The following is a 57671-nucleotide window of genomic DNA, read 5'->3' on the forward strand; positions in this document are numbered from 1 at the left end:
TTCGCTGCAAAACCAGGCCCGCACCAGCCACACGAATAGGCTCTGACCAGCAACTTAAGGTTGGGGTCGTCATCGCCCCCAACGGGGATCGCAACACGCGCCGCTGCTCCGGGGTCGGCTCAGGCTCGCCGTCGTCATCGCCCCCAACGGGGATCGCAACATGTGGACGTCGTCCGGCTTGACCTTGAAGAACTTGTCGTCATCGCCCCCAACGGGGATCGCAACAGACGGATCCGGCCACCGACAGACTGAGCGGCCTTGAGTCGTCATCGCCCCCAACGGGGATCGCAACCCGAAAGAGGCAAACACGCTGATGACTGCGGAGCTGCTGGTCGTCATCGCCCCCAACGGGGATCGCAACATGAACTCCACCAGTCCGGTCATGACGCCATTGTCGTCGTCATCGCCCCCAACGGGGATCGCAACGCTTATGTACGGACTGGTGGTTCAGCCAGCGCGTCGGCGTCGTCATCGCCCCCAACGGGGATCGCAACGGTCGGTTACCGGCCCGGCCGTCACCACGTGGAAGTTGTCGTCATCGCCCCCAACGGGGATCGCAACACGTAGATGAGCGGCACCGTCCGGTCCCGGGTGTGTGACGGTCGTCATCGCCCCCAACGGGGATCGCAACATGCCGGCCAGCCGCAGACTCTGAAGCCGCTTGAGTCGTCATCGCCCCCAACGGGGATCGCAACGTGTTCTGGTCGGCGGTGCCCTGGTCATCGTTCTGCTGGCGTCGTCATCGCCCCCAACGGGGATCGCAACACGGTGGTGATGCCCTCGACGACGGCCCGGACCAGGGTCGTCATCGCCCCCAACGGGGATCGCAACAGGCGATCCGGCTCAACATGGCCGGCGCCAGCTGGGACGAGTCGTCATCGCCCCCAACGGGGATCGCAACACGACGCGCGGAGTGCGGCGGCTGCCGCGGCGCAGGTCGTCATCGCCCCCAACGGGGATCGCAACTCGGACGGCAGCGACAGCGAGCCGCTGTTGACCGTGAGTCGTCATCGCCCCCAACGGGGATCGCAACCAGGACTGCGTGCACTGCGAGTGCTGCCACTGCACCAGTCGTCATCGCCCCCAACGGGGATCGCAACACGGACAGCCGTTCGGCCTTCGCGCTGGCGAGGGCGTCGTCATCGCCCCCAACGGGGATCGCAACATCGTCGCCGACGCGCAAGGGCGGACCCGGACACGGTCGTCATCGCCCCCAACGGGGATCGCAACAAACCAGGGCCGGTCCGCTGGGACGATCCCGCGTCGTCATCGCCCCCAACGGGGATCGCAACGCTGACGGCCGCGAGGGTTGTAGATCGGCGGGGTCTGGTCGTCATCGCCCCCAACGGGGATCGCAACGTCCACCCGCCCCCTCTGCTACGCCCAGGGCCCAGGGGTCGTCATCGCCCCCAACGGGGATCGCAACCTGACCCGACGATTGTTGGCGCCAAGGTGGGCGCGGCGTCGTCATCGCCCCCAACGGGGATCGCAACGCGTCGCCTCGACCTTGAAGCCGGCGCGCTCGACGGAGGTCGTCATCGCCCCCAACGGGGATCGCAACATGTACGCGAGCAGGTCGGCGCGTCGTACGAGCCGCGTCGTCATCGCCCCCAACGGGGATCGCAACACTTCAAGGCGGTGCAGTCGTGACGTACGTCCGGTCGTCATCGCCCCCAACGGGGATCGCAACACGGACCGCGCGTCGGCCATCGATGGGAGCGCGGTGGTCGTCATCGCCCCCAACGGGGATCGCAACCAGCCGAGGGTGTAGCACTGCTCGGGGATGATCACGTCGTCATCGCCCCAACGGGGATCGCAACGTGTATGGGTGTTCTCATGTGGTCCCCTCTGCAAAGTCGTCATCGCCCCCAACGGGGATCGCAACCGGACGCCGCCGCTGCGCCGGCGGCTCGTGACCTCGCCCGTCGTCATCGCCCCCAACGGGGATCGCAACACGAGCTGTCCGGCGCCCGTGGGGATCTTCTTGAGGTCGTCATCGCCCCCAACGGGGATCGCAACGGCCGCGACAGCGACGCCCTGCGCCCACGCCAGCCCGACTAGTCGTCATCACCCCCAACGGGGATCGCAACGTCCAGGTCCACAGTGGGACGGTGGCCGGGGCGGGTGTCGTCATCGCCCCCAACGGGGATCGCAACTTGATGAGCTTGACCGCGACCTTCAGGTCACCGCCGGCGTGTCGTCATCGCCCCCAACGGGGATCGCAACAGCGCGTCGAGGATGCCGACTCGCTCGGCGGCAGTCGTCATCGCCCCCAACGGGGATCGCAACCTGGTCCACCCGCCGTGCGGTGGTTACCTGCCCGACGTCGTCATCGCCCCCAACGGGGATCGCAACGCGGCTCGCCACCGGTCACCGCGATGATCGGCAGCGTGTCGTCATCGCCCCCAACGGGGATCGCAACCGGCAGGCGGGGGCTGGGATCGCTTTGACGATCAACACGTCGTCATCGCCCCCAACGGGGATCGCAACACCAGCAGCGCCGCGCCGGTCAGGTTCGGCATGCTCTGGTCGTCATCGCCCCCAACGGGGATCGCAACGGCTGCGCGGGTTCCGGGGTCGGCTCGGGGGTCGGTCGTCATCGCCCCCAACGGGGATCGCAACCTGGACGACCTGACGATCGTGACGTCGCCGTGGTACCCGTCGTCATCGCCCCCAACGGGGATCGCAACATGTGCAGACCGTTCTGGTTGGCGTAACTGTATGCAGGTCGTCATCGCCCCCAACGGGGATCGCAACAGGTGTGGCTGGACATCACCCGCGAGGCCCTGACCGCGTCGTCATCGCCCCCAACGGGGATCGCAACATCACCACCCGGTCGTACGGATAGCTCTCGAACCACAGGGTCGTCATCGCCCCCAACGGGGATCGCAACCGCATGGCGTCCGCCGCCGTGCAGACGAGCGGTGGGGTCGTCATCGCCCCCAACGGGGATCGCAACCGGCGTATCCGTGCGTGTAGACGACAACGACAGTGTCGTCATCGCCCCCAACGGGGATCGCAACGTCGCGGTGTACACCGTGTCCTTGCCGGCCTGGAGGTCGTCATCGCCCCCAACGGGGATCGCAACAGGATGTCGCGCCGATCGTAGTCCGGGGACCACTGGGTCGTCATCGCCCCCAACGGGGATCGCAACAGGCAGCGGACGTCGACGAGTCGCTCGTTGTCGTCGGTCGTCATCGCCCCCAACGGGGATCGCAACACGATGGACCGCCGGTTGGCGTTCGCCTCGACCGGGAGTCGTCATCGCCCCCAACGGGGATCGCAACTAGAACCCCTGCCCCATTCCTGCACGACGCGCCTCCTGTCGTCATCGCCCCCAACGGGGATCGCAACACCGTTTAGGTGCCGGTCGCGCTGACGGTCACGGTCGTCATCGCCCCCAACGGGGATCGCAACAGCACGAAGTAGCGGGCGTCGGGCTTTTCGCGGCCGGTCGTCATCGCCCCCAACGGGGATCGCAACACGGCTGGTGGGCGATCCACCACTGCGGGATGTGGGTCGTCATCGCCCCCAACGGGGATCGCAACATGCCGAACGGAACGACGGGCTTCGCGGTCCGCCGCGTCGTCATCGCCCCCAACGGGGATCGCAACTTGTCCTTCCCGTTGACGATGCTCATGAATGCCGGTCGTCATCGCCCCCAACGGGGATCGCAACCGCAAGAGGTCGGCGAGCTGCCGATGCAGCGCCCGAGTCGTCATCGCCCCCAACGGGGATCGCAACAGCCCAGCGCAAGCGCAGCTACAACGCCGAGGACGCGTCGTCATCGCCCCCAACGGGGATCGCAACTGCACGAGACGCCGCCGACCAACTACCAGGGCGGTCGTCATCGCCCCCAACGGGATCGCAACGTGGAGCGGGTGGGGTACCGGCTGGCGTGCCTGCGTCGTCATCGCCCCCAACGGGGATCGCAACAGATCGTGGAGGCCTGACCGTGGCGACCGCACTCGACGTCGTCATCGCCCCCAACGGGGATCGCAACACTCGGAGTGGGTTTCCGGCCGGCGGGTGTTGCTCTCAGTCGTCATCGCCCCCAACGGGGATCGCAACACGCGGTCGGACAGGCGGTTCTCGATCTGGCGAAGCGTCGTCATCGCCCCCAACGGGGATCGCAACTGCACCACAACCAGTCTCGGCGGCCAGGTCAGCGCCGCGGGTCGTCATCGCCCCCAACGGGGACCGCAACGCGTACGCCTGCGCGGCCGTGATCGGGCTGACGTACAGTCGTCATCGCCCCCAACGGGGATCGCAACAGGTGGATGTTCGCGGGCAGCTTCAGGTCTTCCAGTCGTCATCGCCCCCAACGGGGATCGCAACTTGACGCGGGGGCCGGATGCGGCGTGGAAACACGAGTACGACGCGAACGCACATGATCTTGACCCATTCAGGGTTGCTGACGTTGACCGGTTCCATGAAGGACCACCAGAGTCCCCGGTGGTGCGAAGGGCGGAACGAGTCGTGGGTCGACGGCAGCTGGAGTGCCACCGTGAATGCGTCGTCCGGACGTGTCAGGTCGTAGACGGCGCCGAGTGAGTCCGGGACGGCCACCAGGTCAGACACGGCGAACAGCACTTCAGCGGCAACCACGCACGACATCGTGCCGGGAACCCGCCGCATGTGCCAAGTCGAATAGATGTGTCGTTGCGCCGCAGATGCCGCGGCCCTCGATCGCCGGCAACGGCCGAACGCATGGAGGTCGCGATGGATGACAGCAGGGCGCGGGTTCAGTGCGGTGGCACCGGTCCGCGATCCATCGCAGCATCCTCCGGTGCCACCTCCCCAGCACCCAGATCGGCACCGGCAATGTCGCCAGCGGGCGCAGAGGCGACAACATCCGCGGCCATCGCGACCGGCGGTCCCACGACCTGGTGGATGGGCCTCCACTTCGGGCCGAGTTCCTGCCCGAGGGCCGGCGGTTCCAGCGTCCGGTCGTCTGCCAGCAGCTCAGCCACGAAAACCTGCGCCTGGATGCGGAACGTCGTCTCGGTGACCACGACCGGCGCTTCGAGGAGGCTTTCGTCGATGGGCACCAGGCCGTTGCGGTGCTGAATTCGGGTGAAGTGCAGGGTCGCGATGGTCAGCATCATGATCTGCGCGATCAGCGGCACCGCAGCCCGGAATCGCTCCACAACGCCGAACGAGCGGGTCGGCGCGAGCCGCTCGGTGTCGTTGTGGATCAAGTCGCCGTAGATCCAGGCGAACCCGAGGACGTTGTCGGCGAGCCGTTCGGACACGCCCGACCCCGCAACCGATCGCTCCAGTGAGTAGCCCCGCACGTCCTGCCCCTTGGGCTTGATCTTGGCCCATTCCGCCCGCAGGCCTTTCAGGTCGTCCATGACGTCCTGCGGCGCGGACGCCGCGCGCAGGAGGTAGCCGAGCGCGCTGGTGACCTTCGCGTGGAAGGTCGGATCCTCGTTGAGAATCAGCGGCCGCACCCGGGCCGCTGCCGACTCGACCACCTCCTCCGGCGGCAACTGTTGGATAATGGTCGTCACGCCCGTCACCCGGTCGAGCACGGCAGGGAAGGTCATGCTCGCCAGCCGCAGCAGGGCGTCGCGGTCCTCCGCGAGAGAGTGCGCCTCGACCCGGCGGGCCCGCGGCACGAACGCGGCCAGGGCGGCATGCGCGTTCCGCTCGGCCTGATCTCCGTCAGTCACAATCCGTAGTCTACGGAGCGCGGCAACCGCAATACGGAACGACAGCCCTATGGGCTCAATTACGCGCCCGAGGAATCGACCCCGCGCCGATCGATCCAGCAAGCAAGACGGCGTCCCCGTAACAGCAATCTACGAACAATTGACCTGCACTCCATCGTAGTTGGAGTACGCACAGGCGTACGTCTTGCGCATGTAATCCATGGATTTGGGTTCACTCGCCGCTTGGACCCACCCTCGACGACAGACGGTTTGACCTGTGTTTACATCAGCAGCGAAGGCTTCTCGGACCACCTTCTAGCGATATACCCAGTTGATTCAGCGTATCGAAATTGCTAGACTTTGCGCATGGACACGTGCTTCGGGCACGTATCTCACAAATGGGGGATAACGTCCCCCCTTCGACACGTGCGAACCGCTCTGCAGGCCCCGAACGGTCGCTGACTATGATGTTGAAGGGTCCCCTCGCAGGTCGTCTTGCGCGTGCGGGTCGATGTGCTCGAAGTGTTCGCGAACTGCCGTCAGCAGCGGCGTGACTTTGGTGCTGCGCAAAGGCTGGCCGTTGTCGCGGAGTGCGGCTGCGAAGGTGTCTCTGGTGATCGGGTTGCCGGTGGCCCGCAACTGCTGATACGCGTGTGCTGCGGGTTCGAGCAACGGCTGCAGGTCGGGCGGTAGCGACGCTGGGCCGTCACGGGTCGGTGTCACCACGGCGCGGGATTGGTCTGGTTGTCCGTACCGATCAGCGGCCCGGGATCGTCCGCTGGGCCGTCCTTTAGGTAGGGGCCTGTCCCGCGATGCGGCAGCGGTTCTCGAGGCGTCCGCGTCGCCGGGCGCCTGGGTTGCTGAACGCTGGTCGCCTGCGTCTGTCATCGCCCCGGCAAAGGGGCCGCCGATGCGTTGTTGCGTGGGAGCGGTCGGGGACTCGGCGCTGATCGTGCGGACCTGGGAAGCGATGTCGAGCAGGCTGAGGGTGAGGACGGCGACGAGGCCGTCGACGCTGATCGGGAGCAGGTACACGACCTGCCAGCTTTCGCCGTAGCGTTCGGCGACGCCGACCATGTGCAGGTAGCTGGTGACACCGGCGATGACGGCGATGGCGACTGTCGCGACGATACGGATGCCGCCGAGAAGGCGGTGGCGGATCGGGACGCGGGTCATGACTTCGATCGCGGCGTACAGGGCGAGAGGCGACCAGGCGGCGATGCTGCGCGCGACGGGGTCCGGCGCGGCGTGCAAGACGTTGGCGGCCATGCTGACAGCGAGCGCCACGCCGAGCGCGGCCCGCAGCGTCCATTGCATCAGCCGCAGCCGTCGCAGCAGCGTGGCGTCACGGTCCGGTGGAGGTGCCTGGACGGCGGGTTCCACGGTGCCGGTCATGCTGCACCGCTGAGGTCGACCGCGTCGCCGAGTGCCGCGTGCACGACGGTCAAGGTGGCGGCTTCGGGTTGTTCGGTGATGTCGGCCAGTGCGGTCCGCAGCTGGTCGTACCGATGACGTGCTTCGTCAAGGGCGCCGAGGCCCGCATATGCGTCGATCGCGGCGCGGGCCAGTGGTTCGCTGTACGGGTCGATGTCGGCGGCGGCGTCGAGCAGCACGGCCGCCTCGGTCGGATCGGTCGCGGCCACGGCCGCGGCCAGCTTCTGACGGACGGCGATGCCGTGTCGGCGGCATTGTTCCCGTGCTGCTTCGATCCACGGGTAGGTGGCATTGCCGGCGAGGTCGCCGGTGTGCAGGGCGACGGCTGTCCGCAGGTGTGTCTCCCGGTCGGGTGCGGACGGGTTGTCGTGGGTGAGGGTCTGGTCGAGTTGCCAGAGGTCGACGTGGAGGAGGTCGGCGTTGAGCAGGTACCGGCCGCCGGGGTTGTCGACGGCTTGGGCGCTGCCGTCGCCGGCTGCTCTGCGTACGGTGCGGCGCAGGTTCGACACTTCGGTGGAGAGTCGTTCGGCGGCGCGGGTGACGGTGGCGTCGGGCCACAGTGCTTCCATGATGTCGGGGAGTTCTGCGCCGCTGCGGTGGACGGCGAGGTAGGTGAGCAGTTCCTTGGCTCGTCCGCGGAGTCCGGGGACGGGCCGGCCGCGCCGGTCGAGGACGCCGACGTCGCCGATGACCCGCACGTGGACCCCCTCCGGCGTAGGTTGGGCCGCTGCGGCGGCGGCTGTGGGCGCCTGTGCAGGGTGCGGCGGGCGTCGACGTGCGCCGGGTGGGGGTTCGTCGATGAGGATGGCGTCGATGTCGTAGTCGTGGCCGGGTATGACCGTGGCCGTGATCCGGGCCTGTTGGGCGGCGTCGGCGTGCGTGATCAGCACGGTCTGCGGCAGCGCTTCGATGTCGCGGATGTCGGCGTAGCTGTCGGCGTCGTGTTCGGCGACGAGCCGGGCCCTGTGCAGTACCTCTGCTTCGAGGGCGTCGATGGCATCGTTGACGGTTGCTGTGATGGTGAGCGCCGCGCCGCGTGCCGGTACCTCCTGGTCGGGTAGCAGGTGCTGCAGCGTCGCTCGGGGGATGATCACGCTGGGCGCCGGGTCTGCGCCGAGGGCCGCGTCGACGAGCTGGCGAGCAGTGTCCTGCGGGTCCGGCGCTGCTGCGGGTGCTGTGGTGTAGTCGACGTTCGGTGAGGGCGCCGCTGGGACGGCGGGCGGGTCGGCCGGCGCCGGTGCTGCGGTGGCAGCGGCTGGCCGGGGTTCGGTCGGGTGGGGTTCGGTCGGGTGGGTACGTGAGCGGCGACGGCGCAGCAGCAGTGCGAGGGCGACCGGTGAGCCGAGCACCGCGAGCCAGGGCAGCAGGTCGGTGAGGCGGTGCCCTGAGGTGGTGGTGCCAGCGGACGGTGGTGCGGCCTCGGTGTCGACCGAAGCGGACGGTGCTGTGGGCGGGGCGGTGGTGGCGGGTGGCGCAAGGACCGTCGGTGGAGCGGTGGTGGCCGGGGGCGGCTGCACTGTGGTGGCCGGTGGTGTGACGGCGGGGCTGGGGATCTTCAGCCGCCAGCCGGGGTAGATCACGTCGGGGTTGGTGAGGGTACCGCCGACGTTGGCGAAACGGGTGCCGCGGTTGAGGGTGTAGATCTCCGGCCACCGCTTGGCGTCGCCGAGCTCGGTCCTCGCGATGCGGGACAGCGCATCGCCGCGTTTGACGACGTAGATGACGGGCTCGGACTCCGCCGGTGCGGCGAGCGTGCTGGCCATTGGGACGACGAGCGGGCTCATGGTGCCTGTGGTCGTCGGCTGGCTCACCGTGTCGTGCAGCTGCAGTGTGGACGTCGACGCCGGCGTCGGGCCGGCCGCTGCGACCCCTGGTTGCAGGGCTGTGCCCAGCAGTCCCGCCGCCGCGGCGACCGCCCGGTGCAGCGGCATCGGTAGCCGCACCCGCGCGATCCTCCCCCCGCGGAGCACTGCGACGGTGTCGGCGATCGTCGCGTACAGCAGCCAGCACCAGAACATCCAGGCGGCGGTGACCGCGGCAAGGATCAGCAGCGGGCCGTTGAGCGGCTGCCCGGCTGACTCGACCCAGTCGACGGTGTCCCAGCAGGCGTCCGTCACCTGCCACAGCAAATAGGGAAGCGCGGCGAGGCACGCGAGGCCGGCGAGCGCGGTCAGTCCGCCGAGCAGCGCCCGGAAGAGGGCACGGCGGGGGAACACCGTTGATCGAGCCGCATGCATCGGGACCTCCATCGCGGACCACGCGCCGGGTGACCTCAGGACCTGAGGACCGTCCTGGCAAGCTTCGACGAGCCGCGCGCCTGGCGGAACGGATCCGCAGGTCACGCGCCGTCACAGCGGGTCACACGGGATCACACCGGGCCGCATCGGGTCGCATCGGGTCGGTCGGTGGCGGTCAGCCGATCCAGTGGGGCGCGTTGTCCTGGACGCCGACCTGTCCGTCGACGTCAAACTCGACGGTCGTGCTCGCGTCGGTCCACCGGCGGGGTTCGACGACGTCGACGCTCCACTGGTACCGCACGACCGCGACTCCCGGTGACGTCGTCCGCACGGAGACGGTGGAGTGGTCGTCGACGTGCACCGTGATCACCGGCAGCCGTTCGACGGTCCAGGTCGGTGACTTCTTGAACGGGGTCCGCGCGTCGTGCCCGAACGGGCATGTGTCCGCGAGGTTCCGCCACTGCGGCGGGATCGGGTGGAACTCCTGCTGCCCGGCGCAGTAGGTGATCCTGTCCGTGATCTGCTGTTCGATCTGCGGCTGCAGGTCCGGCCGGAGCGTCGGCGTGATCACCGTCGGCGCCGGGTCGATGCCGCCGGCGATGACGACCGTGGCCGTCGACACGGCGAACAGCGCGTCGCCGTCGACGGCGACGGTGTAGGCACCCGGTGGAGCGAACAGGTCCGGCTCGGTGCCTCCGGACATCTTGTCGACCGGGTTCGCCGCCAGGGTCACGCCGGCGACGTGGATGCGTTCGCTGGCCGCGGTGCGGACGTCGATCCGCGCACCGGGCAGTCTGCTGATGCTCCACCGGTGGCCGAGCAGTCCGCTGCGGTAGCGGGTTGCCTGGACGTTCTCCTCGGCGGTGGCACCGTTGACGGTGTACCGGACCCGGATGCTGCGGTGGTCGTCGTCGCTGGTGCGGCCGGACACGATGTCGAACTGTTCCGGTGCCTGGTATCCGGTGGTGAGTCCGTCCGCGCTGCACAGTGGGCTGCGTTCGCACCAGCCGAGCCGGTCGAGTTGCTGCCCGTCGTGCACGGTCAGCGCCGCGAACACGGCACGGACGATGCTTTCGGGTGAGTCGGTCGGCCCGATCCCGGAGCAGCGGACCGCGACGCCGGCAACCAGGAGCATCGCGACGGCACCCGCCACGGACCGGATGCCGCGGCGGCGACGGTTGCCGGTGCCACCATCGACGGGCCGCAGCACGCGAGGGGCGGGCGCGGTTGCCGGCAGCATCGGGTAGCCGGTCGAGTCGTACTGGATCAGTGTCGGTGCTGCGGCCGGTGTACCGGTCATCGCGGGTTCCGTTCTGCTGCGGCGGATTCGGTCACGCCGGGGTCGGTCGTGGTGAGCTCGTCGAACAGCAGCGTCGTCGCCGGCTGCGGTGCAAGCTGTCGCAGCAGCGTGTCGTAGGCGCGGTGGACGCCGTCGAGGTCGCCGGCGACGGCGTGGCGGCGCAGCACCGCCCGCACGACAGCTTCGTTGTCCGGGGCGATTCGCAGTGCCCGGTGCAGCAGGGCGAGTGCGGCGCCGTGGTCGGGTTCGGCGTCGGCCAGGTAGGTGAGGACGTCGATGCGGTGCCGGGCGGTCGATTCCCGTACCGGGTCCAGCCATGCGCTGGCCTGTCCCTCGGCGAGTTCACCACGGTCGAGACCGGCCGCTTCGTGCAGCAGCTCACGGCGAACGCTCTGGGTGGGAACGCTGTCGGCCGTGTCGAGCAGGTCGTGGAAGCGCCACAGGTCGACGTCGACGTGGGCCGGGTCGAGCCGGTACCCGCTGCCGCCGGTGAGGACGGTGTACCGCTGCACGACGTCGCTTCCGGCGGCGGACCGGAGTTCCTGCCGCAGTTCGTGCACGGTCGTCGCGAGCCGCCGCGACACGGTGTGGGCCGGTTGACCGGGCCACAGTGCCGCGGCGAGGTCATCGCCCGTGGCGCCGCCGCGGTGGACGGCGAGCAGGATCAGCAGGTGCAGGCCGGCGGTCCGCCGCACCGAGACCGGGGTCCCGGCGACGTCGCCGGTGCGCACTGCGATGTGGACCGGTCCGAGCACCGCGATCTGCAGTTGCCGCGTCCTGGCAGCCGCGGCGACGGGTTCGAGCGCAAGCGGCTGCGGTACCGGCTGCGGAGGTTCGACCTGCGGGGGTGAGAGCTCGGCTGAGGGGTGGCGGTGGAGTCCGGCGAGGATGATCGCTGCAGCCGCCGCGTCGAGCACTGCGAGCCGGACGGCAGCTGCCGAGACGGTGCCGTCAGTGCGGACGTCCCACGACGGCAGTGACGGGTCGGCGGCGACCGCGACGACGGTCACCCCATCCGGGCCAGGTTCGAGGTGTCCGTCCCGGCCCCCGACGGCCAGCACCTGCCGCCCGGCCTCGGCCAGCTCCACGCAGGTCGCCGCCGCCGTGTGCCGGCCGTCGACGACGTGCAGTCCGGGCACGTCGACGACCATGGCACCGAACAACGACCGCAGGTCACCCGCCGCGATCACCGCTGCCGGTCCGGAATCCGAGCCGGCGGCGGCCAGCACGGCCACCAGCAGGCCACGCACGGCGCTCGCCGCACCGGCGCCGCTGAGGCGGACTCCCCCGGCCGGCAGGTCCGTCAGATCCAGCCAGCCCGTGACGGCGCCGCCGACGGTGACGCCGATCGTGACGCGACCGTCCACACCGGACGGTGCCGGCAGCGGGGTCAGATCGGGGTCGTCGCGCCACGCGCCACGCGGCGGCCGCGGCTGGTACATGCGGCGGCGCTGCGACCAGATCACCGCAGCGACAGCTCCCGCGGCGACCGCCGGCAACGGCAGCCAGCCGGAGGCGCCGACGTCAACGCCCTGTGCCGGTGCCCCGGCCCGCGCCGTCCGCGGTCCGGCGGAGTGCGGGGACGTCGCGGCGGGACTGTTCCCGGCCGCCGGCCGGGCGTCCACGGCGGCGTGGACGGCGAAGCCGTCCAGCAGCAGGCCGACCGCGCCCACGACCGCGCCCACCGACGCGTGCAGCGGCGCCGGAGGGCGCAACCGTCGCCGGTCGGGGCGACGGACCCGGTCCACTGCCCCGAGGACTCCGCCGACCAGCAGCCAGCCCCAGAACATCCAAGCGCCCGCCAGGGCGAGCAGGACGACCGTCGCCGCGGACAGCGGCTCGTCGACCAGCGCCGCCAGGTCGGGCGGGTCCGCGAGGACCCGCCGGGTCAACGCCAGCAGCAGCCAGGGCATCCCAGCGATGACCAGGACGACCACAGCGACGCCGGCAACGGCACGCAGCAGTTGCCGCACCAGCCAGCCACCGCTGCTCACCGCGGCGGTTCCGACCGTGACACGGCGACGCTCCCCGGTTCGAGGGCGTCCTGCGGTCTGGGCGCACTCAGCACGGCGCCACCTACCGCCGCCAGAACCCGCCACACCCACCACCCGGCGACCACGATCCCGACCGTCACCGCGATCAGCCCCGCCGACTTCGACGTCAACGTGGCAGCGGTCAGCAACGCCAGCGGGGTCGCCGTCAGCACCCGGATCCAGGCACGGCGGGCCACCAGCAACGCGACCGCCACCCCCAGCAGCGCCCCACCGACCCGGCCGATCTGGCCGAAACTCTCCGTCGACCCCGCGTCGTGATCCAGCCACCACGCCAGCGGCCACAACGCGGACGGCGAACCCGTCACACCGAACCCGATCAGGAACTCACCCACGCCGATCAGCACGATCACCGTGACCGGGAACCGGAACCACTGCGGCCACGACCGCTCCACCAGCGCCGGCCGGATGATCACCGTCAGCCCGGCCACGGCGACGGCGACCGTCACCGACGTCGCGGCCAGCACCGACCAGCGCAGCAGCGGGCCCGCCGGCACCTCGAAGAACCCGACCGCGATGATCGCGTACCCGACCGCGACCGCAAGACCGAGCACCGCCGACGCGGCCAGCGCCACCCCGTAAAGTCGCCGCCACAACCGCTCGTCCTGCAGGTCCATGTACCGGGCCACATGCAGCCAGGACGCGCCCGCCGCGGTCGCGACGACGGCGAGCACCGCCGCGGCACACAGCCCGCCCCAGTGCGCCAGGAGCCAGCCGTCGTCGATCGAATGCGGCGGACCGTACCGTTTCGTGCCGGTCATGAACTGAGCGAACAACGCCACCGAACCGGCCGCCGCCAGCACCGCACCGGCCGCGTCCCGCCCACTCGGCAACGCCGGCACGTCCTCGGCCGGCACCGGCTGCTGCACCGCGCCGAGCACCGCCGCCGCCTCCGGCTGCAGCACCGTCACAGGCCGTACCCCAACCGCGTCACCGAACGCGTCGGCGATGACCGGCAGCCGTGCTCCCCCGCCGACGCACACCATCAGCCCGAGCTGCCCACGAGCCACATCTGCCGCCTCAACCGCCTGCACGGCCGCAGCGACAGCACCATCCAGCACACCGGCGGCCGCCTGCCGCAACTGCGGCACTCCGAAGACGACCGGCTGCCCGCCCTGGCCGGGCACGAGCACCGTCGGGGCCGCCGACAGTGCCTCCTTCGCCAGCCGGGCAGACACCACCGTGTCGGCGGCGACCAGGTCCGCCGTGCCACCGGCCTGCGGCGGCGACAGCCAGGCGGCGACCGCCGCGTCCATCGCGTCCCCGCCCCCGGAAGCGGCACCGACGCTGGCGAGCACGTCGAAGCCATCGCCGGTCCGCGTCAGCACCGTCGCGGAGAACCCCGCACCCAGGTCGCAGACGGCGAAGACCGCCTGCTCGGGCAGGTCGACGCCGCCGGCGAGCAGATGCCAGCCGACCGCGACCGGCGCGGCGATCAGCTCGGCCTCACCGGCGCCGGCCCGCTGCAACGCGGCACGCAGCAATGCCCGGCGACGCGGCCCCCACGATCCCGCAATCACGACGCGGACCGTCCCAACCTGCGATCCGGCGGCCTGCGCAGCGGCGGCGAGCGCAACCTGCAACAGCGCCGCGACCAGGTTCGCGGTCTCGACCACGACACCGCCGGCGTCCACAGTGTCAGCCGACAGCCGGCCCATCGGATCGGCGACCAAACCCTCGGGGTGCTGCTGCGCCCGACGAACCGCAGCACCACCCGTGACCAGGGTGCCGTCCTGCTCGACGAGGACTGCGGACGGCATCCACAGGTCCCGGTCGAAACAGACGAGGTGCACCACGCCGTCCGGCCCGGCGTACGCAACCTTCATCCGCGACGCACCGATGTCAACGGCAACGATCACCCCGGAACGTGAATGCATTGATGCATTCTTACGTATCGAATACCGGTTGTGTGACCCGCCCGTCACTCCACGCCTCGGTCGTGCCCTTGAACAGCCGGCGTCCGGATGGCCCCGCAACGCGATGGGCAACCGGCCTGCTCCGCTCCTGGAGGAGTTTGGTGGCTGTCAGACCAGCTCGGCCAGAGCGTGCCGTACCGCTTCAGCGCGGTCGATCGACATCAGAATCTCACGCCCGTGCAGCGGCTCCGTCAGGTGCCACGGCTGCCTGTCGACCAGTTCCAGCATCACGAGTTCGATGTGCTCATCCGAGCCGTCCGGGTCGGCCACCTTGCTGAGGTAGAGCCCGACAGGCGGATCGCTGGTCTTCACCACGATCGGCTCGGACCGATGGAGTCCGTCGCCGTCAGCGACGTAAGAGGACGTCTGATTCAGGTCTTTTGTGAGGTATATTGTTTTATAAAATAAGTGGGAAGAGCTATTCATTACGAGCTTGAACAGCACCCAGTAGTGCCGGACCAGGCCCCAGCTCGTCCCCAGCGACTGCACGACCCCTGTCACGAGGCTCGCCACGCCGAGCGGCACCAGGGTCCACCAGCCGACCGGCTCCAGCACGCGGGGCGCGGGGACCGCCGACGATCCCCGCGCCCTGTCGTGCCGTTCAGCCGGTCAGCTGGCGTACACCTCGAACTCCAGCAGCGAGTAGCCCCACGCCGTGGCACGGGTCGTGCCGTTGATGCGCACGTAGCGGCCGGTCGCGGCGAGCGCGGTGTTGTCGTCGACGCCACCGTCCCCGCCGGTCACCGAGCGCACCGTCGTCCAGTTCGTCCCGTCGGCGGACGTCTGGATCTGGTACGCCGAGCCGTACGCGGCCTCCCACGTGAGCTTCACCCGGCCGATCGCATAGGACTGGCCGAGGTCCACGCGGATCCACTGTGGATCGGCGAAGGCGCTCCCCCACCGCGTCGTCAGCGAGCCGTCGAACGCGCCCGACGCCGGGGTCCCGGCGTTCTCGACGCTCGACGCCGTGGCCGGCTTGTTCAGCGCGAGGTTGGTGGCGGGCGGTTGGGTGACCGTGCCGCCGTACACCTCGAACTCGAACAACGAGTAGCCGTACGCGGTGCCGCGGGCGGTGCCGTTGATGCGCACGTAGCGGCCCGTCCCGGTCAGCCCGGTGTTGTCGTCGACGCCACCGTTCTCGCCGGCCACCGACTTGATGGTGGTCCAGGTCGTCCCGTCGGCCGAGGTCTGGATCTGGTACGCCGAACCGTACGCCGCCTCCCAGGTGAGCTTCACCCGGTTGATGGAGTACGACTGGCCGAGGTCGACGCGGATCCACTGTGGATCGGAGAACGTGCTCGCCCACCGGGTGGTCAGCGAGCCGTCGACCGCCGCCGACGCCGGGGTCCCGGCGTTCTCGGTGCTCGACGCCGTGACCGGCTTGTTCAACGCCAGGTTCGACGACGGCGGTTGCGTGGTGCCGGAGTTGAACGTGAAGTCGTCGATGTCGAACAACGACCCCGCCCCGCCGGTGAACACCAGGTACAGCGCAGATGTGCCGGCCGGTGGGCTGATCGTCCCGGTGACGTCGGCCCAGGTCTCCCAGCCGCCGGTCGGGGCGACCTGCACGGTGCCGGCCACCGGGCCGGTCGGCGAGCCGGTCCGCACGGTGATGGTGCCGCCGGTGCCGGCCGAGGCGACCCGCGCCTTGATGCTGTTGACGCCGGCCAGGTTGTACGTGTTGAAGGAGATCCAGTCGCCGTTCTCGATGTACCCGACGGCGTTGCCGCCGTGCGCGCTGGCCTTGGCGGCGAGCTGGACGCCGTTCATGGTGTTGTAGTGCTCGGCCTGCCGGGTCCGCGGCTGCAGCTGGTGCTGGTCCTGGACCGCGGTGCCGCTGACCGGGGTGTACACGGCGGCCATGACCCCGAAGATGTTCGAGCTGGGGTCGTGTTCACCGTCCACTGTGGTCTGGATCGACCCGGTGCAGCCGTTCTTGCTGGTGATCGGGTGACCGTGGCTGTCGTGGCCCAGGACGTAGTTGACCACGACCCGGTTGCAGTCGATGGTGCCGGCGTTCGGGTCGGTGACCCTCACCTCGAACGGCACCAGGTCCCCGAACTGGAACACCGAGCCGTCTGCCGGGGTGATGAGCTGGATCGTCGGCCGGCCGACCCCGACGACGACACTGGCCGTCGCGGTCCTGCCCCCGGTGTCCCGCACCGTCAGCGTCGCGGTGTACTCGCCGTTCGTGGGGTACGTGAACGTCGGGTTGGCCGCGGTGGAGTCGGTGCTGCCGTTGGTGGTGAAGTCCCAGGCGTACGTGATCGCATCGCCGTCCGGGTCGTTGCTGCCGGCCGAGCTGAACTGCACGGTCAGCGGCGCCGCACCGGAGGACGGGGTCGCGGCGGCCTGGGCGATCGGTGACCGGTTGCCGCCGCTGTTGTACTCGATGCGGTAGAGCGCCGAGTTGGCGTCGCCGCCGAACCAGGTGGTGCCGTAGTCGAGCACGTACAGGGCGCCGTCCGGCCCGAACTCCATGTCCATGATCGCGGTTCCGGTCCACGGGATCGAGTCGATCGCGCCGGCCGTGCCGTTGGCGTTGATGGTGGCCGCCTTGATCCAGCGGCTGGTGAACTCACCGAGGAAGGCCTTCCCGTTGTACGAGGCCGGGAACTTCACGTCCGAGACCAGGTTCGGGTTGAAGTTGTAGACCGGGCCCGCCATGGGGCCACCGCCACCCAGCTCCGGCCGCCAGGGGCCCTGACCGCCGTACGGCAACCAGGCGGCCTGCGACGCCGGCAGGGTGGTGATGCCGGTGTTGTTCCGCGAGTTGTTCGTCGGCCCACCGGCGCAGTTGTACTGACCGGCCGACGGACCCGTCGGGAACGTGTACTCGTGGTACGGGGTGTTGTAGTTGGAGCAGTACGGCCAGCCGAAGAAGCCCGGCTGGGTGATCCGCTCGAACGAGACCGTTCCCGCCGGCCCGCGGTTCGGGTCGGCGGAGCCGGCGTCGGGGCCGTAGTCACCGAGGTAGACGACCCCGGTTGCCTTGTCGACGCTCATCCGGAACGGGTTGCGGAAGCCCATGGCGTACACCTCGGGCTTGGTGTTCGGCGTGCCGGGGGCGAACATGTTGCCGGCCGGGACGGTGTAGCCGCCGGTCGCGCCGGGCTTGATCCGCAGGACCTTGCCGCGCAGGTCGTTGCTGTTGCCCGAGGTGCGCTGCGCGTCGTAGGCGGGGTTGCGGTCGGTCCGCTCGTCCAGCGGCGCGTAGCCACCGGAGTCGAACGGGTTGCTGTCGTCGCCGGTGGACAGGTACAGGTTGCCGGCGGCGTCGAAGTCGATGTCACCGCCGACGTGGCAGCACAGGCCACGGCTGGTCGGCACGTCGAGGATCGTCACCATCGAGTTCGGGTCGATCGTGTAGTCGTCCCGCACGGTGAACCGGGCCAGCTTGTTGGAGCCGTTGAACGGGGCGAACTGCGCCGCCGTGCCGGTGGACGGGGCGTCACCGCCGGGCGTGCTGAGCGGTGGCGCGTAGTAGGCGTACACCCATTTGTTGGTGGCGAAGTTCGGGTCGGCCTTGATGCTCTGCAGACCCTCCTCGTCGTGGGTGTAGACCTGCAGCGTCAGGGCGACCTTCGTGTTGCCGTTGACGTCGGTGTACCGGACGACGCCGTCGCGCGAGGTGTGCAGCACGCCCCGGTTCGGCAGGACGGTGAGGCCCATCGGCTCACCGGTCTCCGCCACGCCCTTGGCCAGGTTCACCTGGTTGAACGTGCCGGCGGCGGACTGCACGGAGCAGTTGCCGAGGTTCTGCGCGGCGTACTTGATGCCGCCGAGCAGGTGGGTGCGGAAGTTCGCCTCGGTGTAGCTCTCCTGGGTGTGGCCGAGGCCGGTGTACCAGGAGCGCCCGCCGTCATACGCGCGGCACCACGAGATGGGGTGGTCGCCGTTCATGGTGCCGCCGGTGTACGTGGCCTCGTTGAGGTTCGCGAGGACGTGCACCTGCGAGCGCGGGTTGGTGCGATAGTTGTACAGCTCGTCGGTGCGGTTCCAGTTCGCCGGGATGCCCGCGTTGGACGGGTGCGCGGTGTCCTCGATGCGCACCGTCACCGGCTGGATGGCCGGGTGGCTGGCGAAGTAGGCACCCACGAGGTTGCCGTACCACGGCCAGTCGTATTCGGTGTCGGAGGCGGCGTGCACCCCGACGTAGCCGCCGCCGGCGCGGATGTAGCGCTCGAACGCGGCCTGCTGGTTGGCGTCGAGCACGTCGGCCGTCGTCGACAGCCAGATGACCGCCTTGAAGCGGGCCAGGTTCGTGTCGTTGAACTGCGTCGCGTCCTCGGTCGCCTCGACCGTGAAGTTGTTCTGCGTGCCCAGTTGCTGGATCGCGGTGATCCCTGCCGGGATCGCGTCGTGCCGGTACCCCGCGGTCTTGCTGAAGATCAGCACCGAGAAGTCGGCCGCGAACGCCGGGGCGATGTTGAAGCCTGCCGCGGCCAGCACGAGGGCGACGCAGAGCAGCACTCTGCGGAACATGATCGGTTGCACCTCTCCTACGGAAGAAAGCAGCGAACGACGTGCGCCGATCACGTCCGATCGTTGGCCGCGGTCTGGTGACCCCGCGGTCGGGCCCCGGTGGTAGGCGGGCACGGCGGTGCGCCGCCCGCGCCGGCGGGTGGATGTGGGATGTCGCGCGGGCTTCGATGCCACGCGGATGTGCGGCGTCGCGCGCCTCGCCGAAGGTCGCGCGGTGCCGTTCGGCAGCCCGGCACCGTTGGCGGCGGCATCCGGGCATTTCAGGGGCGGGGGGCGGGGGCGGGGTCTCCTTCCACCTCGACCAGCAACTCCAGAGAGCGCTCTCTCATCGAGGTGCCGACCAGTTAAGCAGACTCCCCACCCGCTGGCAACGGTCTCAGCATCGACCATCATTTATCCAGGCAAAGCGGCTATACGATCCACGTGCGTGACTACGGCCCACCGAACCGCCCGGAGACCGAAGGGCACCTGAGCGTGATGACGGCCGTCGCGTCCGACGCCGCCGGGCGAGGACTACAGCGACCGGGCGCGGGAGAGTTCGGCGACGGACCACGCCTGGAAGGGGCACCCGGTGGCGGTTCGGAGGCGGCGATTGCTTGAGGGATCGCTCAGCCATTGCCTCGGGCGGCGCTGAGGTGGCGGGACAGGACCAGGACGGAGGTGACCGCCTGGCCACGTCCCCGGCCGTCTCACCCGGCCCATCCGGCCACCCGGCAGGCTCCACTGATCCGGCGAGGCCGCCACGTCCCGGTCGCGGTGCTGCAGCAGCACGTCAACGCTGCTACACCGCGCAGGGGCGGGCCAAACGAGAGGCGGTGCGGCGGCCTGCGGCGCTGCCGTGAGCGTCGCGATCGCCCTCGAGACCCTACGCGATCGCGGGAGGAAAGGCTGAGTAAAGGCCTGGTCATGCGGCTGGGGTGACGTTCTGTCGCCCTGGATGCTGGTGGTGTGGTCGCATGAGCAATCCGGAGCGGGAGCGGGTGGAGTCGTTCGGGCGGCCGGAGGACGGGCTCGCCGATGCCACCCCGTGGTACCGGTGGGGACCGTACCTCAGTGAGCGCGCCTGGGGCACGGTCCGCGAGGACTACAGCGGCGACGGCACCGCGTGGGAGGCATTCCCGCACGAGCACGCCCGGTCCAGGGCGTACCGGTGGAGCGAGGACGGCCTGGCGGGCATCAGCGACGCGGAGCAACGGCTGTGCTTCGGCCTCGGGCTGTGGAACGGTCGCGACCCGATCCTCAAGGAACGCATCTTCGGCCTCACCGGCAATGAGGGCAACCACGGCGAGGACGCCAAGGAGTACTGGTGGTACCTCGACGCGGTGCCGAGCCACGCCTGGCTGCGCTGGCGCTACCACTACCCGCAGCGGGCGTTCCCCTACGGGCGGCTCGTCGGTGAGAACCGGCAGCGCTCGCGGGAGGAACCGGAGTTCGAGCTGCTCGACACCGGCGTGTTCGACGAGGACCGGTTCTGGATCGTGGAGGCCGACTACGCCAAGGCCGACCCCGACGACCTGCGCATCCGGCTGCGGATCACCAACCCCGGGCCGGAGGCGGAGACGCTGCACGTGCTCCCGACCGTGTGGTTCCGAAACACCTGGTCGTGGGAGGGCGGCGGCTCGAAGCCGCGGCTCGCCGCGAAGGACGGCTCGATCGGCATCGAGCACGAGGGCCTGGGATCGATGGTGCTGCAGGCCGCGCCAGGGCCCGACGGATCGTTGCCGCGGCAGGTGTACTGCGAAAACGAGACCAACGCCGAACGGCTCTTCGGGGCGTCGTCGGACACGCCGTTTCCGAAGGACGGCATCAACGACCACGTGGTGCACGGCGCCGCGACCGTGAACCCGGCCCAGGAGGGCACGAAGGCGGCTTTCTGGTACGAGTGCACCGTCCAGCCCGGCGAGACGGTGGAACTGTCGCTGCGGCTGGCCCCGAAGGCGGACAAGCGCGCGTTCGGGCCGGGCTTCGAGAAGGTCCTCAAGCAGCGCCGGGCCGAGGCCGACACGTTCTACGCCGCGCTGACGCCCGCCGGTACCAGCGCCGAAGACGCCATGATCATGCGGCAGGGATTCGCCGGCATGATCTGGGGCAAGCAGTTCTATAACTACGACGTCGCTCGATGGCTCGCCGGCGATCCCGCGCAACCGCCGCCCCCGCCCGGACGGCAGCACGGCCGCAACGCCGGCTGGCGGCACCTGGACGCCTCCGACATCATGTCGATGCCGGACCCGTGGGAGTATCCGTGGTTCGCCGCGTGGGACTCGGCCTTCCACGCGGTCGCGCTCGCCCGCATCGACCCGGCGTTCGCGAAGTACCAGCTCGTCCTGCTGTGCCGGGAATGGTTCCAGCACCCCAACGGCGCGATCCCCGCCTACGAGTGGGCGTTCGAGGACCTCAACCCGCCGGTGCAGGCGTGGGCCGCCCTGCAGGTGTACAACGTCGACGGCCGTCGCGACCTCGCGTTCCTCACCCGGGTCTTCTCGAAACTGGTCCTGAACTTCACCTGGTGGGTCAACCGCGAGGACGCCCAGGGCCGCAACCTGTTCGAGGGCGGGTTCCTGGGCCTGGACAACATCGGCCCGATCGACCGTTCGCATCTGCCGCCGGGGTACCGGCTGGAGCAGTCCGACGCGACGGCCTGGATGGCGTTCTACTGCCTCAACCTGCTCGAGATGGCCAGGGAGCTCGCGGCGCACAACCCGGCGCTGGACGACCTCGTCGTCAAGTTCCTCGAACACTTCGCCCTCATCTCCGAGGCGATGCACGGCAACGATCTGTGGGACGAGCAGGACGGGTTCTACTACGACATGCTGCGCGCGCCCGACGGCACCAGCGAGCCGCTGCGGGTGCGGTCGATGGTCGGCATCATCCCGCTGTTCGCCACGAAGGCACTGTCGCAGGAGGACTTCGCCCGCGTCCGCCGGCTGTGCAAGAGCTTCGCCGCGATGCCCGAGCACCAGGTGCTCGGCGAGACCGACGGGATGATCGGCGTCGGCGTCGCCGCGCACGGCCGGGCCCGCCGCATCCTGCCGCACCTGTTCGACGAGGAGAGTTTCCTTTCGCCGTACGGGCTGCGCGCCCTCTCGAAATGGCACGCCTCGAATCCCTTCCGCATGGAGCTGCCCGGCTGGACGGCGACGGTCGGCTACGAGCCCGCGGAGTCCAGCACCGGCATGTTCGGCGGCAACTCCAACTGGCGCGGTCCACTGTGGATCCCGTTGAACTACCTCGTCGTGCGCACCCTGGAGGACTACCACGCCAACCTCGGCGACGCCGTGAAGATCGAATACCCGACCGGTTCCGGGCGGCAGTGCACCGCCGGCGAGATCGCCGAGGACCTCCGGCAGCGGATGCTGTCGCTGTACCGGCGGGGCCCGGACGGCCGCAGGCCGGCGTTCGGGGGGATCGACCGGTTCCAGCACGACCGGCACTGGCGGGACAACCTGCTGTTCTACGAGTACTTCCACGCCGACAACGGCGCCGGCCTCGGCGCCACGCACCAGACCGGCTGGACCGGCCTCCTGGCGGAGCTCGTCGCGCGCCCCGCGGTGGCCCGATGATCACGTTCGGCCGTCAGGTGTGCGGCTCGCTCGAATCGGCGGCCGGCCGCGAGTGGCTGGTCACCGACGGGCTCGGCGGTTACGCGATGGGCACCGTCGCCGGGCTGCGCACCCGCCGGTACCACGGGCTGCTCGTGGTCGCCTCGCCCGGCGCGGCATCCCGCCGGCTCGGCCTCGCCGCCCTCGACCCCGTCGTGCGGATCGGCGACCGGGTGGTCCGGCTCGCCACCGGCGAGTGGGCCGGCGGCGCCGTCGACCCGGCCGGGCACGTGCACCTCGCCGAGTTCCGCCTTTCCGACGGCGTACCGTCATGGCGCTGGGACCTCGGCGACGTGGTGCTGGAGCGGGAGATCGCGATGGCCCACGGCCGGCCCGCGGTCGGCGTGGTGTTCCGGGTCCTGCGCGCGCCGCACCCGATCGACCTGGACCTCACCCCGTTGTGCACGTGGCGGGACGCGCACGGCGAGCGCAACGCCTACGGCGCACCGCAGATCACCCCGGTCGCGGGCGGCTTCGAGTTCGAGGGCGCCTACCGGGTGACCGGCCCGTCGTGGCAGCCGGGCGGTGACTGGTTCCGCGGTGTGTACGCCCGTGAGGAGGCCGCCCGTGGGCTGAACCCGGTCGAGGACCTCTTCGCCGCCGGTCGCTTCACCGCCACGCTCGCGCCGGGCGCCACCACATCCGTGACCGCCTCCGTCGGTGCGGAACCGTCGTCGGGCGCCGGCATCGTCGCCGATGCCCGCAAGCGCGCCCGATCGCTCGGCCGGCTCGCCGGTGCGACCGACGCCGCCGGCCGGCAGCTGGCGGTCGCCGCCGACCAGTTCGTCATCGACACGCCCACGGGCCCGTCGGCCGTCGCCGGCTACCCGTGGTTCGGCGAATGGTCCCGCGACCTGATGACGTCCTTCGAAGGCCTGTTCCTCACCACGGGCCGCCACGACGAGGCCCGCCGCGTCCTGCTCCGCGCCGGCGCGACCGTGTCCGACGGGATGCTCGCCAACACCGCCGACACCGGCACGCTGGAGTACAACACCGCCGACGCCGCGCTGTGGTTCCTGCACGCCGCCGGGAGATACGTCGCGGTGACCGGCGACCTGGACATCGTGGCCGCGCTCGCCGACCCCATGCACGAGGTCCTCGACCACCACCTCCGCGGCACCCGCTACGGCATCGCCGCCGACCCGGCCGACGCCCTCCTCACCCAGGGCAAGCCCGGCTTCGCCCTCACCTGGATGGACGCCCGCGTCGACGGCGTCCCCGTCACCGACCGCCACGGCAAACCCGTCGAGATCAACGCCCTGTGGATCGCGGGTCTGGCGGGCACCGCCGCGCTGTTCGACCGCATCGCCCGCCGCAACGACTGGGCGTCCGTCGCGTCCCGCGCGGCGGCGTCGTTCTCGCTCCGCTTCCCCCGTCCCGACGGCCTCGGCCTCTACGACGTCGTCGACGGCCCCGCGGGCGACGACCCGTCGATCCGCCCCAACCAGCTCCTGGCGGCGGCGCTGCCATCAGTACCGGCGGCGGATCCACGCATCGTCGAACTCTGCCGCGCCACGCTGCTCACGTCCCTCGGCCCGCGCTCGCTGGCCCCCGGCTCACCGGGCTACCGCGGCGTGCACCGCGGCGGCTCGTCCGACCGCGACCACGCGTACCACCAGGGCACCGTGTGGCCATGGCTCATCGGCCCCTTCATGGACGCCGCCCGCCGCGTCGGCGCCGACACCACCGGCGTCCTGGACGGCCTCGAACTCCACCTCAGCGAATGGGGCCTCGGCTCGGTCTCCGAAACCACCGACGGCGACGCCCCCCACACCGCCACCGGCTGCCCCTTCCAGGCCTGGTCCGTCGCCGAGCTCTTCCGCGTCCGCTCGCTCCAGCACACGGACCCGGCACCCGCGATGCCGGGGAAGCGGTCGACCTGACCGTCCTGCCGGATCCTTCCGGCAGCGGCGACCGGATGCGGCAAGCGGTCGCGCCGGAAGACGGTATGGGCGGGTTCGATGCGGCGCGGTGTCGAGGTCGCCGTGTCCACGGTCGACGTCGTCGAGGTCCGGCAGGGCCAGGCCCCGCCGAGCGGGTCGTCGACCTCGCGGAACACCTGGAGCAGCGGCCGCAGTCGCCGTACACGCGGCCGAACCGGCGCAGGGTCTGAGCATTGCCGTGGCGGTCGCCGAGTGACTCGAAGATCGACGGCTTGCACCGCTCCGGTCGGAATCAGGCCAGCTGCGCCACCGCCTGCGCCAACCCGGCAACACACTCATGACGCAGCAGGATCGTGCGGTCATGGACCGGCTCGGCCAGGAACCACGCGCCCACGATGGGAAGTTCCAGAGCGGCAAGTTCGATGTATTCGTCGCTTCCGTCCGCCTCGGCGAACCTGTGAACGCACAGCCCGATAGCCGGATCACCGGTCGTCACGACCAGTGGCGCCGAACGATGCCATTGTTCATGATGTCGAATGTCATCGCCCTCGACGCCGTACGCCGTGCACGCCGTGCGAACGCACCAATCCGGGTGCGCCTGAACATCCATCTCGTGCTCCTTGCCCTGCAAATCGCGACGGTTGCGCCGGACGCACCAGAACAGCTATGACTGATGCAGATCCGACTGCGGATTGTGCATGCAAGTTATCCCTGAGTAGGTTCCACGCTGTTACCAAGTGGTTCCGGCGGTTTCGTCGCGCGAGGACCAGAGTGTCTGGGAGGCAGGCGTGAGATCACCTAGAGTTGCGACCGAGCCCATCGGTGAACGGCTACGGGTGCTGCGGCTGCAACGCAACTGGTCCATCCGTCATGCCGCGGCTCTCGCCGGCATCAGCCACGTGCAGTGGGGCAGGCTCGAGCGGGGTGAGCGCAGCGCGGACAACCGTTTCATGCTCGCCGCGCTCGCCAAGGCCCTCAATGTGCCGCTTGCGGAACTCACCGGCACCGGAGCCATCGGCTCCGACCATGGGGCGACCGAGGCGAAAACTGCTGTCTACCACATACTGCAGGCCGCCATCGAGGCAGATCTTGAAGATCCACCGTCCACGACAGAACTGCCGCTTGCGCCTCTCTTGCAGCGGCTCGACCTCGTCATCGATCTCCGACTCAAATGTGACTACACCGGCGCGGCGAAGCTGATTCCAGCGCTCCTGCGCGATCTGCACGCCGCCGCGTTCGGTGATGAGAGACCGGGCGCTCGAAGCGCTCGTTCTTGCTCAGGACACCGCGTCGTTCGTCATCAGGTATCTGGGTGACCCCGCATCGGCCGTCATGATCGCAGATCGCGGGCGGCAGGCCGCGACGTATCTGCAGGATCCCGTCATGCTCGGCCTTGCAGCATGGTCGCAGGCCCACGCCGCGAGTGGCTGCGGGTTGTACGCCCGTGCGCTCAGGATCGCCGAACGCGCCAGAACCGACCTCGAACCCCATACCGGCAGGCCACATGGCCAGGAGATGCTCGGTCAGCTCTACATGATGACCGGATTCACCAAATGGGCGCTCGGTGATACCGCGGCAGCTGAGGCCGCGATCGCAGAGGCGGAGCGAATTTCCCGAGTCACCGGCCAGTCCCGGGCACTTGGGCTGAACTTCGGGCCCACCGCCATTGATGTTTGGCGAGTCAGCATGAATGCCGACGTCGGCGATCCGCGCGCAGCGGTCCAGATCGCCCGTGACATCGATCCGACGGGCATAGCGGCGGTGTCACGTTCAAGGCAGGCGGCGTTCTACGTCGACACGGCTCGTGCGCTCAGCAACCTCAACAAGGACACCGAGGCGCTACGGATGCTGCTCAATGCTGAACGCCTCGCACCGCAACGCGTACGGCTGTCGCCTCTCGTCACGGAAACAGTGCGCCACTTGTTGGAGCAGTCTCGGCGTAAAGCCGGGTGGACTGAACTGAGAGCGTTGTGCGAGAGGGTCGGGGTGCGGCCATGACGGGCGAGGTGAGCGTCGTCTACGCCAACGAACAACCGCCCGACGCATGGGACGCGTCGTTGTTCATCGCGGGTCCCATGCCACGAACGACGACTGTCCCATCGTGGCGCCCCGCGGCGCTCAGCGCCATTGAAGCTGCCTGGTCCGGTGCCGGACGCCTGGTGGTATTCGTCCCCGAGCCGCGCGACGGCAAGCCGCTGAAGTACGACCACCACACGTGGGAGGACCGCTGGCTGGCCATCGTCGACGTGATCGTCTTCTGGGTTCCCAGGGACATGCAGCATCTTCCGGGACTGACAACGAATGTGGAGTTCGGCCGCTGGGAGTCCAGTGGCCGGGTGGTCCTCGGCGCCCCGGCCGGTGCCGCCCATGTCGGGTATCTCAGAGAATGCGCCAAGCGCAACAACGCACCGGTGACCGAGACCCTGGACGAGGTTGCGGCGGCCGCCATGGCGCTGATCGGCAGCGGATCGCACCGTTGCGGCTCCGAACGGCAGTTTCCTCTGCCGGTGTGGAGCGATCCCGTCCTCCAGGGCTGGCTGGCGGCCCGCCGCCAGGTGGGTCAGACGTTGACTTCGGCGCGGGTCCTCTGGCTCCAACGCGGCGAAGACGGCGCTCCTGCCCGTTGGGTGCTCAACGCTCGTTTCGAGCCCTGCGACCAGGGGCCGCCGTCCAACGAGTTCATCGCGTTCGGTGACGTCGGTCGCCCGTGCTGAACGCAGGTCGTGGGTCACTTCTTCCAGAAGAAGACCAGGGTGTAGCCGTCGGGGTCGGGGAGTTCGAACTCGATCATGCCGGACCGCTTCGCCGGGGCGGTGGTGGGTTTGAGGCCAAGTTCCTGGACGCCGTCGTAGAAGGCCTGGATGTCTTCCACCTTGATGTACAGGTGGCTGCCGGCGTGCGTGACCGCGCCGTCCTCCTGTGGGCGGAAGGTGATCCAGAACCAGTTCACGTAGGCGGTCAGCTGGGCCGGCTCGCGCTTGAGGCGGAAGCCCAGTTTCTCGTAGAACGCGGCGGTCTCGTCCAGGTCCTTGACGTGGCAGACCACGCCCGAGATGCTGCTCATCTTCATTGTCCGCTCCCTTCGCTGTGGGGGTCTTCATCGGTACTGACGTGGCCCGCGGCGGCGATGTGACGGGTGCCGGGGGCGGATTCTCGACACCGCGGCTCGTGCTGACGCCGTTGTGCGTCGCCGACGCCGACGTGATGGTCGGCGTGCTGGGCGCGCAGGAGCTGCACGAGTTCATCGGCGGGCGGCCGGCCGACCTGTTCGAGCTGCGGCGACGGTACGAGCGGATGACCGCCGGACCGGGCGACCCCGACGAGGTGTGGCTGAACTGGATCATGCGCCGCGCCGAGGACGGCGTTGCGGTCGGGACGGTGCAGGCCACCGTGACCCGCGACGCCGCCGAGGTCGCCTGGGTCGTCGGCGTGCCGTGGCAGGGGCGCGGCTACGCCGCTGAGGCCGCCGCGGCGCTCGTGGACCGGCTGTTCGCGCAGGGGGTGCACGCCGTCACCGCGAGCATCCACCCGGAGCATCACGCGTCGGCGGCGGTCGCGGCGAAGGCCGGCCTCGTCGCGACGGATCGGGTGGTCGACGGCGAGCGGATCTGGCAGATCACCCGAGGTCCGAATTCCTCCGTTTTGCGGTAGTCGGGGTGATTTTCGGGCGATCATTTCCGTGTGAGCCAGGAAACGGGAGGGCCTGACGACGATCACGTGGTCCACGTCGGGCGGCAGCCGATCTACGACCGCGACGGCGTCGTGATCGCGCACGAGCTGCTGTTCCGCGCCGGGGCGACCGCCGCCACCGCCTCCCGCCGCGACGCGCACGCCACCGCCCGGGTGCTGGTCGCCGCGTTCACGGAGTTCGGGCTGGAGGAGATCGCCGACGGGCACGTCTGCTTCATCAACCTGACCCGCGATTTCCTCACCGGGCACCTGCCGCTGCCGTTCGACTGCAGCCAGGCGGTCCTGGAGGTGCTGGAGACGACCGACGTCGACGAGGACGTCCTGGCCGGGGTGACCTCGCTCGCAGAGCAGGGGTACACCATCGCCCTCGACGACTTCGTGGTCGGCGCCAGTCACGAGCGGCTGCTCGACGTCGCCACGTACGTGAAGATCGACATGCTGGACGTGGCCGAGGAGGACGTCCGCGCGACGGTCACCACCTGCCGGCTGCACGCGCACCTGCAGCTCATCGCGGAGCGCCTCGAAACACCGGAGGCGCTGGACCTGGCGATGTCGCTGGGCTTCGAGTTCTTCCAGGGTCACGTCCTGGGCCGCCCGCACGTCAGCTCGGCCGTGGCGCTCGCGCCGTCGCGCCTCACCCGGCTGCGGATCATGGCCGCGCTCAGCGCCGACGACGTCGACATCGACGGGCTCGTCGCCACGGTCGGCCAGGACGCGGCCCTCAGCCTGCGGCTGCTGCGCGCCACGAACGCGGCGTCGTTCGGCCTCAACCGGACCGTGTCGTCGATCCGCGACGCGGTCGTGGCGCTGGGCCTGACCCGGCTGCGGCAGTGGGTCACGCTCATGGTCGTCGCCGACATCACCGAGGCCGATCCGGAGCAGCTGAGCCAGTTGCTGATCCGCGCCCGCTGCTGCCAGTTGCTGGCCGAGGCCGCGGCGCTGCCCGGCGAGCCCGCCTACATCGGCGGGCTGCTGTCGGCCGTCGCGGACCTGTTCGGCGAGCCGACCGACCGGATTCTCAACGGCGTGCCCCTGGACCGGACCCTGACCGACGCGCTCGTCACCGGCAGCGGGCCGCTCGGCGACGTGCTCACCGCAGTCCGCGCCTACACCGCGCCGGCCGCGGAACCCGCCGGGCACCCGCCCGCCGATCCTGGCGCGCTCGCGGCGCACTACCTGGCGGCCGTGCGCTGGACGAACGCCACCCTGGCCGACCTGTCCACCGAACTGCGCGAGCCCGCCCCGGACCGCGCCGCAGAGCACCGCGTCGCGCAGGACCGCTGAGGCCGGCGCGGCTGCGCGATGTGCGGCCTCGGCGAGCTCCTCAGCGACCGTGGCCGGCCGAAGGAGGCCGACCGCCGGCTCCGCGGCGCCGCCGACGCCGGCGCCGTCCGCGCCATGTCCGCCTCGGCGACCTCCTGACGTAGGCCATGAGCCGTCAGGTGTGGACGGGGACGCCGAGGGCGTCGAGGAACTCGCGGGCCCAGTGGTCGACGTCGTGGGCCTGGACGTGGGCGCGCATGCGGCGCATCCGGGCGGTGCGGTCGTCGGGTGAGGCGTCGAGGGCGGCGACCATGGCGCGTTTGAGGTCCTCGACGTCGTGCGGGTTGACGAGGAACGCGTCGTCGAGCTCGGCGGCCGCGCCGGTGAACTCGCTGAGGACCATGGCGCCGAGCTCGTCGCGGCGGGCGGCGACGAACTCCTTCGCCACGAGGTTCATGCCGTCGCGCAGCGGGGTGACGAGCATGACGTCGGTGGCGAGGTAGAGGGCCACGAGCTCCTCGCGCGAGCGGGACTGGAAGAGGTAGTGCACGGGCACCTTGCCGACGGCGCCGTGCTCGCCGTTGATCCGGCCGACCTCCCGTTCGACGCGTTCGCGCAGCTGCTGGTACTGCGCGACCCGCATCCGGCTGGGGGTGGCGACCTGCACGAGGACGACCTCGTCGTTGGAGACGGCCTCCTCGGCGAGCAGCTCGCCGAACGCCTCGACGCGCTGCTCGATGCCCTTGGTGTAGTCGAGCCGGTCGACGCCGAGCAGCAGCCGCCGGTCGCCGCCGAGCTCGGCGCGCAGCCGGTCGGCCTCCCGCTGCGCGCCCGGCGAGGCGGCGATGCGGTCGATCTCGGCGACGTCGATCGAGATGGGGAAGGCGCGTGCGACGACGGTGCGGTCCTCGTACACCACCGAATCCTCCTGCGGCGAGAGGCCGAGGATCCTGGCCGTCAGCTGCAGGAAGTTCTGCGCGGCGAGGGGCCGCTGGAACCCGACCAGGTCGGCGCCGAGCAGCCCGCGCAGCAGTTCGGCCCGGCGGGGCAGCTGCATGAACAGCTCCACCGGCGGAAACGGGATGTGCAGGAAGAACCCGATGCGCAGGTCGGGCCGCAGCGCGCGCAGCATCGCCGGGACGAGCAGCAGCTGGTAGTCGTGCACCCACACCGCCGCGCCTTCGGCGGCCACCGCGGCGGTGGCCTCGGCGAAGCGACGGTTGACCGCCTCGTAGGCCTGCCGCCATTCCCGCTTGTGCACCGGCGGCTCGACGAGATCGTGGAACAGGGGCCAGATCGTCGAGTTGGACTGGCCCTCGTAGTAGCGGTCGATGTCTTCGGAGCTCAGCGGCACCGGCTGCAGCTGGATCCCGTCGACCGCGGCGGGTCCGGTGTCGTCGTCGGGTGCGCCGGTCCAGCCGACCCAGGCACCACCGGAGGCGCGCACGATCGGCTCGAGGGCGCTGACCAGCCCGCCCGGGCTGCGGGTCCACTGCGCTTCGCCGTGCTCGTCGGTGGTGCGGTCGACGGGCAGCCGGTTCGCCACCACGACAAAGGAGTATCCGTCAGCCACACCCCCGGGTTACCCACCGGCGCCGGGACAAACCAAAGGGTGTGGCCGCCGCGGAGCAGGTCAGCCGAGGTACTTCTCCCACGGGCCCGTGATGGCCAGGGTGATGCCGGGGACCTGGATGTTGACGAACAGGACCTTGCCGTCCGGGGAGAACGTCGGGCCGGTGAACTCCGAGTAGGTCGGCGCGCCGTTGGACGTGCCGTTGCTGAGCATGTTGCGGGCGATGGCGTAGGTGGGGCCGCCGGGGACGGAGCTGAGCACGTGCGAGGCGCGCACGCCGTCCTCGGCGAGCACGAGGGTGCCCCACGGGGTGACCGTGACGTTGTCGGGGCCGTCGAAGGTCAGGTCGGCGTACTTCGGCGCCGGGCCCTCGCCCTCGGCGGCCGCGTTGTGCGGGAAGTAGGTGACCAGCGTGATGGTCTGGTCGTCGTAGTTGTAGAACCAGACCATGCCGTCGTGCCTGGTCGCGTCGGCGGGCAGGTCGTTGGCGCCGAAGGCGAAGCTGTTGACGATGTAGCAGCCCTTGCGGGTGCTCCAGACGCCCTCGAACTTCTTGCCGCGGGTGACGGTGCCGTCGGCGAACTGGGTGCGGATGGACTTCGTGGTCGCCTCCCGGTCCGGGACCTCGATCCAGGTCACCTTGAACGGCCGGCCGAGCTGCGCGGAGGTGAGGTAGGCGACGTCGGGCAGGATGCCGCCGTCGTCGAGGCGGATCTGCATCGCCTCGAGCTTGCCCGCGGTGTCGCTGAGCGTGTCGGCGATGCCGGGGCCGAGCCGCTTGCCGTCGGTGGAGCTCCACCGGTAGAACAGGCCGTTGGGGCCGCTGGCGTCCTCCGACAGGTACACGTGCCGCAGGTCAGGGTCGACGGCGAGGGCCTCGTGGTCGTAGCGGCCGAACGCCTTGATCGGCTTGGGCAGCTGCTGCTTCGACCCGCTCTGGAAGACCTCGAAGACGTAGCCGTGGTTCTTCTGGTACGTGCCGGTCTGGCCGCCCGCGGTCCAGGTGGCGCCCGCGTTGATGGTGGTCTCCTCGCAGGTCAGCCACGTGCCCCACGGGGTCACGCCGCCGGCGCAGTTGCGGACGGTGCCGGAGATGCCGACCCACTCGCCGGTCCGGCGGCCGCGGCCGTCGGTGGTGATGACGGTGCAGCCACCCGAGTTGACCGCGCCCGGGTCGTAGACGGTGCCTTCGACGTGGGGCACGCCGTAGACGGACAGGTGCGGGGTCAGCTCATGGTTCTGGATCACCGTCAGCCGGTTGTGGCCGTCGGCGACGACGCCGGTGCCGTCGTGGTAGCCGGGCGTCTTGCCCTGCCCGCCCGACAGCTCCGTGCTGCCCTCGCGGGTGACGATCGTGTAGGAGAAGCCCTCGGGCAGCGCGAGGATGCCGTTCGGGTCGTCCTTCAGCGGGGGGAACGGGCGGCCGCCCGAGCCGCCGCCGGGGCGGCCCGGCTCGTGCGCGGCGGCCGGCTCGGCGAGGCTCGGCAACGCGCCGGCGACGGTCAGACCGACCCCTGCCGCGGTGCCACCGGCGAGAACTTGCCGACGGGAAACGGTCATGCTCACATCACTCCCTGGATGATGAACACATACGTGGTCATCCATGAGCGTCTGAGACGCCGGTGAATATCCGGCAAACGTGGGGCGTCCGGCTCACGCTGAGCTGACGTCAGCGTCCCCACGACCTCGCAAGGCGGTGCGCGTGACCTGATGCACCACCGCCGTGAGGGGGACGGCGACGGCCGCGCCGGCGATCCCGCCGGTGAGCGCCCCGGCGGTGACCGCGACCAGGACGACCGCGGGGTGCAGGCGCAGCGCCTTGCCCATGATGAGCGGCTCGAGGACGTTGCCCTCGACCTGCTGGACGATGATGACGGCGGCGAGCACGAGCAGCGCGTCGACCGGTCCGCCGGCGGCGAGGGCGACCAGGGTCGCGACGCCCCCGGCGACGGTCGCGCCGATGACCGGCACGAACGCCGCGACGAACGTCAGCACGGTCAGCGGCAGCGCCAAGGGGACGCCGATGATGAACAGCGCGGCGCCGATACCGACGGCATCGATGGCGGCGACGGCGACGGTGCCGCGCGCATACCGGGACAGCGCCCGCCAGCCGTTGCCGGCGGCCTCGCTCCACCGGTCGCGGCTGTGCTCCGGCAGCCGGTCCCGCGCCCGACCCGCGATCGCCGGGCCGTCCTTGAGCAGGAAGAACACGAGGATCAGCGCGAGCACCGCCGAGCCGAACGCTTCGACGGCGCCCATCGCGTACGCCGCGGCGTTCGGCGCGACGGCCTTGCGGACCCGCTCGCCGCCCTGCTCGACGGCGGCGTCGAGCTGTCGGTCGCTGACGCCGAACGTGCTCGCGATCCAGTCACGGGTGCGCTCCCAGCCCTGGCCGAGCTCGTCGGGCAGCTCGCCGGCCTGGGCGGCGACCGCCTGCCACATCAGCAGCACCGGCACGACCAGCACGACCAGCAGCACGAACACGCCGGCGAGCGCGCCGACCGCCCGCGGTGCGCCACGGCGGCACAGGAAATCGGTGACCGGCTGGAGCAGGGCGGTGAGCAGCAGCGCGACGACCACCGCGAGGGTCAGCGGCGCGACCAGCACCGCGAGACGCAGCGCCAGGTACACCGCCGCGGCGACCACCAGGGCGCAGCCCGCCGCGGCGGCGGCGAACCGCAGCGACCAGGGCAGTGCCCGCCAAACTCCCGTGCCACGATCCGGCGTCATGGCCGGCTCTGTACCCGAGCGGGTTCCGCGGCACACACCGCTGTCGCTCCGACGGCCCCGTGGCCCGCTACAGCCGCGCTGGAGTCTCGCTGGAGGGCGCTTCCGGGACGGGTCATGCCCGCGTACGGTGACCGCGTGCCCGCCCTCGAGATGGTCCTGCCCGGTCCCGTCGAGCCCGAGGGCCTGCTGGCGCAACGCAAGCCGGTGCCCCGGCCGGCGCCACACGAGGCGCTCGTCGAGGTCGAGGCGGCCGGGATGTCCTTCGACGACATGCTGATGCGGCGCGGCGCCTGCCTCGACCGCCGCACGTATCCGATGGTGCCCGGCCGCGACCTGGCCGGTGTGGTGACCGCGGTGGGCGGCGCCGCCGACCCTTCGCTCGTCGGCCGGCGCGTCGCCGCCGTCGTGCCCGGCGGGGCGTGGGCCACGCACGTCACCGTCGCCGTCGACGCGCTCACGCCGGTGCCAGGGACGCTCGGCCCGGTCGAGGCCGTCGCCCTGGCCTATCCGGGGGTGCTCGCCTCGCATCTGCTGCACGACGTCGCCGGCGTCCGGCCCGGGCAGGTCGTCGTCGTGCCCGGCGCGCCCGGCTGGGCCGGCACGACGCTGGTGCAGCTCGCCCTGCAGGCCGGCGCGCGGGTCATCGGCATCTCCAGCACCCGGCAGCTGGCCGGGACCACGGACCTCGACTTCGCCCCCGTCGACCACTGGACCGAGGACGTCACCGCGCGGGTGCTGCAGCTCGCGCCCGGCGGTGCCGACGCCGTCTTCGACAACATCGGCGGACCCAACCTCGCCGACTCGTGGGAGCAGCTCAACGCGTCGGGGATCCTGGTCTCGTACGGCAACAACGCGACGCGGGACACGGTCGTCGACCAGGCCGCCCTGCGGGACCGGTTCGGCGCGTGGACGGCCGCGTCGCCGGGCCGGCGGGCGGTCACCGCCGGCCTGTTCGCGGACGGCCCGCCGGCGAACACCGTCCTCAGTGGACTGTTCGCGGCAGCGGCCGAGGGCCGGCTGCGGCCGTACGTCGCCGCGACCCACCCGCTGGCGGACGCCGCGGCGGCGCTGCGCGAGTTCGAGGCCGGCGGTCAGGTCGGCCGGGTCGTGCTGACCGTTCAACGCCGCGACCGGTGACGCCCTGCCAGCCGCAACGGTGGTTCAGTCCCACCAGACGCGCCACACCGGCTCCCCGCCGAGGCTGACGGCCAAGTCCGTCAGCGTGTCCGCGAAGTAGTTGTCGTACGCGCCGTCGTTGTACACCGTGTACTCCATGGCGAGCCTCAGGGCCGCGGGCCGGTCCAGCGGCGGGTGGCGCACCGTGAACTCGGCGCTGTCCGTCGTCATCGCGACCAGCTCGGCGCCGTAGCGGGCGTGGAAGTACCGCAGGATCGCCGCGTGCTCCGCCGGCGACGGGTACCCGTTCCAGCCGCCGTGCCGCAGCACGAGCGGGACCTGCCACGGCGCCGCGGCGGGGACCAGCGCGACCACCACCTCGTCGTAGTGGGCCACCTCGAAGCCGGGCGGCTCCGGCCGGGCCCGCCACTCCCCCTCACCGCGCAGTTCGGCGCGGACGGTGTCGGCGTGCGCGCCGTAGATCCTGAGCCGGGACGCGATGCGGTCGGCCAGGAGCGCCGCGCCGTCGAACCGCAGGCCCGCCTCATCAAGCGGGCACGGATGCAGTTCCTCGGGGGCGGCCGCCGGCATCAGCAGCGGCCACAGCCCGGTGCCGGCGTGCTGCGCACGGAGCCGGAGCCACCACAGCAGGCCGTCGTCGCCGGCGGGGAAGCCCCACACCGGTACACCCGCCGCCGTCGTCATCAGGAGCCGGAGCGAAGCCATGATCGGCAAGATACCGCCCACGACGCGGCGAGGAGGCCCCCGGCGACCGCGCACAGCAGCCGCGCGCCGGTGGTGTGGGCCTGCGCCGCACCGGGCAGGAACGGTGTGACCGCGACCAGGGGCAGCGTGACGGCGGCGGCGACGGTCCAGAACAGCACCGGCCGGCGGTTGCGCGGTGGCGGGTCGCCGTGCCAGAAGCGCAGCAGCCGCCGGCGGCCGATGTGCGCGACGACAGCGGCGAACCCGAGCGCGCCGAGCGCGTGCATGACGTACTCGGACCACGGGAGCAGGAACTCCACCCGGTCCAGGGCGAGGTGGCTGGCGGCACCGAGCAGCGCCGACGACACGGTGACCGGCCAGGCGGGCCACCGGCCGAGCGCGCCGAAAGCGGCGAGGCCCGGCAGGTGCGCGGCGAGGACCGGCGCCGCCCGGCGGGTCAGCCACACGACGGCGACGGTGACCGGCAGGCACCAGACGACGAGCCCGGGCAGCTGGTGCGACAGCGGCCAGACCGGCAGGCCCGAGCCGTCCAGCGCGTACGCGAGGTCCGGTGCCGTCGAGCCGGCGACGAGCGCGACGCCGTCGAACCAGCGTGGCCGCCACACCTTCAGCGGCAGCACGGCGGCGGGGTGGGACGGGAACGTCAGGGGCACCGGGGCAACGCTAACGACGGCCCGTGGGGGTCGGGTGCCGCCGTTGTGGAGATTCGGGGAGGATGGCCACCATGACGAGCATCGCCGAGGCGCCGCTGTGCCAGGCGCGCAACTCCGCCGCGTTCTGGGCCGCGACCGGTGTCGCGCGTGGCCACGAGGTGATCCGCCGCCCCGGGTATCTCGCCGTCGCCGGCGACGAGCGCGCGGGCCTGCGCATCGTGATCCAGCGGGCCGGCCTCGACGCGGGTGAGGTCGCCGAGATCACCGAGCTGGCGGGCGGCGCCCCGGGGCCCGTGGACATCGAGGACCCGTTCAGCGCGACCGACCTGGCCCATCTCGGCCTGCGCACCTGGCAGATGCCGGTCATGCTGCGCCCGCCCGCCCCGGTGGACGCGCCGGCGATGGCGGTGACCCGGGTCCGCGACGAGACGGACCTGCACGCGGCGGAGCGGGCCGTGATCGGCGGGTTCGAGCTGACCCGCTTCGAGCCGCACCGCGGCGGCGAGCTCTTCCCGGCGGCGCTGATCGAGCAGCCCGGCGTCGAGGTGTACGTCGCGCGGCTCGACGGCGAGGTCGCCGGGGCGTGCGTCACGGTCGTCGACGACGGGCTCGGCAGCCACTACTGGGTCGGGACCCCGCCCGCGTTCCGGTCCCGTGGCGTCGGCCGGGCCGTGATGCTCGGCTCCCTCGCGCCGCTGGCGGAGCTGCCGGTGACGCTCACGGCGTCGCGGCTCGGCGTGCCACTGTACGAGTCCCTGGGCTTCACCGCGGCTGCGCCGTCGACGTGGCGGTCGTCGACACGCTGAGATACCACCACGACTCGCCGAGCGCGGCGGCCTGCTCGTCGGTGGGACGGTGCCCGTCCGGCAGCCGCACCGCCATCGCCCCGGTGCGCCGCACGATGTCCCGCAGCTCCCGCACCGCCGGCAGCCGGCCGAGCTCCTCCACGGTCGGTGCGCCGCCCATGAGGATGCCGCTGCCCAGGGTGTACCAGAGCGCGATCAGCCGCACGTCACCGGCGCTCTCGGCGGCCCTGGCCACGGCGAGGACCGCGTCGATCAGCGCCACCGGGCGCGGTGCGGCGGCGTCCGGCCCGGTCAGCAGCCCCGCCTCGACCATCCGCCGCCACAGGTCGGTGCCGACGTCGCAGTACACCAGCGGCGCAACGACATAGCCGTCCTCGAGCTCGGTGTCGTAGCCGTCGAAGTCCTCGGCGTCCTCGTCGAACGTGCGCAACGCTGTGAACTCCGTCAGCCCGTCGAAGAAGTCCCGCCGCAGCGCGAAGTCGGGGTGCCGCTCGATCGGGAACGCGTACACGAACCGGCGCCGCAGCAGCAGGTCGATGTCCTGGAAGTAGGTGATCCCGCCGTCGAGGCCGCGCTGGAACGCGAACAGCGCCGCGAACCAGTCCCGCGGCCGGTCGTCGTCCGCCGGGTGGTGGGCGTCCAGGAGGCGCACCGAGTCCCACACCATCTCCTCGAACATCCTCGCAACGATGCCACATCCGTGATGGTCCGGGCGGTGCTGTCCCCGGCGTGAACGGCCGAAAGTGTCATACGTGTCCTCTACAGTTGCCCGGTGCATGTCGCAGACAGTCATGACCTGATCAAGGTCCACGGGGCCCGGGAAAACAATCTGAAGGACGTCAGCGTCGACATCCCCAAGCGCCGTCTGACGGTGTTCACCGGGGTGTCGGGGTCGGGCAAGAGCTCGCTGGTGTTCGGCACGATCGCCGCGGAGTCGCAGCGGCTCATCAACGAGACCTACAGCGCGTTCGTGCAGGGGTTCATGCCGAGCCAGGGGCGGCCCGACGTCGACCTGCTCGAAGGGCTCACCACGGCGATCATCGTCGACCAGGAGCGGATGGGGGCCAATTCCCGGTCCACGGTCGGCACCGCCACCGACGCCAACGCCATGCTGCGGATCGTGTTCAGCCGCCTCGGCGTGCCGAGCGCGGGACCGTCGTCCCACTACAGCTTCAACGTGCCCGCCGGCGCGTGCCCCCGCTGCGAGGGCATGGGCACCAACAACGACATCGACCTCGACGAGCTGTTCGATCGGGACAAGTCGCTGTCCGAAGGCGCGATCACGATCCCGGGTTACAGCGTCGACGGGTGGCTGGTGCGGATCTTCGCCGCGTCCGGGTTCGTCGACGCCGACAAGCCGATCCGTGACTACACCGACCAGGAGATGCACGACTTCCTGTATAAGGAGCCGGTCAAAGTCAAGATCGACTCCATCAACATGACCTATGAGGGGCTCGTGCCCCGGGTGCAGAAGGGGTTCCTGCAGAAGGACAAGGAGGCGCTGCAGCCGCACCTGCGGGCGTTCGTGGAGCGGGCCGTCACGTTCACGGCGTGCCCCGAGTGCGGCGGCACCCGGCTCAACAAGGCCGCGCTCGACTCCCGCATCGACGGCATCAACATCGCCGACGCGTGCGCGATGCAGATCAGCGACCTCGCCGACTGGGTCCGCGGCATCAAGGACCGGGCGGTCGCACCGCTGCTGGCGACGCTGCAGCAGACGCTGGACTCGTTCGTGGAGATCGGCCTGGGATATCTGTCCCTCGACCGGCCGTCCGGCACGCTGTCCGGCGGCGAGGCGCAGCGCACGAAGATGATCCGGCACCTCGGGTCGAGCCTGACCGACGTGTCGTACATCTTCGACGAGCCGACCGTCGGGCTGCACCCGCACGACATCCAGCGGATGAACGGGCTGCTCGTCCGGCTGCGCGACAAGGGCAACACGGTCCTCGTCGTGGAGCACAAGCCCGAGACGATCGCGATCGCCGACCACGTCGTCGACCTGGGCCCCGGCGCGGGCGGCGCGGGCGGCACCGTCTGCTTCGAGGGCACCGTGTCCGGGCTGCGGGCCAGCGGGACGCTCACCGGGCGCCACCTCGACTACCGGGCTTCCTTGAAGTCCGATCCGCGCAAACCGGCCGGTGCGCTGCCGATCCGCAACGCGACCCGGCACAACCTGCAGGACGTGAGCGTCGACGTGCCGCTCGGGGTGCTGGTCGTCGTCACCGGCGTCGCGGGGTCGGGGAAGAGCTCGCTCATCCACGGCTCGGTGCCCAAGGGCGCCGGCGTCGTCTCCGTCGACCAGACCGCGATCCGCGGGTCCCGCCGCAGCAACCCGGCGACGTATACCGGCCTGCTCGACCCGATCCGGACCGCCTTCGCCAAAACCAACGGCGTGAAGCCCGCCCTCTTCAGCGCCAACTCGGCCGGCGCCTGCCCCAACTGCAACGGCAACGGCGTCATCTACACCGACCTGGCCATGATGGCCGGCGTCGCCACCGTCTGCGAGGAATGCGAAGGCAAACGCTTCCAGGCGGCCGTCCTCGAATACAAGCTCGGCGGCAGGAACATCAGCGAGGTCCTCGCGATGTCCGTGACCGAGGCCGAGGCGTTCTTCGCCGCCGGCCACGCGAAGTCGGCGCCCGCGCACGCGATCCTGCACCGCATGGCCGACGTCGGCCTGGGGTATGTCACCCTCGGCCAGCCGCTCACCACCCTGTCCGGCGGCGAGCGCCAGCGGCTCAAACTGGCCATCCACATGGCGGAGAAGGGCGGCGTCTACGTCCTGGACGAGCCCACGACGGGCCTGCACCTCGCCGACGTCGAGCAGCTGCTGAAGCTCCTCGACCGCCTCGTCGACTCCGGCAAGTCCGTCATCGTCATCGAGCACCACCTGGCCGTCATGGCCCGCGCCGACTGGATCATCGACCTCGGCCCGGGCGCCGGCCACGACGGCGGCCGCCTCGTCTTCGAAGGCACGCCCGCCGCCCTGGTGGCCGCCCGCTCCACCCTCACCGGCGAGCACCTCGCCGCCTACGTGGGCGCATAGCCGGCGATCGGTCGATGTCCGGGGGCCGTCGCGACGAGCGGTGCAACCGCTGCCGCCGCGCCGGGCTCCGGGCTCCGGGCTCCGGGCTCCGGGCACGGGGTCAGCGCCGCGACGGACACAGCCGCGCCGGGCATGTCCCGACGCGGACAGCCCAGCGCGGACAGGATCCGGGTGTGCGGGTGGTGGTTACCCTGTGTGCGGCGGTCGGCGGGCTTGGGGGATGTTCGTGGAGCTGGATCTCAGTGCGCGTGCGGGTGAGGTGCTCGACGCCGAGATCGTGGTGCCGCCGAACGCGGGGCGGTGGGCGGCCGTGAGGTTGTTCGCGGCGGCGACGTTCTACGCGATCTTCGACGACCAGGGCGACAGCCCGTCCACGCCCACACTGGACGGGTTTCTGGTGGTCACGCGGCGGGACACCGGGGAGACGGTGCTCCAGGTGGACCTGTCGCTGCGCCCGGCCGTGGACGAGCCCGACATCGACTATCTGGGATACGTGCGGCGGCAGTTCGACGAGCTCACCGCCGGCGAGTTCCTCGACAAGTGGGGCGTGGCAGCCTAGGAACGGCCGGCGCGGGAAAGCGCGGTTGAGGCCTGGGCGGCCAGCGCGGGCACGAGGTCGGCGGCCGACGGCAGATCGGTGATCAGGTCGACGCCCTCCCCCGCCCAGACGGGCAGCGGCGTGACGGCGCCGCTGGCCACGTCCTGCTGATAGTCCCGCAGCGCTGCGGGAGAGGCGGCGAGCTCGTCCTCCCGCCCACGCCACGCGAGGGCGCCACCGGCGGAGCCACCCATCGGCGCGAGGGCGATCGGGTGCCGGACCCCGGCGAGACGCGTGAACGGCGTCGACAGCATCCCCGCACGGTACTGTCGCCGCCATGCTGTTCGTGTACCGGTCGCCGTACGAGGGCCCGCTCAGCAAACGCGTCCGGCGGTTCCCGGACATGAGCGTGCTGGACTGGTTCCGCGGCGGGTGGGACTGCGGCGACCCGTACGACTGGGTCGACGAGCAGCTCGGCGGTCGCGTGTACGGGCTGGCGTCCATCTTCAGGGAGACGCGGGAGCACGGGAAGTCCCGCCCCGGGACGCTCGACGAGCTGCGGGAGCTGCTGCACGAGCACCTGTACGTCGAGGGCGGCCCCGACTTCATCCGCTTCGACGAGCGCGGGCTGCGGGCCCGTACCGACGACGACGAGGTCGAGATGGCCTACTTCTTCGTCGACAGTGCGAGCGAGGAGAGCGACCGGCTCGCCTTCCTTCTGCACGACTGGCCGCTGCCCGGGAACGCGGCCGGGGAGGCGCCGTTCGTCTCGGACTGCCCGGTGACGGTGGTCGCGCCGGCGGGCCCGGGCAAGGCGACGACGTACGCGGTGCTGCTCACCCACTACGACGGCGAGACCCTGGCGTGGCAGCCGCCGTTCGCGTTCCCCGGCATCGACCTGCCCGCGCTGCCCGGCCACCTGCGCGCCGCGCCGCCGGACGACGCCGTCTGGCCGCCGGAGCTGCTCGTCCTGCGGGCCCTCGTCGCCCCGGGCGACTACACGATCGAGCCGGCGCTGCGCCGGTGCAACCTGTGGCCCGGCTTCAACCTCAACGACACGCCGTGGCCGCGCGGCATGCCGGAGGCGCACGCCGACGTCCACCGTGAGGCCACCGAGCTGATCGCGGTCGGCGAGTGGACCCACGACCGGAACCCCGAGGCGTCGCTGCTGCGGTGCGACGAGCACCTCGCGCAGCTGGCGATGCACTGCAACGAGCCGTTCGGCTTCCAGCAGTGGTTCCTGTTCGACTCCGTGTGGGCGGCGTCGCATCCGGTACTGGCCGCTGCGCTACTGCGGTACGCCGGGCACTGGGACCCGTTCGGCTGACGGCTGTGGCACCCTGTCTGGGTGCTGATCGTCATGTGTGGCCTGCAAGGGACCGGGAAGAGCACGATCGCCGCACAGCTGGGTCTCCAGCTGCCGGCGCCGGTGCTGCCCGTCGACCCGGTCGAGCTCGCGATGTGGGCCGCCGGCATCGACCGGGACCAGCCGACGGGCCTCGCCGCGTTCGTCGTCATCGGCGCCCTCGCCGGCAACATGCTCAGGCTCGGCCAGACCGTCATCGTCGACGCCGTCAACGACGCGGAGGTCGCCCGCCAGCAGTGGCGCGACCTGGCCGCCCGGCACGAGGTCACGCTGCGCTTCGTCGAGGTCGTCTGCTCCGACGAGGCCCTGCACCGCCGCCGCCTCGCCGGACGCGCCGACAACGACATCGCCGGCGCCGCCGAGCCGACCTGGGAGTCGGTCGAGGCCCGCCGGGAGGGCTTCACCGGCTGGACCGACGAGCGCCTCGTCCTCGACGCCGTCGACGACGTCCCCGGCAACGTCGCCCGCGCCCTGGCCTACGTCGGGCAGGGCTGAGCCACGTGCCGGACGGCGACGACGCGGCCGCTGCGTGGCGCTTCGAGCTGACGCGGCGGCCGGGCCCACGCTGCGGGACCCCGGGCCCGACGACCTGCGGCAGGCGCTCCTGTCGGACATCCAGGACGTCGTGAAGGGGGTCACCGGGTTCCTCACCGGCGACCCGGCGATCCTGTCGCGTTTCGCGTGGCGGCCGTACGCGCTCTGACCCGCGCCCGGCCGTCGGCCGGCTGAAATCGGTCGTGGAGATCTCCGCGCTTGTGCACGATGCGGGGATGAGTGGAGCGCCCGAAGGGTTCACCTACCGTGTCCGCAAGAGCGGCGACATCGAGATGCTGCACCACGGCCGGCCCGCGGGGGTGCTCCGCGGCGCGGCGGCGGCCCGCTTCCTGGTCGACGTGGACAACCAGGATCCGCAGGAACTGATGGCCCGGCTGACCGGCAACTACAGGCACGGCAACGAGCGGACCGCCCGCGACCATCCACGCAACCGGCGCAGGTGAGCGGCGACCGCGGCGCCACGGGCTCTGACCCGCCGGAGGTCGGCTGAGCCGGGTCGGGGCGGGCCGCGTTCAGGGCCCGCGCCGCCGGAGGACTCCGCCGGCATCTGACGTCAGCGGACCGGGGAACCCGCCCTGCGAGAAGCCTGTCATTCCGAGGCCGCCCGCAGGTCGCCGATGATGCCCGCGAGGACCGCCGCCGGGTCCGGGGTCCTGGTCAGCGCGCGGCCGATGACGACGTGCGAGGCGCCGGCCCGCACCGCCGCCACCGGGTGCGCGGGACGCGCGTGGTCGGTGTCCCCGGGCCCGCCGGGCAGCGTGACGCCGGGCGTGACGATCAGCTGGCCGGGGCCGAGCAGCCGGCGCAGCGCGGCCGCCTCGTGGGGTGCGGCGACGACGCCGTGGCAGCCCGCGCGCCGGGCAAGCAGCGCGAGGCGCGCCGACTGCTCCCCGGTCGTGGCGCCGACGCCGACCTCCGCGAGGTCCGCCGCGGTGAGGCTGGTGACGACGGTCAGGGCGACGATCCGCAGCCGGGGGAACTCGGCGGCGGCCCGCACCGCGGCCTCGAGAATCCTGGCACCGGCGGTCGCGTGCACGCTCACCATCGTCGCGCCGTGGCGGCCGGCCGCGCGTACCGCGGCGGCGACCGACGACGGGATCTCGAAGAGCTTCAGGTCGAAGAAGACGTCCTTGCCGGCGTCCGCGAGCCCGGCGGCCAACGCCGGACCGGCCGCCGTCAGCAGCTCCAGCCCGACCTTGTAGGACCGCGCGGCCTCCCCGAGCCGCTCGACGACCGCCGCGGCGGCCTCCGCGGTGTCGAAGTCGAGCGCGACGATGACACGACGGGACAGATCCATGGCCGTCATCCTGGCATGATCGTCGGCATGAGCGACCGGTTCCTCACGCACCTGCCCATCGGCGGGCCGTCCACGCCGTTCGACGGCAGCGGCATCCCGGGGTGGGACACGTTCCCGTTCGACGGCGACCTGCGGGTGCGCTCGCTCGACCCGCCGGAGCTGCCCGAGCCGCCGCGCAACGGCGAGGACGGCCCCGGGTCGTGCGCGATCTGCCGGGAAGGACCGGCGAAGGCGGTCTGGGCCGACGAGCACTGGATGCTGCGGCACGCCGGCGGGCCCAGCGCGATACCCGTCGTGGTGCTGCTGTGCCCGATCGGCCACTACGACCTGGGCGACCTGCCGCCGGAGCGGGCCGCGGAGATCGGGCCGATGCTGCAACGCGTCGAGCGGGCCATCATGTCCGTCGGCGGCATCGCCAGGGTCCACGCGTCGAAGATCGGTGACGGCGCGGCGCACCTGCACCTGTGGTTCATGGGCCGCCCGGCCGGCCTCACCCAGCTGCGCGGCAGCTGCCTGGTCCTGTGGGACGACGTGCTGCCCAAGCAGGACGAGTCCCAGTGGCGCGCGGTCCTTTCAGAGGTCGCGGCCGCCCTCGCCGTCGACGGCGGCAAGGTGTACTGACGGATCACAGCCGTTCGACGACCCGGAAGCGTTGCAGGACGGCCGTCGTGTCGTCGTCGACGGTGAACGCCGGGTCGTCGAGCCAGCCCCGGTAGTCCTCCCCGTGCCAGAACTCCTCGTGCCCCGCCCGCCAGGCGGCGACGGTGTCGTGGCCCTCGCCCTCGTCGCGGGCGTGCCGGGCGTCGACGTCGCCGAGGCGGCGGAGCTCGACGTAGGTCAGCTCGATCACCGCGACCGGGCGGTCGTCCGAGTCGACCACGGCCGCGCGGTCGCCCTCGGCGGGCAGCGGATCGCCGTCGAGCACCCAGTCCTGGACCAGGCCGGTCGTCGTCGTCTTCGTCCCGTCGAGGACCGCGGCGACCAGCGCGTCGCGCAGCGGTCCCGGGAACCCGAACTGAAACGCAGGAAGGTCGGTCACGCCGCAACCTTAGCCGCGGATATCGTCTGGGTGTGGGTGGTCGTTCGTACATGCTGGCGACGCGGATGCCGATGTCGCGGACCGGGTTCGACGCGTGGCTGGGCACGCCGCCGCCGGGCCTCGACGTCATCGGCAACCCGGCGGACATGTGGACCGGCTGGGACAACGACGGCGACGGCGCCCGGTTCACCGCCCGGCACCCGGTCGACGCGCTGATCGAGGAGCTCCGCCCGGTCGAGGCCGCGTTCCTCGCCGCCGCCCAGTTCGAGACCGACGACGGCTGGGACCCGACGGACGTGCTCGATCCGGCGATCCGCGCCTCCGCGGGTCGCTGACGGCGTCAGCCGCGGCGGACGGCCAGGACGGCGACGTCGTCGGTGGGAGCGGTGTTGTCCAGCAGCGTCATCGCCGCGTTGCAGGTCGCGTCGGCTGAGGCCGCCGCGGCCAGGACCGTGACCATCCGCCGCAGGCCGGGCGTGATCCCGCGGGCCTTCCGCTCCACCAGGCCGTCGGTGTACAGGAAAAGACCCTGACCCGGCTCCAGCGGCATGCGCGTGTTGTGGCGGCCGGCGTCGCGGTACGCACCGAGGGGCAGGTCGGGACGGATCGTGAGCAGCGTGCTCGGCTCGTCCGGGCGCATCATCACCGGAGGCAGGTGGCCCGCGTTGGACAGCGTCACCGTGTCGAGCCCCGGGCCGAGGACGGCGTAGACGGCGGTGGCCATCGCGTCCGGCTCGAAGCGCTGCACCTTCCGGTCGAGCCGGGTCAGCACGTCCGCCGGGTCGTCGGTCTCCATCGCATACGCCCGCAGCGCACTGCGGATGCGGCCCATGACCACCGCGGCGTGCAGGCCGCTGCCGGCGACGTCGCCGATGACGATACCGACGTGACCGGAGGGCAGGTCGAACACGTCATACCAGTCGCCGCCGACGCCGACCTGCGCGCCGGGCACGTAGCGGACCGCCACGTCCAGGCCCGGGACCGTGGGCGGCCGGGCCGGCAGCAGGCTGCGCTGCAGGGCGACGGCGGCGGCACGGTCCAGGTGCGACCGGCGCGCCTCGGTGGCGAGCCCGGCCCGGTCGGCGACCAGCTGTAACAGCTCGATGTCGTCGGCGGTGAACGACCGCGGCCGCAGGGTGCCGATGTGCAGCACGCCGACGACCCGGCCGCTGCTGAGCATCGGCACACCGAGGAGCGAGGCGGTCCGCGCCGGCACCAGTGCCCCGTCGAAGTCGGTGGCGCCGTCGCCGGCGCGGTCGTAGCGCTCGACGGCGACCGGCTCGCCGCGCACGGCGACGGCGCCGGCGAGCCCGTGACCGACGGGCACCCGCACCTCGTGCCGCGGCTCCCGGTCGAGGCCCGCGGTGGCGGTGGCGACGAGCTCCGTGCCGTCCTGGTCGAGCAGCAGCACCGCGGCGCTGTCGGCGCGCAGGATGTCCAGGGTCCGCTCGAGCAGCTCGTGGAGCAGGTCCTCGAGGCCGAGCTGCGACAGGGCGGCATCGGTCACCGCCTGCAGGCGGCGGACCTTCTCCTCGCTGTCCGCCAACGCCTTCCCACCGCGCCTCGGCACCCTGTCCCTGCCTCTCGCACGTTCCGTCCGGTCGCCCCGGACGCTCAGTGTCGCATCAGTGCCCGCGCCGCCCGGCCCGTGCCTCAGCCGGTCAGGTGCGCCAGGACACCGGTCATGTCGAGCACGTCGTGCACGACCCCGGCGGGATTGGCGATCCGGAACCGCCGGGCCCGCTCGTCGGCCAGCCGCCTGCCCTTGAGCAGCGCGTTGATGCCGGCGGAGTCGATGAACGTCACGGCGGCGAGATCCACCACCACGACCTCGGCGCCGCTGTCGAGCGCGGCGGCCACCGCACGCTCCAGGTCGGTGACGGTCGCCATGTCCACGTCGCCGGCGATGCTGACCGTGCACGTCCCTGCGTCACGGGTCGTGGACAACGACAACGTCATGAGCCCTCCCAGCCGGCGCGAAACGACAACTCCCTGCTGACCATATATGGTGACTCGACGAGGGCGCGATGACGGCGTCGGCGGTTTCCGACCGCCTGCGAAGCCGCCGCGGGCAACGCACGATGTTGTGGATGTGACATGCGGGACGACCCTGACACACCCCAGGTGCTGGTGGCGCTGCCCCCGGTGACGGTGTCCGGCGTCGCCGAGGTCCGGCGCCGGGTGACCGAGGCCGCGCGCGAGGTCGGCCTGTCACCCGATCGGGCGGACGGTTTCACCGTCGCCGTCAACGAGATCGTCATCAACGCGGTCGAGCACGGCGGCGGGACGGCCGCCGTGACCCTGATCCTGCAGGCGCGCAGGCTCGTCGTCGAGGTGCTCGACACCGGCACCGAGCCGTGGCAGCCCTACCTGCCGGCCACCGCTCCCCCACCCGACCAGATCAACGGCCGCGGCCTGTGGCTCGCCACGAAACTCTCCGACGAACTCACCGTCGACTCCCGCGCCACCGGCCGCCTGGTCCGCCTGACCGCCTCCGCCTGACCGCCCCCGGTCAGGCCTTCCCGGCCCGGCGGCGGGCCCATATGGCGAGGCCGGCCCCGGCGACCAGGATCGCGGTCACGGCGACCACCCGCCACCAGGCGATCGGGGCACCCCGGCCGGATTTCGAGGCACCGGCCGCCGTTCCGGCCGCCGTTCCGGCCACCGCGGGTGCGGACTGCACCGTCAGGGTGGCGGTGTTGTTGCCGGTGTCAGGGTCCTCGACGTCCGGGTCGACGGGCCCGCGGTACTCCACCCGGCCGTAGCCGCCGGGCACGGTCCGAAGGATCGTGAAGGACAGCTTCCAGGTATGGGACCGGCCGCTCGCCAGTACCGGCGCGGCGCACTGCGTCGTCTGCTGGACGGGCTCACCGTTGGGGTTCGGTGCCGGCAGGGCCAAGGCGGACGGCTCGCAGCCGTCAGGGTAACCGGCGATCTCGGTGCCCGCCGGAGACTCCAGATAGACGGTCCCGGCCGCGCCGCCGTCGAAGGGGCCGCCGTTGCGGATCGTCACCGACGCGGTGGCGACCTCACCGACGAGACCGACGACAGGGCCGGCCGACACGGCGATGTCGGCGCCCTTGTCGGCACTGCTGATCACGTGCAGGTCGAAGGACGCCTCGGCGTTGGTGTAGTCGCCGACGGGCCGGTCCGCCGGCACGATCCAGTAGCCCTGCGAATCGTCGTCGGTCCTGTCGCCCATCCGGAAGGTGAACGGGGTGCCCTCGTAGTGCCCGCCGGGTCTGATCCGCTCGTCCACCCGGCAGCGGATCCGGATCACTTCGCCGTAGATGCTTCCTTCGCAGCCGGGGACGTCGACGCTGAACGGGGGCGTCGCGTCGAGCTCGAGGAAGAAGCCGCCGGCGGTCCGGTCGCCCCAGTTGGTGAACTCGACCGGCAGCGGCACCGGACCCGCGAACTCGACGTCCATGGTGGTTCTTTCGCGGGTGGGGACCAGGTCCGCGCCGTGACCGATGCGCACCCTGGTGGTGGCCGGTGTGGTGCCGCCGGCGACGGTGGTGCGGATCGTGCCCGAGGCGCCGTCGACGGCGCCGCGCCCGGCCCGCAGGACCAGCCTGACCTCGAGCGTCTCGGGCACGGGGCAGGTCAGCGCCCGGCCGTCGCGGGTGCAGTCGCCAGGCGGGGTCACGGTCGCCACATCGCCGAGTTCGGTGAGGTCGAACAGCACGGTGCCCCCGGCGTGGGCGGTGGAGACCTTCGCCGTCGCGACCCGGCCCGGCGACTTCGCGGTCATACCCGGCGTCAGCCAGGTGTCGTACATGTAGACGCCGTCGCCGGGTTGCGCGTGCACCGGCGCCGCCACGAACCCGGGAACGAGGGCCAGCCCGGCACAGAGTGCGATCCGCGCGCCTGCCTTCACGGGCGGTGACCCTACCCGCAACGGCCGTGCCGCGAGGCCCCGTCGTCAGACGCCCGCCTTGCGGTGCTGCTTGGTGCGGTACATCGCGGCGTCGGCGGCGCGGAGGAGGCGGTCCGGGTCGCCGGCGGGGCCGGTGGCGACGCCCACGCTGGCGCCGATGCGCAGGAGCACGCCGTCGAGGTCGACGGGGGTGGACAGGGCGGCCACGATCTGCGCGGTGAGGGCGTCGACGCGGTCCGGGTCGGCGGGCAGCACCGCGAACTCGTCGCCGCCGAGGCGGGCGGCCAGGTCGCCGGGGTGCAGCAGGGCGGTGAGCCGGTCCGCGACGGTGGTCAGGACGTGGTCGCCGGCGTGGTGGCCGTGGCCGTCGTTGATCTCCTTGAAGCCGTCGAGGTCGATGACGAGCACGCCGGTCCGGGCGTCGCCGCGGCGCTGCAGGTGCTCGCCGAGCAGAGCGCGGTTGGCGAGGCCGGTCAGGCTGTCGTGGGTCGCCTGGCGGCGCAGCTTGTCCTGCAGGGCGCGGGCCTCGGTGATGTCGCGGGCGTTGTACACCACGCCGCGCACGCTCGGGTGGTTGCGCAGGTCCGCGCCGACCACGTCGAGCCAGCGGTAGCTGCCGTCGGCGTGCCGGAGCCGGACCTGCACCGAGGCGGCGGAGGACCCGTCGGAGAAGGCCGCGAAGGCGTCGAACGCGGGCACGTCGGACGGGTGGACGCGTTGCCGCAGCACAGCGCCGAGTGCCTGCGACGGGTCCTCGCCGAGGACGCGGATCGCGGCGGGGCTCGCGTAGGTGACGGTGTCGTCGGCGCCGACGACGAGGGTGACGTCGGAGGCGTGCTGGACCAGGGAGCTGAACCATTCCTTCTGGCTGCGCAGGTCGAGCATGCTGCGGTCCAGGTCGGTCAGGAGCCGGTCGTTGTCGTGGAACGCGGCGAGCTGCCGGGTCAGCACGAGCCCGGTGATGACCACGACGCCGGCGGTCACGCCCCAGATCCGCACGTCGGGGCGGACCTCGACGAGGGCGGCGACGAGCAGGATCTGGGTGGCGATGACCGCCAGGTAGGGCATCAGGCTGAAGCGGCGCCGCGTGCCGCCGGTCCAGGCGCCGTCGCGGCGGAGGGTCTGCAGCTCCTGCAGCCGCAGGCTGAACGCGACCAGGATGCAGGGGATGAGCTGGGCGACGCTCATGAGGGCCGGGTTCGACGCGCCGGTGAGGACGGTGGCGACGGACGCGCCGACGGCGGTGCCGGCCGTGCCGATGCTGCCGGCGATGCCGGCGGCCATGGTGAACGGCGCGGTGTCGCTGAGGACGAGCTTCAGCACACCGAAGACGATGACCAGCATGACCGCCGAGATGGCGGCCGCGGTGAGGCGGTCCACGACGTTGCCGGCGCCCAGTCGCGCGCCGATCGAGAAGTACCAGAGGAACACCGCGACACCGGCCAGGACGGTGACGGCGTCCAGCCACAGCCGCAGCCGCTGCCTGCCGGCGGCGCCGAGCGGGTGGACGAGCATCGTGACGACCATGACGGTCATGCCGAACACGACCAGGCCGGCCTGCACGATGCTGACCTCGGTCGTCTCGGGGTGCCGCAGCACCAGGAAGGACTGGTAGCCGTCCCCGACGGCACAGCACAGGGCGGTGATCGCCATCGACCGCCAGAACCGGCGCGCGGACGGCTCGGTGACGAGCAGCATGAGCCGCCGGGCGAACCACACGAGCGAGACGTCCAGGCCCGTCTGGATCAGCCAGGAGGACCTGCTGTCACCCGGCCCGGCCAGGAACCACAGCACGACGGCGACGGTCAGCAGACCGAAGCCGAGGAGGACAGGGTCCCGTTTGAGTGGCGCCACGACGGACCATCGGCCACCGCGGAAGTCGCATGAGCGGTCACACCGTGGGGCACCCCGGCAGCACCCAGACGAGACGGGCCGGATACAGCGTCTCCGCGGTCTCCAGGGCCGCCTCGGCGGAGCCGAACACGGCCACCTCGAGGCTGCCGTCGGCGAGGAACCAGCTGGTCACGGCCCTGTCGGCGAGCTGGTGCCCCCAGGCGACGACGCACGGGTGGCCGTCGTCCTCGGGATCGGCGACGATCCCGAACAGCGACGGCGCCTCCCGCAGCAGCAGCCGGTCACCATCAGTCACGCGAACCCCTCTCATGCGCAGATGCACGTGCAGATGCATCCTATGGCGCGCAGTCGCAGGTGGAACGGGTCGGACGACAGATGAAGTAGTCTCATCACCCCGCGAAGCAGGCGCTTGAGTAACGAAGCCCGGGTCCTCCCGCAGGCGGCGGGAGGACCCCGTGACAACGGCTCAGCGCTGCGGCTTGTAGGTCGCGGCGGAGAAGTCCGCGGGTCGGCCGCCGCCGGTCATGTCCTGCACCCACAGGCCGAAGAACGCGCCGGTGAAACCCCACGCCCGGGGCACGCCGTTGTCGGACTCCTGGGCGTACTCGTCGGACAGGATGCTGGCGTCGAACGGGCCCCACTCGACGTCGCCGTACGAGGCGCGCAGCACCCCGCCGTCGAGGTCGAGCCGCAGCCGGACCGGACCGGCGACGGGGACGGCCGGGCCGTGCGCGAGCACCCTGCCGCGGTCGCTGGACAGCACGTCGACGAACGCGCCCGAGACCTCGTCGAACCCGACCCGCAACAGGAACCAGTTGCGGCTGTTGTAGTACGCCGTGATCCCGGCCATCTGCTGGAAGTGCGCCGGCGCGAACTCCACCGTCGCCTCGAACGTCGCCCGGGTGTGCTGGACCCGGCGGGCGACGAGGCTCTCCCCCGACGTGGCGCCCGGCGAGCGGCCGCCGTGGATGCGCAGGTGCCTGGGGCGCGCGTGGGTGGACACCCACGTGTTGTCCGCCGGGCGGCGCAGCGTGCTCCACTGCTGGCCGAGCACCGGCCCGGTGAAGTCGTCGGTCTCCGGCTCGTCCGGCCACGGGTGCGCCGGCAGGTCGGGGCCCTGGACGACGTCGTGCGGGACGCCGCCGTCGATGCGCGGCCAGCCGTCGGCGGTCCAGGTGACCCGCTGGATCGCGGTCTCCCGGCCCAGGACGCAGCGCCCGCGGGGGCTGAGCGGCCGGCCGGTGAGGTGGGCGAAGAACCACTCGCCGTCCGGGGTCTCCACGAGGCTGCCGTGGCCGGCCTTCTGCAGCGCCAGGTCGGGACGGTGCACGGCGGTGATGAGCGGGCCCGCCGGGTCCGACTCGTAGGGGCCGAACAGGTCCCGGGACCGGGCGACCGTCGCCTGGTGGAACCATTCGGTGCCGCCCTCGGCGGTGACCAGGTAGTACCAGCCGTCCCGCTGGTACAGGTGCGGTCCCTCGGTCATACCGGCGGCGGTGCCCGTGTAGAGGTCGACCGGGTCGCCCACGAGCTTGCGGGCGTTACGGTCGTACTCCTGGGCGATGATGCCGTTGGCCCAGGCGTGGCCCGGTCGCCAGTCCGTCCGGTTCGACAGCAGCCAACTGCGCCCGTCACCACCGAGATCGTGGAACATCGACGGGTCGAAGCCCTGCGCGTGCAACGGGATCGGCGCCGACCACGGCCCGTCGATCGCCGGCGCGGTCACCAGGTAGTTCGGGGTGTCCCAGAAGCCGGAGTAGGACTTCACGTCGGTGAAGACGAGATGGAACAGCCCGTCCACATAGGACAGGCAGGGCGCCCAGACGCCGCCGGAGTCGGGGTTGCCGGTCATGTCGAGCAGCCGGACGCTGTCCAGCGCACCACCGATCGGCCGCCAGTGCACCAGGTCCTTCGAGTGGTGCAGGCGCACGCCCGGGTACCACTCGAAGGTCGACGTGGCGAGATAGTAGTCGGTGCCGACCCGCAGGATCGACGGGTCTGGGTGAAAACCGGGCAGGACCGGGTTTCGGATGGAGCCGGCAGTCATTGGTCGTCCCTCGTGAGAGTGTTACTTGCCGAAGCCCGCGGCGAGCCCGCTGAGCAGATGACGGCGGCCGAACAGGTACAGCGCCAGGACCGGCAGCGCGGACAGCACGACCGCGGCCATCAGGCCGGGCACGTTCGTCCCGTACTGGCTCTGGAAGTTCCACAGGCCCAGCGGCAGCACCCGCTGCTCGTCGCTCTGCGTCAGCACCAGCGGGAACAGGAACCCGTTCCAGGCGCCGAGCCCGACGAAGATGCCGACGCTGACCAGGCCCGGCCGGGCCAGCGGCAGCACCAGCCGGCCGAAGATCCGCCCGGCGGTGGCACCGTCGACCGTCATCGCCTCGTACAGCTCGTTCGGGATGTCGCGCAACGTGCTGGTGAGCACGACGATCGCGATCGGCAGGGAGAACGCCGCGGTCGGCAGCACGATCGCCAGCAGGGTGTCGTACATCTGCAGGCGGGTGATGATCAGGTAGATCGGCACGATGACCGCCTGCGCCGGCACGGCGAGGCCGAGCAGGAACACGTTGAACATGGAGCGGACCGTGCGGTTCGGGTTGCGCACGATGGCGTACGCGGCCGGCAGCGCGACCGCGAGCACCAGCGTCACCGTGCCGAACGCGACGATGAGACTGTTGGTGAGGTAGCTGGTGAACCCGAGGTCCCACAGCGACGTGAAGTTGGACAACGTCGGGCTGGTCGGCAGGTCCAGCGGGCCCTGCCCGATGTACTGGTCCGGCGTGCGGAAGCCGGTGACGACCACGAAGTACACCGGGACCGCGACGATCAGCAGCCATACCGTCGCGGCGACCCCGGCCGGGACGTTCGGCCGGCCACGCCGGCGGGGGCCGGGCGGCGGCAACGATACCGACGGCCGGCTGCGGTGCGCCGGCCGGCGGGCGAGGTCGAGGCTCATCAGGCACCTTCCCGGTCGCTGGCCATCCGGTGGTAGCCGGTGAGCCTGACGACGACAACCGACAGGGCGGTGCCGAGCGTGACGAGCAGGACGGCCAGGACGCTGGCGTAGCCCATGTCGAAGCCGACGAAGCCCTTGATGTACATGTGCAGGGGCAGGACCCGCGTCGCGGTGCCGGGCCCGCCGTTGGTCATCAGCAGGATCATCTCGAAGTACGTGAGCGAGCCGACGAGGATGAGCACCGAGGAGGCGATGATCGTGTTGCGCAGCTGCGGCAGCGTGATGGAGAAGAACTGCCGCACCCCCGTCGCGCCGTCCAACTGCGCCGCCTCGTAGAGCGACACCGGGATCTGCCTGGTCGCCGATTGGTACAGCAGGGTGTGGAACGGCACGAACTGCCACGCGATCACGAACGCGATGACGTAGAGCGCTTTCTCCGGCGAGCCGAGGAAATTGCCGTCCGGCACGCCGAGGTACTTGCCGTAGTCGGCGGCGAGCCCGAAGTTCGGGTCGAGCAGCGACACGAACGTTACCGAGATCGCCGCGGTGGACAGCAGCAGCGGCAGGAAGAACAGTGTCGACAGCACCGCCCGGCTGCGCTGCGGCCCGGCCGCCCACACGCCGATGAGCAGCGCGAGCGGCGTCTGGCCGAGCCACGACACGACGGTCAGCAGCAGGGTCTTGCCGATGCCGTTGAACAGTTCCGCGTCGTCGGCGAGCGCCGCCCAGTTGCTCAGGCCCGCCCAGACCGGGTCACCGAGCCCGTTCCACGTCGTGAAGCTGAGGTAGACGACCGCGAAGACCGGCAGGATGCCGAACGCGGCGAAGAACAGGACCGCCGGCGCGGCCCAGATGATTCCGGGCCGCGCCGCCGCTTTGGACGTTGTCACTTCGCCTTGGCCATGTTGGCCACGAAGGCGTCGGGCGTGATCTGCCCGAGGAAGAGCTTCTGCAGGTTCGTGAGCAGCTCGGTGCTCACCGACGGGGTGAGCGCCTGGTCCCAGGACTGGGTGAAGCTGGGCGCGTTGGCGACGAGGTCGTAGGTGAAGCCGGTGAAGTCGGCGTTGGGCTTGGACTTCAGGGTGTTCTCGACGCCCTTGATGGCGGGTACCTGACCGGCGTCGATGAGGCCGTTGACGTACTGGTCGGACGCGAGCGCCTTGGTCAGGAAGTCGATCGAGGCGTCCTTGCTCTTCGACGCGGCGTTGACCGAGTAGTAGTTGCTCGGGTTGCCCACGACGGACTTCGGGTCGCCGGCGCCGCCCTCGTACGCGGGGAACGCGGTGAAGCCGAGCTTGCCGTTCTTGATGAAGTCCGGGTTGGCGTCCTTCTGCACCGAGAAGTCCCAGGTGCCCATGAGGTGCATGGCGGCCTTGCCGGTCGCGAAGAGCTTCGAGGCGCCCTGGTTGTCGTAGTTGACGCTGGCGAAGTTCGTGCCGAACGCGCCGCGCTTCACCAGGGTCTGGATCTCACCGAGGGCCTTGACGACGGCCGGGTCCTGCCAGGCGCCCTCCTTGCCGGCGGCGATGTCGGCGAACTTGTCGGCGCCGCCGATGCGGTCCAGCAGGTACTCCAGCCACATCAGCTCGGTCCAGCCCTGCGAGCCGGCGAGGGCGATCGGGGTGATGCCCTTGGCCTTGAACGTGTCGACCAGGCTGAGCAGGTCGGCGTAGGTCTTCGGCGGCTGCACACCGGCGGCGGCGAAGACGTCCTTGTTGATGAACAGCACGACCGGGAGCACGCCGAGCATCGGCAGGCCGTACTGCTTGCCACCGACCTTGCCGACGTCCAGGACGCTGGGCAGGAACTTGTCCTTCAGCTGCGGGTTCTTGGCGAGGGCGTCGTCGAGCGGGGCGACCTGGTTGGCCTTGACGAACTCGGCCAGGTTGCCGCCGCCCCAGTTGAAGAAGACGTCCGGCGCGGCGGGCGAGCCCATCGCGACCTGGAGCTTCTGCTTGTAGGCGTCGTTGACATACGTGACCAGCTCGATCTTGCTGTTGTTGGCCTTGTTGTACGCGTCGATGCTGGCCGTCGCGATCGGGTTGACCGCGGCGTCCTGCAGGGCCCAGACGGAGACCTTGCTGGGCTCGCCGGGCTTCGAGGTGCCCGGGCCGGAGCTTCCACAGGCGGCGCTCACCATCACAGCGGCGGTGGTGAGGATGCCCGCGGCGAGGCGGAGGTGCACTGAACGGCGCATGCGCCGTACCGTCCTTCCATCAGAACATTCGCCAGCATTTCCGAATATTTCGGGAAATGTTTCGGAATGGGGGTGTGGGGTGTACGGTGCCGATCACAAGCCACGCCCCGCAGGTTCGACAATCGTTTTCGAAACACAGGTGCCCCATGACGATGAAAACCGGGCCGACCATGGCGGAGATCGCCCAGGAGGCCGGCGTCGCCATCTCGACCGTGTCCAAGGTGCTCAACGGCCACACCGACGTCGCCGCGAAGACCCGCGAAACCATCGAACGGCTCATGTCCGAGCGCGGCTACCAGCGGCCGCGGGCGGCGAAGAACGGCCGCCGGCGCCGCAACGACCTCGTCGATCTCGTCATCAACGAGCTCGACAGCGTGTGGGGGCTGTCGATCCTCACCGGCGTCGAGGAGGTCGTCGAGGAGGCCGGACTGGCGCTCGTCGTCTCCGCCGTGCACAATCGGCAGTCGCTGACCCGCCGCTGGGTCGAGTCGCTGCTGGCCCGCGGCTCCGAGGGCGCGATCCTGGTGCTGTCCGAGCTCGCCGAGCGCCAGCACGACGACCTGACCCGCCGGAACCTGCCGTTCGTCATCGTCGACGCCGTCAACCAGCCGCCGCCCGGCACGCCCGCGATCGGCGCCACCAACTTCGCCGGCGGCTACAGCGCCGCCGAGCACCTCGCCGCCCTCGGCCACCGGCGCATCGCCGCGATCGGCGGCCACGAGCAGTTCCAGTGCACCCGCGCCCGCATCGCCGGCTACCGGGCCGCCCTGGAGTCCGCTGGGCTGCCGGTGGACCGGCGGCTCATCCGGTACGGCAACTTCCACCACGACGGTGGACTGCACGCCGCGCAGGCGCTGCTCGAACTACCCGACCCGCCGACGGCCATCTTCGCCGGCAGCGACCAGCAGGCGACCGGGGTCTACGAGGCGGTCCGCCGCGCCGGGCTCACCATCCCCGGCGACATCAGCGTGGTCGGCTTCGACGACCTGAACTTCGCGCAGTGGACCGCGCCGCCGCTCACCACCGTGCGTCAGCCGCTGCACGAAATGGGCGTCGTCGCCGCCCGCACGCTGCTGCGGATCGTCAACGGCGAGCGCCTCGAGTCGACCCGCATCGAGCTGGCCACGGACCTCGTGGTCCGGGAGAGCACGGCGCCGCCGCGGGCCCACTGAGGACCCACGGCGGCGGCTGTACAACGGTCAGCGGACCGTCCACTGCTGGTTCGGCAGGCCCAGGCAGTCCCAGATGATGATCGGGGTGCCGTTGGCCGTGCCGCGCCCGGACGCGTCCAGGCAGCGGCCGGACGGCGGGTTGAAGATCGAGCCGTCGGAGCGGATCACCCAGTGCTGGGCGGTGTTGCCGTAGCAGGTCCACAGCTGGACCTTCGAGCCGTTGGCGGTCGCCGCCTGGTCGATGTCCAGGCACTTGCCCGACTGCGGGTTCACCAGGGCGTTCCCGTCCTGCCGCCACTGCTGGGCGCCGTTGTTGAGGCAGTCCCACAGCTGCACCACCGCGCCGTCGGTCGTGCGACCGCCGGACACGTCGAGGCACCGGTTCGACCCGACCCCGACGATCGTGCGCACCGGCGCCTGCCCGCCACGGATCAGGAACAGGTTGTCGGCGACGTTGAAGTTGTTCGCCAGGTACGAGCCGGGCGCCGGGGCCGTCGAGTAGTAGTCGTCGTGGTTGCAGTCCAGGCGGTTCTCGTGGTTGCGGTCGCCGCACACGTAGCGCATCGGCGGGTGGAACGGGTCGTCGGAGTAGCACATGACGTCGTACTCGTCGGTGCAGTGCGCGCCGCCCGACGCGTTCGGCGCG

General features: G+C 71.1%; 48 protein-coding genes and 1 CRISPR repeat array (1 of these 49 running past the window's edge). Of the genes, 19 read left to right on the forward strand and 29 right to left on the reverse strand.

All coding sequences use genetic code 11. The annotated features are described in order from the left end of the window. The first annotated feature begins 65 nt into the window (after window positions 1-65). Window positions 66-4338: direct repeats of the CRISPR family, unit length 30 nt; unit sequence GTCGTCATCGCCCCCAACGGGGATCGCAAC. Window positions 4339-4745: 407 nt separating this feature from the next. The 8 genes from ABZS58_RS38725 to ABZS58_RS38760 form a co-directional block, all read right to left on the reverse strand. Beyond that, window positions 4746-5678 (reverse strand): hypothetical protein, encoded by a 933-nt coding sequence (locus tag ABZS58_RS38725; RefSeq protein ID WP_354788514.1) that lies wholly within the window; start codon window positions 5676-5678, stop codon window positions 4746-4748. A gap of 441 nt (window positions 5679-6119) precedes the next feature. Beyond that, complete coding sequence (locus ABZS58_RS38730) at window positions 6120-7052, reverse strand: DUF2637 domain-containing protein (RefSeq protein ID WP_354788515.1); 933 nt, start codon at window positions 7050-7052, stop codon at window positions 6120-6122. Next, window positions 7049-9328 carry a BTAD domain-containing putative transcriptional regulator gene (locus ABZS58_RS38735; RefSeq protein ID WP_354788516.1) on the reverse strand — a complete coding sequence of 760 codons (2280 nt, stop codon included), beginning with the start codon at window positions 9326-9328 and terminating at the stop codon, window positions 7049-7051. The genes ABZS58_RS38730 and ABZS58_RS38735 overlap by 4 nt, the downstream gene beginning before the upstream one ends. A 175-nt stretch (window positions 9329-9503) precedes the next feature. Next, window positions 9504-10628, reverse strand: a complete 1125-nt coding sequence (locus tag ABZS58_RS38740; RefSeq protein WP_354788518.1) for a hypothetical protein — start codon at window positions 10626-10628, stop codon at window positions 9504-9506. After that, entirely contained in the window at window positions 10625-12622 is a 1998-nt protein-coding gene (locus ABZS58_RS38745; protein WP_354788519.1) for a hypothetical protein, read from the reverse strand. Before ABZS58_RS38745 ends, ABZS58_RS38740 begins: the two co-directional genes overlap by 4 nt. Next, window positions 12619-14505 carry an Hsp70 family protein gene (locus tag ABZS58_RS38750; RefSeq protein ID WP_354788520.1) on the reverse strand — a complete coding sequence of 629 codons (1887 nt, stop codon included), beginning with the start codon at window positions 14503-14505 and terminating at the stop codon, window positions 12619-12621. The genes ABZS58_RS38745 and ABZS58_RS38750 overlap by 4 nt, the downstream gene beginning before the upstream one ends. Before the next feature lie 198 nt (window positions 14506-14703). Beyond that, complete coding sequence (locus tag ABZS58_RS38755; protein ID WP_354788522.1) at window positions 14704-15150, reverse strand: hypothetical protein; 447 nt, start codon at window positions 15148-15150, stop codon at window positions 14704-14706. Window positions 15151-15204: 54 nt separating this feature from the next. Continuing rightward, complete coding sequence (locus ABZS58_RS38760) at window positions 15205-19080, reverse strand: ThuA domain-containing protein (protein ID WP_354788523.1); 3876 nt, start codon at window positions 19078-19080, stop codon at window positions 15205-15207. Between the two features lie 956 nt (window positions 19081-20036). Between ABZS58_RS38760 and ABZS58_RS38765 the strand changes: the two genes are divergently transcribed. Together ABZS58_RS38765 and ABZS58_RS38770 are read left to right on the forward strand one after the other, a co-directional pair. Further along, the gene (locus ABZS58_RS38765; protein WP_354788525.1) at window positions 20037-22640 is read left to right on the forward strand and encodes a glucosidase; all 2604 of its coding nucleotides are present in this window, start codon (window positions 20037-20039) and stop codon (window positions 22638-22640) included. Further along, window positions 22637-24562 carry an amylo-alpha-1,6-glucosidase gene (locus tag ABZS58_RS38770; RefSeq protein WP_354788527.1) on the forward strand — a complete coding sequence of 642 codons (1926 nt, stop codon included), beginning with the start codon at window positions 22637-22639 and terminating at the stop codon, window positions 24560-24562. The genes ABZS58_RS38765 and ABZS58_RS38770 overlap by 4 nt, the downstream gene beginning before the upstream one ends. Before the next feature lie 292 nt (window positions 24563-24854). On the opposite strand, the gene ABZS58_RS38775 is transcribed toward ABZS58_RS38770, so the two are convergent. After that, a complete protein-coding gene (locus tag ABZS58_RS38775) occupies window positions 24855-25172 on the reverse strand; it encodes a hypothetical protein (protein WP_354788529.1) in 318 nt (105 codons plus the stop codon). A 226-nt stretch (window positions 25173-25398) separates the two neighbouring features. On the opposite strand from ABZS58_RS38775, the gene ABZS58_RS38780 reads away from it, so the two are divergent. The 3 genes from ABZS58_RS38780 to ABZS58_RS38790 are packed head-to-tail and all read left to right on the forward strand — an operon-like array spanning window position 25399 to window position 27276. Next, the gene (locus ABZS58_RS38780) at window positions 25399-25878 is read left to right on the forward strand and encodes a helix-turn-helix domain-containing protein (RefSeq protein WP_354788531.1); all 480 of its coding nucleotides are present in this window, start codon (window positions 25399-25401) and stop codon (window positions 25876-25878) included. Further along, window positions 25805-26560: a hypothetical protein gene (locus ABZS58_RS38785; RefSeq protein WP_354788533.1), complete on the forward strand. Its 756-nt coding sequence runs from the start codon at window positions 25805-25807 to the stop codon at window positions 26558-26560. The genes ABZS58_RS38780 and ABZS58_RS38785 overlap by 74 nt, the downstream gene beginning before the upstream one ends. Further along, window positions 26557-27276, forward strand: coding sequence for a hypothetical protein (locus ABZS58_RS38790; protein WP_354788535.1), 720 nt, complete (start codon window positions 26557-26559; stop codon window positions 27274-27276). Before ABZS58_RS38785 ends, ABZS58_RS38790 begins: the two co-directional genes overlap by 4 nt. A gap of 14 nt (window positions 27277-27290) precedes the next feature. Here the strand turns inward: ABZS58_RS38790 and ABZS58_RS38795 are convergent, their stop codons facing one another. After that, entirely contained in the window at window positions 27291-27632 is a 342-nt protein-coding gene (locus tag ABZS58_RS38795; protein WP_354788537.1) for a VOC family protein, read from the reverse strand. Window positions 27633-27730: 98 nt separating this feature from the next. On the opposite strand from ABZS58_RS38795, the gene ABZS58_RS38800 reads away from it, so the two are divergent. Beyond that, complete coding sequence (locus ABZS58_RS38800; protein ID WP_354788538.1) at window positions 27731-28213, forward strand: GNAT family N-acetyltransferase; 483 nt, start codon at window positions 27731-27733, stop codon at window positions 28211-28213. 30 nt (window positions 28214-28243) lie between these two features. Further along, a complete protein-coding gene (locus tag ABZS58_RS38805; RefSeq protein WP_354788540.1) occupies window positions 28244-29536 on the forward strand; it encodes an HDOD domain-containing protein in 1293 nt (430 codons plus the stop codon). 154 nt (window positions 29537-29690) lie between these two features. Here ABZS58_RS38805 and ABZS58_RS38810 read toward each other — a convergent pair whose 3' ends face one another. The 3 genes from ABZS58_RS38810 to ABZS58_RS38820 all read right to left on the reverse strand — a co-directional run bounded on the left by ABZS58_RS38810 (window position 29691) and on the right by ABZS58_RS38820 (window position 33818). Continuing rightward, window positions 29691-31088, reverse strand: coding sequence for a trehalose-6-phosphate synthase (locus ABZS58_RS38810; protein WP_354788542.1), 1398 nt, complete (start codon window positions 31086-31088; stop codon window positions 29691-29693). 60 nt (window positions 31089-31148) lie between these two features. Beyond that, window positions 31149-32648, reverse strand: a complete 1500-nt coding sequence (locus ABZS58_RS38815) for an alkaline phosphatase PhoX (RefSeq protein ID WP_354788543.1) — start codon at window positions 32646-32648, stop codon at window positions 31149-31151. Window positions 32649-32741: 93 nt separating this feature from the next. Further along, window positions 32742-33818: an AI-2E family transporter gene (locus ABZS58_RS38820; protein ID WP_354788544.1), complete on the reverse strand. Its 1077-nt coding sequence runs from the start codon at window positions 33816-33818 to the stop codon at window positions 32742-32744. Window positions 33819-33953: 135 nt separating this feature from the next. Between ABZS58_RS38820 and ABZS58_RS38825 the strand changes: the two genes are divergently transcribed. Then, window positions 33954-34955, forward strand: a complete 1002-nt coding sequence (locus tag ABZS58_RS38825) for a zinc-binding dehydrogenase (RefSeq protein ID WP_354788545.1) — start codon at window positions 33954-33956, stop codon at window positions 34953-34955. Window positions 34956-34979: 24 nt separating this feature from the next. Here ABZS58_RS38825 and ABZS58_RS38830 read toward each other — a convergent pair whose 3' ends face one another. Then, window positions 34980-35660 (reverse strand): DUF4253 domain-containing protein, encoded by a 681-nt coding sequence (locus tag ABZS58_RS38830; RefSeq protein WP_354788546.1) that lies wholly within the window; start codon window positions 35658-35660, stop codon window positions 34980-34982. Then, window positions 35639-36313, reverse strand: a complete 675-nt coding sequence (locus ABZS58_RS38835; protein WP_354788547.1) for a DUF4184 family protein — start codon at window positions 36311-36313, stop codon at window positions 35639-35641. Before ABZS58_RS38835 ends, ABZS58_RS38830 begins: the two co-directional genes overlap by 22 nt. A 71-nt stretch (window positions 36314-36384) precedes the next feature. On the opposite strand from ABZS58_RS38835, the gene ABZS58_RS38840 reads away from it, so the two are divergent. Beyond that, window positions 36385-37119 (forward strand): GNAT family N-acetyltransferase, encoded by a 735-nt coding sequence (locus ABZS58_RS38840; protein ID WP_354788548.1) that lies wholly within the window; start codon window positions 36385-36387, stop codon window positions 37117-37119. Here ABZS58_RS38840 and ABZS58_RS38845 read toward each other — a convergent pair. Further along, a complete protein-coding gene (locus ABZS58_RS38845; RefSeq protein WP_354788549.1) occupies window positions 37076-37798 on the reverse strand; it encodes a hypothetical protein in 723 nt (240 codons plus the stop codon). The genes ABZS58_RS38840 and ABZS58_RS38845 overlap by 44 nt on opposite strands. A gap of 93 nt (window positions 37799-37891) precedes the next feature. On the opposite strand from ABZS58_RS38845, the gene ABZS58_RS38850 reads away from it, so the two are divergent. Continuing rightward, a complete protein-coding gene (locus tag ABZS58_RS38850; protein ID WP_354788551.1) occupies window positions 37892-40165 on the forward strand; it encodes an excinuclease ABC subunit UvrA in 2274 nt (757 codons plus the stop codon). Between the two features lie 220 nt (window positions 40166-40385). Next, window positions 40386-40724 (forward strand): hypothetical protein, encoded by a 339-nt coding sequence (locus ABZS58_RS38855; protein ID WP_354788553.1) that lies wholly within the window; start codon window positions 40386-40388, stop codon window positions 40722-40724. On the opposite strand, the gene ABZS58_RS38860 is transcribed toward ABZS58_RS38855, so the two are convergent. Then, window positions 40721-41017 (reverse strand): hypothetical protein, encoded by a 297-nt coding sequence (locus ABZS58_RS38860; protein ID WP_354788554.1) that lies wholly within the window; start codon window positions 41015-41017, stop codon window positions 40721-40723. The two genes, ABZS58_RS38855 and ABZS58_RS38860, sit on opposite strands and share 4 nt — an antisense overlap. 23 nt (window positions 41018-41040) lie before the next feature. Here ABZS58_RS38860 and ABZS58_RS38865 point away from each other — a divergent pair, with 23 nt between their 5' ends. The 4 genes from ABZS58_RS38865 (at window position 41041) to ABZS58_RS38880 (ending at window position 43067) form a co-directional block, all read left to right on the forward strand. Beyond that, complete coding sequence (locus ABZS58_RS38865; RefSeq protein WP_354788556.1) at window positions 41041-42030, forward strand: hypothetical protein; 990 nt, start codon at window positions 41041-41043, stop codon at window positions 42028-42030. Window positions 42031-42051: 21 nt separating this feature from the next. Further along, the gene (locus ABZS58_RS38870) at window positions 42052-42564 is read left to right on the forward strand and encodes an AAA family ATPase (protein ID WP_354788558.1); all 513 of its coding nucleotides are present in this window, start codon (window positions 42052-42054) and stop codon (window positions 42562-42564) included. 34 nt (window positions 42565-42598) lie between these two features. Beyond that, window positions 42599-42772, forward strand: coding sequence for a hypothetical protein (locus ABZS58_RS38875; RefSeq protein WP_354788560.1), 174 nt, complete (start codon window positions 42599-42601; stop codon window positions 42770-42772). A 67-nt stretch (window positions 42773-42839) separates the two neighbouring features. After that, window positions 42840-43067 (forward strand): hypothetical protein, encoded by a 228-nt coding sequence (locus ABZS58_RS38880; protein WP_354788562.1) that lies wholly within the window; start codon window positions 42840-42842, stop codon window positions 43065-43067. Between the two features lie 146 nt (window positions 43068-43213). Here the strand turns inward: ABZS58_RS38880 and pyrF are convergent, their stop codons facing one another. Then, complete coding sequence (gene pyrF / locus ABZS58_RS38885) at window positions 43214-43930, reverse strand: orotidine-5'-phosphate decarboxylase (RefSeq protein WP_354788564.1); 717 nt, start codon at window positions 43928-43930, stop codon at window positions 43214-43216. Window positions 43931-43948: 18 nt separating this feature from the next. Between pyrF and ABZS58_RS38890 the strand changes: the two genes are divergently transcribed. Next, window positions 43949-44542 carry a hypothetical protein gene (locus ABZS58_RS38890; protein WP_354788565.1) on the forward strand — a complete coding sequence of 198 codons (594 nt, stop codon included), beginning with the start codon at window positions 43949-43951 and terminating at the stop codon, window positions 44540-44542. A gap of 4 nt (window positions 44543-44546) precedes the next feature. On the opposite strand, the gene ABZS58_RS38895 is transcribed toward ABZS58_RS38890, so the two are convergent. Next, complete coding sequence (locus ABZS58_RS38895) at window positions 44547-44960, reverse strand: ASCH domain-containing protein (protein ID WP_354788566.1); 414 nt, start codon at window positions 44958-44960, stop codon at window positions 44547-44549. Window positions 44961-44992: 32 nt separating this feature from the next. On the opposite strand from ABZS58_RS38895, the gene ABZS58_RS38900 reads away from it, so the two are divergent. Next, the gene (locus tag ABZS58_RS38900; RefSeq protein WP_354788567.1) at window positions 44993-45295 is read left to right on the forward strand and encodes a hypothetical protein; all 303 of its coding nucleotides are present in this window, start codon (window positions 44993-44995) and stop codon (window positions 45293-45295) included. A 5-nt stretch (window positions 45296-45300) separates the two neighbouring features. On the opposite strand, the gene ABZS58_RS38905 is transcribed toward ABZS58_RS38900, so the two are convergent. Together ABZS58_RS38905 and ABZS58_RS38910 are read right to left on the reverse strand one after the other, a co-directional pair. Beyond that, window positions 45301-46506, reverse strand: a complete 1206-nt coding sequence (locus tag ABZS58_RS38905) for a GAF domain-containing SpoIIE family protein phosphatase (protein WP_354788569.1) — start codon at window positions 46504-46506, stop codon at window positions 45301-45303. Between the two features lie 107 nt (window positions 46507-46613). Further along, entirely contained in the window at window positions 46614-46919 is a 306-nt protein-coding gene (locus ABZS58_RS38910; RefSeq protein WP_354788571.1) for an STAS domain-containing protein, read from the reverse strand. A 138-nt stretch (window positions 46920-47057) separates the two neighbouring features. Between ABZS58_RS38910 and ABZS58_RS38915 the strand changes: the two genes are divergently transcribed. Beyond that, window positions 47058-47462 (forward strand): ATP-binding protein, encoded by a 405-nt coding sequence (locus ABZS58_RS38915; protein ID WP_354788572.1) that lies wholly within the window; start codon window positions 47058-47060, stop codon window positions 47460-47462. A gap of 10 nt (window positions 47463-47472) precedes the next feature. Here the strand turns inward: ABZS58_RS38915 and ABZS58_RS38920 are convergent, their stop codons facing one another. The 7 genes from ABZS58_RS38920 to ABZS58_RS38950 form a co-directional block, all read right to left on the reverse strand. Then, a complete protein-coding gene (locus ABZS58_RS38920; RefSeq protein ID WP_354788574.1) occupies window positions 47473-48840 on the reverse strand; it encodes a hypothetical protein in 1368 nt (455 codons plus the stop codon). Between the two features lie 45 nt (window positions 48841-48885). Next, complete coding sequence (locus ABZS58_RS38925; RefSeq protein ID WP_354788576.1) at window positions 48886-50694, reverse strand: diguanylate cyclase; 1809 nt, start codon at window positions 50692-50694, stop codon at window positions 48886-48888. 37 nt (window positions 50695-50731) lie between these two features. Beyond that, window positions 50732-50989 (reverse strand): hypothetical protein, encoded by a 258-nt coding sequence (locus tag ABZS58_RS38930; RefSeq protein ID WP_354788578.1) that lies wholly within the window; start codon window positions 50987-50989, stop codon window positions 50732-50734. A 171-nt stretch (window positions 50990-51160) separates the two neighbouring features. Next, window positions 51161-52741 (reverse strand): glycoside hydrolase family 43 protein, encoded by a 1581-nt coding sequence (locus ABZS58_RS38935; RefSeq protein WP_354788579.1) that lies wholly within the window; start codon window positions 52739-52741, stop codon window positions 51161-51163. 21 nt (window positions 52742-52762) lie between these two features. After that, window positions 52763-53656 carry a carbohydrate ABC transporter permease gene (locus ABZS58_RS38940; RefSeq protein ID WP_354788581.1) on the reverse strand — a complete coding sequence of 298 codons (894 nt, stop codon included), beginning with the start codon at window positions 53654-53656 and terminating at the stop codon, window positions 52763-52765. Then, window positions 53656-54546, reverse strand: coding sequence for a sugar ABC transporter permease (locus tag ABZS58_RS38945; RefSeq protein ID WP_354788582.1), 891 nt, complete (start codon window positions 54544-54546; stop codon window positions 53656-53658). Before ABZS58_RS38945 ends, ABZS58_RS38940 begins: the two co-directional genes overlap by 1 nt. Continuing rightward, window positions 54543-55853 (reverse strand): extracellular solute-binding protein, encoded by a 1311-nt coding sequence (locus ABZS58_RS38950; protein WP_354788584.1) that lies wholly within the window; start codon window positions 55851-55853, stop codon window positions 54543-54545. Before ABZS58_RS38950 ends, ABZS58_RS38945 begins: the two co-directional genes overlap by 4 nt. A 146-nt stretch (window positions 55854-55999) precedes the next feature. Here ABZS58_RS38950 and ABZS58_RS38955 point away from each other — a divergent pair, with 146 nt between their 5' ends. Then, window positions 56000-57025: a LacI family DNA-binding transcriptional regulator gene (locus ABZS58_RS38955; RefSeq protein WP_354788585.1), complete on the forward strand. Its 1026-nt coding sequence runs from the start codon at window positions 56000-56002 to the stop codon at window positions 57023-57025. Between the two features lie 27 nt (window positions 57026-57052). On the opposite strand, the gene ABZS58_RS38960 is transcribed toward ABZS58_RS38955, so the two are convergent. Further along, window positions 57053-57671 carry the 3' end of an RICIN domain-containing protein gene (locus ABZS58_RS38960; RefSeq protein ID WP_354788586.1) on the reverse strand. The gene runs 836 nt beyond the window's last position, so the window shows 619 of its 1455 coding nt (coding positions 837-1455); the start codon falls outside the window, past its right edge; the stop codon is at window positions 57053-57055.

Origin of the sequence: Dactylosporangium sp. NPDC005555 (genome assembly GCF_040605635.1) — a bacterium.
Taxonomy (GTDB): domain Bacteria; phylum Actinomycetota; class Actinomycetes; order Mycobacteriales; family Micromonosporaceae; genus Dactylosporangium.

Coding starts and splice junctions, on each gene's coding strand:
- ABZS58_RS38730 (WP_354788515.1), bottom strand. CDS start 7,052: ATGACCGGCACCGTGGAACCCGCCGTCCAGGCACCTCCACCGGACCGT.
- ABZS58_RS38735 (WP_354788516.1), bottom strand. CDS start 9,328: ATGCATGCGGCTCGATCAACGGTGTTCCCCCGCCGTGCCCTCTTCCGG.
- ABZS58_RS38740 (WP_354788518.1), bottom strand. CDS start 10,628: ATGACCGGTACACCGGCCGCAGCACCGACACTGATCCAGTACGACTCG.
- ABZS58_RS38750 (WP_354788520.1), bottom strand. CDS start 14,505: ATGAAGGTTGCGTACGCCGGGCCGGACGGCGTGGTGCACCTCGTCTGT.
- ABZS58_RS38760 (WP_354788523.1), bottom strand. CDS start 19,080: ATGTTCCGCAGAGTGCTGCTCTGCGTCGCCCTCGTGCTGGCCGCGGCA.
- ABZS58_RS38765 (WP_354788525.1), top strand. CDS start 20,037: ATGAGCAATCCGGAGCGGGAGCGGGTGGAGTCGTTCGGGCGGCCGGAG.
- ABZS58_RS38770 (WP_354788527.1), top strand. CDS start 22,637: ATGATCACGTTCGGCCGTCAGGTGTGCGGCTCGCTCGAATCGGCGGCC.
- ABZS58_RS38775 (WP_354788529.1), bottom strand. CDS start 25,172: ATGGATGTTCAGGCGCACCCGGATTGGTGCGTTCGCACGGCGTGCACG.
- ABZS58_RS38785 (WP_354788533.1), top strand. CDS start 25,805: ATGAGAGACCGGGCGCTCGAAGCGCTCGTTCTTGCTCAGGACACCGCG.
- ABZS58_RS38790 (WP_354788535.1), top strand. CDS start 26,557: ATGACGGGCGAGGTGAGCGTCGTCTACGCCAACGAACAACCGCCCGAC.
- ABZS58_RS38795 (WP_354788537.1), bottom strand. CDS start 27,632: ATGAAGATGAGCAGCATCTCGGGCGTGGTCTGCCACGTCAAGGACCTG.
- ABZS58_RS38815 (WP_354788543.1), bottom strand. CDS start 32,648: ATGACCGTTTCCCGTCGGCAAGTTCTCGCCGGTGGCACCGCGGCAGGG.
- ABZS58_RS38820 (WP_354788544.1), bottom strand. CDS start 33,818: ATGACGCCGGATCGTGGCACGGGAGTTTGGCGGGCACTGCCCTGGTCG.
- ABZS58_RS38830 (WP_354788546.1), bottom strand. CDS start 35,660: ATGGCTTCGCTCCGGCTCCTGATGACGACGGCGGCGGGTGTACCGGTG.
- ABZS58_RS38840 (WP_354788548.1), top strand. CDS start 36,385: ATGACGAGCATCGCCGAGGCGCCGCTGTGCCAGGCGCGCAACTCCGCC.
- ABZS58_RS38845 (WP_354788549.1), bottom strand. CDS start 37,798: ATGTTCGAGGAGATGGTGTGGGACTCGGTGCGCCTCCTGGACGCCCAC.
- ABZS58_RS38855 (WP_354788553.1), top strand. CDS start 40,386: ATGTTCGTGGAGCTGGATCTCAGTGCGCGTGCGGGTGAGGTGCTCGAC.
- ABZS58_RS38860 (WP_354788554.1), bottom strand. CDS start 41,017: ATGCTGTCGACGCCGTTCACGCGTCTCGCCGGGGTCCGGCACCCGATC.
- ABZS58_RS38865 (WP_354788556.1), top strand. CDS start 41,041: ATGCTGTTCGTGTACCGGTCGCCGTACGAGGGCCCGCTCAGCAAACGC.
- ABZS58_RS38880 (WP_354788562.1), top strand. CDS start 42,840: ATGAGTGGAGCGCCCGAAGGGTTCACCTACCGTGTCCGCAAGAGCGGC.
- pyrF (WP_354788564.1), bottom strand. CDS start 43,930: ATGACGGCCATGGATCTGTCCCGTCGTGTCATCGTCGCGCTCGACTTC.
- ABZS58_RS38890 (WP_354788565.1), top strand. CDS start 43,949: ATGAGCGACCGGTTCCTCACGCACCTGCCCATCGGCGGGCCGTCCACG.
- ABZS58_RS38910 (WP_354788571.1), bottom strand. CDS start 46,919: ATGACGTTGTCGTTGTCCACGACCCGTGACGCAGGGACGTGCACGGTC.
- ABZS58_RS38915 (WP_354788572.1), top strand. CDS start 47,058: ATGCGGGACGACCCTGACACACCCCAGGTGCTGGTGGCGCTGCCCCCG.
- ABZS58_RS38935 (WP_354788579.1), bottom strand. CDS start 52,741: ATGACTGCCGGCTCCATCCGAAACCCGGTCCTGCCCGGTTTTCACCCA.
- ABZS58_RS38940 (WP_354788581.1), bottom strand. CDS start 53,656: ATGAGCCTCGACCTCGCCCGCCGGCCGGCGCACCGCAGCCGGCCGTCG.
- ABZS58_RS38950 (WP_354788584.1), bottom strand. CDS start 55,853: ATGCGCCGTTCAGTGCACCTCCGCCTCGCCGCGGGCATCCTCACCACC.
- ABZS58_RS38955 (WP_354788585.1), top strand. CDS start 56,000: ATGACGATGAAAACCGGGCCGACCATGGCGGAGATCGCCCAGGAGGCC.